This window comes from Microcoleus sp. PH2017_24_DOB_U_A (genome assembly GCF_020738205.1).
GTDB lineage: Bacteria > Cyanobacteriota > Cyanobacteriia > Cyanobacteriales > Microcoleaceae > Microcoleus.
In genome coordinates, this window is record NZ_JAEQCT010000057.1 from 1 (window position 1) to 56,222 (window position 56,222).

The window sequence follows — 56,222 nt, forward strand, 5'->3', positions numbered from 1 at the left end:
CTTTATTAAGCTTTGTTAAATACAGAAGGCGGTTGAAACCGCTACCGACTTATCCCCATGTCTAAAGCCAGGGGCTTGCGTCTCGCTCTTTGGTCAACAACTAATATTTTTCTAATACAAAATTTTGTTTTTAGCCAATAATAGCCAAAAACTGGTCATTTTTCCCTCAGCAAGGCTAAGATGTGGCTGCAAACTATTTTCCTGACACTCGCGTCTCTCGAAACAGCGATGCTATCGTGGTTGTTACCTGTAATTATTTTTGAAGGCATTTTTTTTTAACACGGGTGCTTCGCGCAAACAGGTAAAACTTAGTCTTGATAGATCCTGAGCAACCCAAAGCTCAGCTTGAGTTTGCTCGTACATCACAGCCACAATTTCACACTAAAAATTTATGGAATCTCTCGCCTACCTCGAACTTGCTCTTGTTTGCGAAGCACCCGCACAAGAGTTGAAAATTTTTGATCCTCCCAAGTGGCAAAACCTATCGACTCAGACTTATGTCCGTTTGCTGTCTCTGGCTTTGATGCTGTCGGTTTTGAGCGCAGCCGGTTCGGCTTTTGCTCAAATAGATCCAGGAAATCCCAATTTGCGCTCTGTTCAAGACAGATTGCGGGATCTTGGCTATTTTCCTAGATCTTCTACTGGTCAGCTCGGCCCGGTAACAAAACAAGCTCTGACTAACTTTCAACGAGACTATCAACTGTCGCTGACTGGTAAGCCCGATCGATCTACGGTGATAGCGCTCAACAGTTTAGACGAGGACGATCGATCTTTTAAAACTACTTATACAAACTATAGCTATAACGAGCTGCGTTATGGAGACTCGGGTGCAGATGTTACCACTCTCCAGCGCAGGTTGAAAGAGCTAGGCTACTTCAACACGCATCCCACAGGGAGTTTTCGCGAAATTACTCTCAATGCGGTGAGATACTTCCAGCGCATTAATCGACTGCGGGTGACTGGAGTTGCTGACAGGCAAACTTTAGCCTTGCTGTTTGCTTCCACCAGGCCAACTCCCCCCGTTACTCCTCCTGATATTTCGGAAAATGGCGGTTGCAAGGGGCTGCGGTTCGGCGACAGAGGGGCGACGGTAGACTTGATCCAGCGGCAGTTAAAAGCTTTAGGCTATTTTGAGGGCGGCATTGACGGCAAGTTTCGCGAACGCACTCTCTACGCTGTGACTCGTTTTCAGCAAGATTTCAATCTGGTTTCTGACGGCTGCGCTGACACTGCTACTTTGAAGGCGATAGATGCCCAGATGAGGGAAGCTGAAATTACTTTATATCCAGGAGAAAATGACGATCAGAGTAATAATGCTGGAGATTTTCTGGATTTGGGCGACACAGGTCGAGAAGTAGAATTGTTGCAGCGGCGGCTGCAACAATTGGGTTATTACAGGAGCCAGATTCACGGTTGGTTCGATCGACCAACTCAAGAAGCTTTGATCGGATTTCAGAGAGATAGCGGGCTGTCCGGGACTGGCACAGTAGATCGCAGCACTCGATCGGCTTTGAGACAAGCCAACAAGCAGGCTGCAAAGCCGCAGCAGCCCGTCGCAACGGGTCTGCGACGGGGGGATACTGGGCCTGGTGTCCGACAGCTTCAGTCTGCGCTCAGAAGTCTGGGGAAAAACCCTGGCCCGGTGAATGGAGTATTTGGAGCCGAGACTGAGTGGGCGGTGCTGTCCTTTCAACGCGAGCGCAATTTGTCCCCGGCTACGGGTATTGCCACTCCGGCAACTTTGGCCGCAATCCAAAAGGGGTTAGCTGGGCGAGTTACTGTTCCTGCTGTGCCGATTAGCAGCAGTGTCAATTCTCGATCGAGCATTCAGCAATTACAAACGCGGCTGCAAGGCCTCGGCTTTTACACGGGTTCCGTCACCGGAGTTTTGGATGCTCCGACGAAAGACGCGCTCGATCGAGCTCAGCGCAGTTACGGGGTGAGCAGCAAGGATTTGTTGAGCCAAACTTTTTAGCAGCGGACTTGCGGGTGTTACGTCAAAGCCATCGGGTTTCTGGTTTCCGACTCATTCTGGAAATGATATATTTTCCTTCAGAAACCCGGTTTCGGCGTAACTGCGAATCACACTTGCGCCGAGTTTCGTTAATAATTCTAACCAGCCGTACTTGAAATGCGAAAATAGTGTATTCTCACTCGATTGCATCAGGGGCACTGTTGCCATTCTGGGCGATCGACCTCGGACAAGACCAATTGCTGGAAACCAAAGACGGCCATCCCATCCGCAAAGCTTCATGGCACACCGTATGAATCGTTAACTGGCAGTCTAGCAGGTGCAACCCAGACTTTTCAGCTTGTTTCATCCCAATTTTCAAAATCGAATCGTTGTTAAATTCGATCGTTCTGTTGCACTGAACGCAGACTAGGTGGTGGTGGTGGTGCGGGTAAGGCTGGTTTATTTCATAGTGTTTGTGACCTTCAGCTAGTTCGAGTTCGCGGAGCAAGCTCATCCTTGCCATTAACTTTAAAGTTCGGTAAATGGTGGACAAGCTAATGTTTTCGCCACGATTTTTTAACAAAGTGTACAAATCCTCCGCACTCAGGTGGTTGCCTTTGGGGAGGTTCTGAAACACGTGCAAGATGGTTTCCCGTTGGGGAGTCATCCGCCAGCCTTTGTCATTGAGTTCGGATTTGAATGAGGACGCGGTGTAAAGTGCCATAGTGACCCTCTCAAGAAAGTCTGCCTATTGACAATCATACACAGCGATCGAGATATTTTGCAAATATGCGAGCTTATTGAAAAAAGCTTGGGGTAAAAATTTAGTTTTTGATAATTTTTGACGGCACACATACCATAAAGCCTTAGAGTAACCCATAATTGGAGTAAATTGGAATAAATCACAACATTCCACCTATAGTTCACTTTTTCAACTCCTCCGTAGTCGCTTCCTTCAGTTTGTGGGGCTAGCCCAACCAAATAGAGCGTAGTGGAAAGGAATTTTTAGGCAGTTTACCCAAGCCTCGTACAATTAAAGTGGTAGTCGCCAAACACCGTTCTAGTTTAATTGCACACCTCAAGCATTACTGCTGTAGGCTTTTTTGATGAAGCATCACCTCTGAAAGATGGCGCTTAATTGCTTTTAGAGCCACATTACGAGCGGCATTTAAACCACTATGAGCTTTGTACCCATCCACAGTTGCTACTAATGCAGCCCCCGGTCGATAGCTATCAAACTCAGTCGGGCTTGAAGGGAATTTGCATCCTCTCCAGACAGGCTCGCCCCAAGGGGTAAGACGGCTCGTATTCATCGGACTAACGCGAGTTGTGAGAATTGCATAATCTTGATAAGCAATTCGTTTGACTTGTTCATAGATTTTGCCTTTCAACCAGTAAGCACGTTTTTGATTTGAGCGTCTTGAATATTTCCCGCGTTTGGGTCGCAAATTTCCCAGATGCTCAAAGCTAATCACATTTGCCCGCCAATGATTGGCCAACTCAACAAGCTCGCGGGATACGGCTCTTGAATATTCAATTTCCACAGCAGATAAAGAGTCCCATGCTTTTTTAGCAAAGCCACGGGAAATGATTCCCGTTTTGCCCATTTTGATGGCGATATTTCCTAGATTCCGCTTCCTACGAGCTACATGACGCGACTGGTTAATGAAATGTCTAGCGACTTCAGTCGTTTCGCCTCTGTCGTTGGTTTCTAGGATGCTAGCAATGACGATGAACTTGTCGAGATCCATGTCAATTCCGCAGGTCCGAAACGTGCTTTTTGCCATGATTCCTTTGATGCCACCCGTAGCAGGAACGTATTTTTCAAGTGGAAAAACTATCCACAAAGAACCGTTTTGAACCTGCACTCTAGGGGAGCCTTTTACCCATTGGGTCGGAACGTCAGGGCATTGATACTGATGTTTTATCCACTTCCATGAATCGCCTACCAGCATCTTTAGAACAATAGAAAAACCATCATCCTCTTTCCACATCCCAGCATCGTACTGAGGGTTAAAGTTAAACGCTCCTTGATGGAGCGGTGGCTTGTGGTGCTTGAGCCTTTTTGGGCGATTCAACCATTTTTGATAGGTTGAATTCCAGCTTTTATAAGCACCAATTGCTTGCCTGATGGCTGCTCTCTTCATCCCAGAAGGAAAGCCTTTTACGAAAGGATGATTAGCCGTGAGTAGCTCGTAGTAACGCCAGCCTCCATTTTCTTTTGTCAGGATGCCTTGAGGAGCTTCGGCAATTAGTAGGAAATAGAAATGAACTATCTCGTTATAGGCTGCCTTAGTTGGCTGCATATCAAAACCAGAACGAAGCAATTTCGCCTTGACTGACTTAGTGGCAATGGAAAATCCTTTTTGAGGTTTTAGCATCTTTCGACCTGAGATGTTTGTTGAACTCTGATTTTCAAATCAAGTTGCAAAGCCGATCTATTGACTTACCCCAATATACTCCAATATTCGTGTTTCTAGTAATTAGACAGAGAAATCGTGTAGAAGTAATAATTTTTTCTTCTGCTTTATGCTTTCTGTCTTCTGCCTTCTACCTAGATCCAGAAACGGACATTACCAATACACTGACATACTCCCGAACCTTGAGGAATCGGGATTCTGGATTCAAACAGACAAAGCAAGCATCGCTTGTTTGATATTGCCTAGCCCTATAGGTTGATGCCTCAACCTATAGGATTGTTTTGGGATTCTAGAGTTGAGACCGGATTTTTAGATCTCGCGCATCCACAATACATACCCTATGATGAAAGCCGTCCTATAAGAAGGACGAGGCTTTAAACCCTATTTGTCAGTAAATGCACACCAGCTAATTTAAGTCAGAGACTCAAGATAGTCGCGCACGCGGTTGCGACGCTTGGGTTGGCGGAGTTTTTGCAAAGCTTTGGCTTCAATTTGGCGGACTCGCTCGCGGGACAAGTCCAGAGCTCGACCGATTTCTGCCAACGAGTAGGGGTGTCCGTCGCCCAAACCAAAGCGCATCAGAATAACATCTCGTTCGCGGCTAGTCAAATCTGCCAACAATTGTTGCAAGTCGCGGTGCAGAGCTTCTCGCATCAGCATTTCTTCTGGCGAGATGCTGTCGGTTTCGAGTAAGTCGCCCAACTCTGTATCTTTTTCGTTGCCCACTTTAGTTTCCAGAGAAACAGAGCGAGGAACTCGCAGCAATACTTCCCGAACTTGAGCGGCAGTCATGTCCAATTCGACGCCGATATCTTCGATCGTAGCTGTGCGACCTTTTTCTTGAGATATTTTGCGCTGGGCTTTCTTGATTTTGTTAAGTTTTTCGGTGATGTGGACGGGGAGGCGGATGGTGCGGCTTTGAGTCGCGATCGCCCGCGTGATTCCCTGGCGAATCCACCAGTAGGCGTATGTGCTAAACCGATAGCCCCGTGTCGGGTCGAACTTTTCGACAGCTCGTTCCAGTCCGAGAGTACCTTCTTGTATTAAATCGAGCAATTCTAAACCGCGATTTTGATATTTTTTTGCCACGGAAACCACCAGGCGCAAATTCGCCTTAATCATGTGGTCTTTAGCTTCGATGCCTTCAGCTTGAATTTTTTCGATCGCCTCTACCGTCATCTCGGCCAATTCTGCCCACTGGCGCTTGCCTTCGGCCATAATTCGCTTGAGTTCTGGCACGTCACTGATGCCTGCGGTTAATGCCCAGCGTTCCAGGGAAGGTTTGTGTCCCAATTGTGCAGACAGGCGATCGCGCACTTCTATTAAATGCACGAAGCTTTGAATCAGCCCTTCTTCCTGGGAAGCGACGGTGTTGCGCAATTCCAGCAATTTGATGTAGCGCTGAACTTTTTGAGCTTCGGAGACTTCTTCGTCTCTACCCAAGAGACGCACCCGACCGATTTCCTGTAAGTACAGGCGCACTAAATCTGTAGTGCGGCGGCTAGCGTTTTTTTGCAATTTGGATGCTGTGTCTGCATCTTCAGTCTCTGCTGAGTCTTGGTCGATGGGTTCGTCTCCAGCTTCTTCAGCATCTTCATCCAACACATCTACATCTTGCAAGGGATTGACTCGCAGTTGTTCGTCGAATTCAGCTTGAGCGTAAAAAGAGGTGGCTGGCATAGTGATTTTCTCAATGGCTCCGGGTGAAAAGATGCTACGCTTAGCGGTTATTTATAATTATGATGCCCACTTTGTTAAGACGAAGCATCACCGCTGTTTGTTTCTTTACTAACTTTTCTGACTTTTGTGCTGTTGGAGAGATCGAGCTTTGGCTGCCCCACTTGTTTTACCAAGATTCGGGAAAACGCTAAGAACTTTCTGATGTAACAGTTTGAAGCCCCGAAAAGTGCGTTGTACTTCTTTGTTTATATAGCTAGTATAGATAGAGACTGGCTATAAACAAGTGACCAAGGTCAGAAGTTAAGTTAATCTTCATCACCAATAACCTCGTTCCCGATCACTTCGCCAAAATAGGGATTTTTTTAATAAAACTTTATATAATTCGGGGTTCTTGATTAAATACCCCACAGCTCACAGGAAGCTTAATCCCTTGCACCATATGAGATTCATGGTTTTTTGAGTCTCCCTTATCGAGTTGGCAGTTAAGGGAAAAACCGGGTTTCCTGACAAAAATTCGGCATTTCAACCCAGGAATTCCAGGAAAAAACCCGGTTAATCGATGTATTTGGCGTAGGTTGGGAGTTGGATGTGGCGATCGATCTATAACTTTTTTGGTGTTGGCTGGGGCTTCCCATTTAACCTCACCCAATATGATCGGCATCAAAAACCGGGTCTTTTGAACTCCCGCTGGCACAGAAAGCGTAGGTTTTTCCTCGCCGTTACCTATTGGTGAAAAGTCAAGAATGGCATTGCATTTGTCAATCAGTAAGATTACCGAAAAAACTGTTTTTTTAGGAGTGTAAAATTCGCAATTTGGGGGCGAGGGGCGATCGATATGGCACTCCGGACGTTAGGGAAGCTTGCAGCTATATCGATCGCCTAAATCTCAGTTTTTCACCCAAAATTAGAGCAAGCTGTAAGTATAATTGCTGAGGAGCAAATGCTTCCCTAGGTTAAATTGTCACCGAATAGCATGGGTTTGAAGCCCTTACTCAGGTCGGCAGATTGTGATAAGAGCGGAGTTTAAATCTCCGTTCTTATCACTTCGCTGTCAACTGTCAACTGTCAACTGTCAACTGTTTAACAATGCTGTTACGCGATCGAGTTTGAGTGACAATCATTCTCTCTCGCGCCAGTTCAGTTAAACTTAAATTACTAGCGCGGGTAAAGTTTCATCAATTCTCTCACCTGTTCGGCGTGATAGGAACTGCGAGTTAAGGGAGAAGCGACAACTTGCAAGAATCCCAAAGATTCGCCAAACTCTCTCCAAGCATCAAACTGTTCCGGCGGCACAAAATTTTCAACGTTCAAGTGCTTTTGAGTCGGTTGCAGGTACTGTCCCACGGTCAAAATATCGCAGCCAACAGCCCGCAAGTCCTGCATCGCCTCGCGAATTTCGGCATCTGTTTCTCCCAGTCCCACCATAATCCCGGATTTGGTGTAAACCCCAGGTGCGAGTTCGCGGCTGCGTTGCAATAGTTCCAGGGTGCGATCGTACTTTCCTTGCGGCCGCACCTTGCGGTAAAGTCGCTTTACGGTTTCGGTATTGTGGTTGAGTACCTCGGGCCGGGCTGCGAGAATAATTTCTAAAGCTTGCCAGTTGCCGCACAAGTCGGGAATCAAAACTTCTATAGTTGTATCGGGCATTGTCGATCGTACAGCTTGAATGCACTCGACAAACTGAGACGCGCCCCCATCCGGCAAATCGTCGCGGTTAACAGAAGTAATCACAACGTGATTGAGTTTGAGTCGCTGCACCGCCTGCGCCAATCTTTGGGGTTCCGTCGGATCTAAAGCTTGGGGCTTTTTCTCAAAATCGATATCGCAGTAAGGACAGGCGCGGGTACAAGCCGGCCCCATAATCAAAAATGTAGCAGTACCTGCGTTGAAGCATTCGCCGATGTTCGGACACGAAGCCTCTTCGCAAACCGTATTCAGGGATAAATCCCGCAAAATTTCTTTGACGTTGCCGACGCGCTCCCATTGGGGGGCTTTAACTCGCAACCACTGGGGCTTAACTGTCACGCCTGCCTCCGTCTGAGTAGTGTTTTACAAAACATTATACTAGGAGGTGGCTAAGTTTTGACTTAAATGTGATATCTTAAAAATCTATTGACTAATTTCGGGATGTAGCGCAGCTTGGTAGCGCACCTCGTTCGGGACGAGGGGGTCGCAGGTTCAAATCCTGTCATCCCGATTGTTAAAGTAAATCGGATATTCCGCAGCAATTTCGAGGCAGAGCCTCTGGATATTCATTACCAGGCTCTGCCTGGTAACGAGAAATAAGCGCAACTGCGAACGAGTTTTTTAAACGCTCAAATTGCGCCGCAAAAAGCTTTCTAGGGATTCCATTCTCATGCCGTAAATAGATTCTAAGTGCTGGACTTCTTCGGGAGTGCAGAAAAACTCGTTAGCCAGCAATACCCGCAAAGTTCCCAAGCCTTTTTGAGCTTGAGGGTTCAATAAACCCACGGCATTTCGCAATCCGTCAAAGACAACCATTGGCGGGTTAATTACGATCGGTTCGCGCTTGAATAAGCGGCCAAAAATGCGGGCAATGTCGTCTCTGGTCAGCACATCGGGGCCGCCGACTGGTAAAATTTGGTTGCGCGCACCTTCTACTGTTGGCGAGTCTACGGAAATCTTTGCTAAGTCGTCGGTACTGACAACAGAGGTGCGGTTTTTGCCGTCGCCAATCAGCAGGTAAAGTCCGGTTTCTCGAAATCTTTCTGCTAGCGGTAACAAGCTGGAAGCAAAACCGGCTGGCCGCAAAATGGTATAATTTAATCCGCTGTTTTGCAGGTATTTTTCGACTTCTCGCTTGGCTTTGAATACTGCTGAATCTTCGTATCCGCGATCGACTCCCAGTACAGAAAGAAATACAAAGTGCTCAACTCCGGCTTCTTTGGCGCAGTCGATCAGTTCTATGTTGGCGCGGTAGTGTACTGCTTGAACGTCGCCGCCGGTGCCGTGGGTGCTGATGATGTACTGCACTCCTTGGCAAGCTTTTTTGATATCTTTGTCTTGTTTTAAGTCGCCGATAAAAATTTCGGCGCCTCGGTTTTCTAGTTCTGAATAGCGAGAAGCGAGGCGAACAAATGCGCGGACAGGCTTTTCTTGCTGTCTGATTTCTCGTACAATTCGGCGGCCTAGTGCGCCTGTTGCTCCGGTTACTAAGAACATGATTTTTGGGTGTTGGTTGTTATAGAAGAAGGAAGAAGAAAGAAGCTAGGGTTTTAGAAACCCGGTTTCTTAAATTTCTCGTTGCTTAACCTAAGATTTATGTTAGAAACCGGGTTTCTTTTGCCAAGCATCACCTAGGGTTTTAGAAACCCGGTTTCTTGAATTTCTCGTTGCTCAACCTAAGATTTATGGTAGAAACCGGGTTTCTTTTGCCTTAGTCCTATTTATAACTGATAAATCAAATTTCGACAATTACGGGGGCGTGGTCGCTGGGTTTAACTAATTTTCTGGGAGCCATGTCTATTGTACAGTTTTTTGCTTGTTCGTACAAGGGCAAACTGAGATAATGGTGGTCGATTCTCCAGCCGTTGTTGCGGGGAAATGCGGCGGCGCGGTAGTCCCACCAGCTATAATGTCCGCCTTCTGATGTGAATTTGCGAAAGGGGTCGTTTAATCCTAATTCGGTGATTTCTGTTAATGCTTGGCGTTCGGGTATTGATAGGCCAACGGAGTTTGCAGCAGCTTTGGGATTGTATATATCTCGATCGTCCGGTACGATGTTGAAGTCGCCACAAATGCACAGGTTGGGCGATTTGTCTAGTGCTATTTTCAGGTATTCTTGCAGCAGTTTGAGCCAATGCAGTTTGTATTGATACTTCTCGGAACCAACCTCGGAACCGTTGGGAACGTATACGGAAATGATGCAAATATCGTCTATAACCCCGGCTATGAGGCGCTTTTGTTCGTCGAAGCTGCCGACGGTTGCGTCGCCGAGAATGGGGGCAAATCCGGCGCTGACTTGTGACAGGGGCGATCGGCTAAAAATAGCGACGCCGTTGTAGGATTTTTGACCGGAGATGTAGCAGTTGTAGCCGATGTCGAGGAAGGGTTGCAGGGGAAAGTCTTTGTCTGTAACTTTGGTTTCTTGCAAGCAGAGAACGTCGATTTGGTTGGTTTGCAACCAGTTAGTAATGTGTTCTATGCGGATGCGAATTGAGTTGACGTTCCAGGTGGCAATTTTCATTATAGTAAGTAATAGATTAGTCGATTTTAGATTTTAGATTTACTCTGCATCGGAGTGCGATCGGGATGCTCGTGAGGGATGGTCGCAACCGCGACGCTCTATAGTATAGTACAGTTTGAGGCTGGTGAGTTCGGATGTGCGATCGGCGAAGCTATCCCGAGCGTGAATCGCACGTAAGCGCATTGAGGCAGATTTGGCTGATAGCATGGCGCAAGCTGAGGGATATGGGGTCTTCCTAGAAATTGAACTTCACACCCTGTGATACAATAAATTTAAGCAAGAAATTGTTTTCTTATTAAGTTTTTATTTTTTTAGTTATGACAACAATTACAATTCAAGTTGATGAAGATATTAAGAAGGCGTTTGAAGGGGCTACTCCTGAGACTCAGAAACAGTTAAGCTCGATCATTCAATTGTTTTTGAGAGAAAATTTACACAGCAAAACTTTAACAGAGGTAATGGCAGAAATTTCTGATAAAGCACAACAGCGCGGCTTGACACCAGAAATATTACAGGAGATTTTAGCCGATAATGACGAATAGATTTGCGATCGATACTAATGTTTTAATCAGTGCTTTGCTTTTTAAAACCTCAGTACCATTTCGGGCGATCGAATTGGCAGAAAAACAAGGAATAATTTTATATTCTGAAGCGACTTTAAAAGAATTAGAGCAAGTTCTGAATCGTCAAAAGTTTAACAAGTATCTTTCTTTAGAGGACAGAAAGGTATTTTTGCTGAAATTTATCAGTTCTTCTCAGTTAGTCTCTATTACCGAAAAAATCGCAGTGTGTCGAGATGAAAAAGATAATAAGTTTTTAGAGTTGGCTGTTAGTGGTAATGCCAATATAATTGTTACGGGGGATATGGATTTGTTGATATTAAATCCTTTTAGGACAGTAGAAATTATTACTCCCGATATGTTTATTGATAGATTTAGTTAATCGCCAACTCAGTCAGTTATTAATGCTGGTTTTTCAGATACTCAATCAATACAGGCTGGAGTGTGAAAAGTGTTTTCTGACCTTGTTTCACTTTTTCAATTAATAAACGCCGTCCCAAGGATTGCACAGCTTGTAATAATGCTGATGGGGATAATTCGAGATGGGCTGAAATTTTTGATATTTCAACTGGTGCAGCTTCACTAGCTAACGAGGATATCACTTGTTTTTCTGGTTCGGTTAGCCGATCGCACTGCTGCTCCAATAGTGATTCTAAGTCACCTAAGAATAGGGTATCATAGGATAAGAATTCGGAAACGCTGCCGCCGAATAAGTCTTGAATCAATGTGGCAATTATATTTAACCATAAGGGATTGCCTCGGTAAAGGTCGATTAGTTCTGACCATTTCTCCGGTTCTGCTAAACCTTTTTCTCTGAATATTTCTTGTGCTTCCGTGCCTAAACCGTTGAGTTGCAGCGATTTGCAGGGGCGGTTTTCGCCTTCTAAGGCGGCTATTTCTCTGGGTTTTTCCCAACTCAGTAGGATTAGGCAACTGTTGTGGGATGATTCTGCTATTTGTTTGAAGAATGTGCCGTAATTTTCATAGCCTGGTTGGTAGTGGCCTGCGAGTTGTTGGCTGCTGAAGATGGTTTGGATATCATCGAGTACGATCAGACAGCGGTGCGATCGCAGATATTCTAGTAGGGGCAATCCCCCCGTGGTTGCCCTTTCTTCGGGGGAGGGGGCGGGCACGGGGGCACCGCCCCTACAGAATTGAATTAAGTCGGTTTGGAGTGATGCCAGGGGTGGGGAGTTGCGGAAACTGCGGTAAATAATGCGATCGAATTCGTGTTGAATTTGTGGGATTAGTTGGAGTGTCAGCGCGGTTTTGCCAATACCTGATAAGCCGAGGATGGTGACGAGACGGGTGCGGCTTGAAATCCAGTTTTCGAGGGTGGAGAGTTCGGATGTGCGGTTATAGAATAGGTTGGGTTCTGGTGCGTCGGATAAGTCTAAATGTATTTTAGGTTCGGAATTGCTAGTTTTTTCATGAAATTTATCCTTGTCTTGCGGTGCAGGTTGTGAGACTTTGGGAGAGTAAAAAGTATCTGCGGAGATGTTACGAATATGAATACAGCCATTCCCGACGAGTGAGACATTGGAAACTTGTAAATTTTCCAGCTTTGCTCTAAAATTTGCTTTAGATACTTGTTCCTCGCCTAATGCAACTGATAGAAGTTTCCATAATTTGAAACCAACTTCTTTAACATATTTCTCTGAGCGGTGGTGTTCCTGTGCAATTTCTTTATATTTTTGATTGTCCCAAGCGCCGCGCAGTATAGCTTTTTGCAGACTATCTAAGTGTTTTCCCGTAGTAGTTAAAGCTAGATTGTCAGTAAACTTTAAGGCTTCTTCAATATCCATTAGTCACGCAGATGCAAGGGTTCGACTTGATTATAGCGTAACTAAATATGACTTTTTCAAACTTGACCAGCTAAATATGACTTTTTATGACTTAGTTGGGAGGGGAAAAAACTACTAAACATGGCTTTATATGGCTTGAAAAACTTTGGCATTTAGGAAATAATTTATAAATAGACACCATAAAGATAATAAAGCTGATGCACCGCTTAAAAATGGGTTTGTTGTTTGTTACTGTTGTATCGAGTTTTTCTTTCGGTTCAATCGCACGAGCGGGAGAGCGATGGCCTGTTCCAGAAAATCGTGGTAGCTGTCTGGTAAATCAAGTTTGCGATACATATAATAAGAATCAGGACTATCAAAAACCTTCTAATGCTTGGGGAATAGCTGGGTTTTATGTAAATCTAACAAGTCCAGACTCTTCTGCTATTATCAGATGGAGCGCGAGGCTATGCGATGGTAAGGAGATTACTGGGTCAAAAGATATTTCCACCAGTTCTACAGGTCAAAACTATATTGACTTTCCTAACAGGTCTTTCTTTGCACAAGGGGTTTGCTCTTTTAGGTTTAATGTACTGGACGCAAAGAGATATCGGGATGGGGGGAATCAAGTTGATTTCTTGATGAACTACGATGTAGATTACTAACTAAGAGAAGTGGGAAATAGAGTCTTAAAAACTCCTCTCCCTATTTTCTAAAAAAGGGCGATCGCCCTTACATCCCAATTTGTCAAAAAGTGCGATCGCCTTTACTCAAGCAAAGTTAAAATAGTTGTAGCCTCAGCCAATAGTTTACACTTGACTTTATTGTTTTCGCCCTCAATCAGACAATGAGCTGGATTATCCTCCAAGGGGTCATGCCGGATAATGAAGCCTAAAGAACGGGCAGATCCTGCTACCAAAACACCCACTTTAGTAGTGTCAGGATTTCTCGCACGAGCTAAAATTTCTTGGGGAGTTGTTAGCCTCGCTAACTCAACTGAGATACTGTTATCAGGTTTTCCTCTAACCTGGAAAGCAACTGATTTTACAGTACCATCCTCATAGAGATGTACATTAGGAATTCGACGATAAAGAATATCATTGTCTGCAATTTCTTCTAGCATTATCTCATCCTGACTTATGCAATCAATAGCTGAGACACCACATTCAGGACTTCAGATAATGACACCTCGTTTTTTTCCTCAAATTTTCTCTCGCTTCCCTCTCCCTTAATTAGTAGATAGCTGAAACTCATATCAGGTTTAATTTCCACTTCTAAATTGCCGTGTGGGCTTCGCCATTCCAGTTGTAGGCTACCATTAGCAATTGGTGCTGCATCATAGGGTAAAATTAGATCGCCAACTAAAGGCGAAAGAGAGTATTTGATATGAATAAGTAACTGACAGGCTTTTACAAATGCAACGGGCGAAATTGCTAATGCACCATAAGAATCCCAGTCAGGTTCTAGTTGGGCAAGTTGCGTCAAACGCTCTAATATTGGATCCAAGGAAACATCAGTTAATGTTGCTTGAGACATGGCTTTTACAAAGAGCGTAGTTTGTATTGTATCATATTTATGCGTGCGGTTTCCCTTGAGAAGGGACGATTTTAGACTGAGGTTTCTTCTTTGACACGGCCCGAATAATATTTTTTCATCGATTCTTGAGAAATAATCCCATGACAAGATGCGTCTCTGGGCAAATCCCCTCTCGCTTCTTGCCTTGGCATTTCACCGCAAATCATTCGTTCCAAAGTTTCATCATCATACTCCAAATAGGCATCTGCAACTTCTTCCAGAAATTCCCCGATTTCTTCAGAAAGTTTCGGGCGCTCGATTCTTTCTACAATTGGTTCCCAGCTAAATTGGCTTTGATACTTCTCTAGTAAATCAGGAATCACCGGGCCGTGAACCCACGCTTGAAAATCCGCATTAAAGAGTGGCGTGCCATAAATTGCTAAATGCCAAGCTTGAGCGTAATACACGAGTTTTTGTAGCTTGTAAGCATTTATTTCTACATCGAATTGCGAGGCTAACCAAATGAAATAATTGGCAATCTCGCGATCGCTCAGTGTTTCCGAATTAGTTGAAACAGCAACAACTTTCAGTTCACCTTTAGCTAGATGTTCCAATAGTTCAGAAACAGACAAGTTGAATTGTTCAGCAATTTGCTCAACTCTTTGCCAGACTGGATAATTTACAGTTACTTGATATTCAGTTTTGATTGAAGGAGCTTGGGTCATGGCTAGGATTTCTTAGCGTTGACTAAAATAATTATAGCAAACTGTTCTACAATACTCGTAATTAAAATTATAGTATGATTTATGCTGAAAAAATAGAAATAGAGTCAGGTCTGAGAGTCAAAGCCCGATCGCCCTTCGTCTCCCATTTTCTGAAAAAGCGCGTGTAGCCAGCCGACAGATTACTGATTGGGTACCAGTACGATGAGGTAAAGTGAGTCGTCGCGAAGTGGGGCTTCATTCAGTTGACAGTTGACAGTTGACAGTTGACAGCGACCTCTACCTGGAAGTCAGAGGATTGGAGTAATGAATCGTCTGATTTTAATTTCTCCCTAAAAAAGAGAGGCTTTAAACCAATTCTTTCTGGTAAGCCATCGCACCAATCGCTGGCTAGCAATACACACCCACAAACTATGAGGTTTTAATCGGAGAGAGGGACTTCTAGACGCAGAAAATCTTGACAGTGAGGGCAGTATACACCTACATGATTTTCTGCGTAAATCCTGATTTTATTTCAGTTCAACATTTACAGTAGCAGACATCCCCGGTGCAATCCGCGATTCATAGCCTTTAATGCTTTCGGCATCAAACACAACTTTCACCGGAATCCGCTGCACTACTTTGGTGAAGTTTCCCGTGGCATTGTCGGGAGGCAATAAGGAGAATTGAGCGCCAGAAGCGGGAGAAAAACTATCGAGACGACCTTCAAATTTGCGGCTACCAAAAGCATCTAATTTGATTTCTACTTTTTGGCCTGGTTTCATGTTTGCCAGTTGCGTTTCTTTGAAGTTAGCAATTACCCATAAATCGTTACTGACGATCGCCATTAACGGAGTTCCCGACTGCACCCGCTGCCCCACTTCAACGGATTTGCGCCCGATTTGTCCGGCGGCGGGTGCGGTGATATTCGTGTAGGAAAGTTGCAGTTGAGCGTCTTTAACCGCAGCTTCCGATTGGGCGATCGCAGCCTTAGCAGCATCATACTGCGATCGACTGACCTTAGTTTGCTCGCCCGTAGCTTGAGCTTGTTGCAATCCGCCCTTCGATGCAGCCAGTTTGGCTTCGGCGGTGCTGATTCCTTCTTGGGCTACAGCGACTTTAGCTTGGGCGCTGGCGATGCCGACTTTGGCTTGCGCGACTTGAGCTTCAGCTTGCTTTACTCCTTCTTGAGCTTGCGCTACTGCTGCGATCGCTGCGGTTACGCCTTCCTTGGCTTGGGCTAACCTGGCTCTAGCTTGGGCAATTCCTTGTTGGGCTGCGGTGGTTTGGCCTTGGGCGACTTCGTAGGCGGCTCTCGCTGCGTCTAATTGCTGGCCGGCGATCGCACCTTCTTGCTGCAAACTTTCGTACCGTTTATAATCTGCTTGCGTTTTCACAAGATTAGCTTGCGCTTGCACTAACTGAGCTTGCGCTGCGGCAATTCCGGCTTCGGCTTCCGTCACTTTAGCTTGAGCTTGGGGAATTCCGGCTTCTGCTTGGGCGACTTTCGCTTGCGCTGCGGGTACGCCGGCTTCAGCTTGAGCGACAGCAGCTTCGGCTGCGGGTACGCCTTGTTGGGCTTCTCTAATTGCTGCTTGGGCGGTGGAAATGCCAGCGTTGGCGGTGCCGATATCTCCTTGGGCTTGGGCTGTTTTACCTTGGCTGGTTTGAGAGGCTAGGGAAATATTCGCTTGGGCTGCTTCGGCTTGGCGGCGGGCGTTTTCTAAGGCTGCTTGGGATTGTTGCAGTTTAACTTGGTAGTCGCGGGGGTCGAGTTTGATCAGCAGTTGGCCCGGTTTTACTTGTTGGTTATCTTCTACTAAGACTTCGCCGACTGTACCGTTGATGCGGCTGCTGACTTGGTGGATGTGTCCGGCTACTGTGGCGTTTTCGGTTTCTTGGTGGATGGAGGCGTATTGCCAATAATTGTAGCCAAAGCTGCCTGCTGCGATCGCCCCGATGCCCAGCGCTGCTAAAATTATCGCTTTCGGGGCTTTTTTCTTCGGCGTTTCCGGCGCCGGCAGGGGTGCTTGGATTTCTGTTTCTGGGCTGGTTTTTAGCTCTGCGGGGGCGCTGATTTCTGTTTCTGGCGCGGGGATTACTGGTAGGCTTTTTGCTATGGTGTTGTCGATCGGCTTTTCTAAGAGGGCTACTGCTTTGCCTTTGCCGTTACCGTTGAATTCTTCTGGGTTGATTTCGTTTGTGCCTTTCATGGTATTTGACTCCTGATACTTTAGTAAGATGTCGTTTGTTTAGGGTACGTAGTTTTTATTTAGTAAGACTGCTTGTTTTAAGAGTGCGTAGTATTTTTGAGTTGTTTTTAATGTAGTTGAGGTAGATGCTGCTGCGCTTCAGTCGAAAGAGCTATTTGTTGGCGGTTTAGGAAAGATTGACGATCGCCCGATCGATCAATTGGGAGAAGAGTTCTCGATCGGCTTTGGAAATGCCAGTCATTGACTTCTCTCGGATCTCCGCCACCAGCGGTGGCAGCACGTCTTGCAGTTCCCTGCCTGCATCCGTTAGCCAAATTCGCCAAATCCGCCGATCGCGCGTGTCTCTCTCGCGGCGGACTAAGCCTCTTTCTTCCATGCGATCGAGTACGCCTGTGAGTGTACCGCCTACCTGTTGCAGTTTGTCGCCAATACTGGAAGTTGGCAACCCGTCTTCTTGCCACAAGCAGCACAGTACCAACCAGTGAAATGGTGTCAGCCCAAATGGTTCGAGTATCTCTTGCAACCTGCGAGTCCCTAGCTGCCCTAGCAGTTTGATGCGGTAGCCCAGGCTGTAGGGGGCGAGAACGTCGTGCCACCTAGCTAGATATTTGCGATCGACTGTGGATATAGTAACCATCGGTTTATTACTTAGCGTTCGTATTATTAGTGTAAGATGTTATTTGGGAGCTGTCAAGGGGCGATCGCGGATTTTCGGTCATCGGATTTGAGATTTGAGATGGAGTCGGCAGCAAGTAAGTCAGTATAATGAGGGCGATCGCCCACGCTCGATCGCAAAAAACAGCTAAATTTTCGTCAAACTTGTTTGGATTTCTTAATTATTCCTAAAATAGGAAGCTCAAAGTTGCGATCGCACTTTATTCTAGTCCCAGGAAATCAGTACACCAAGTTCAATAATACCGACGATAATAATTTGTTCTATTCCTATATAATTTAGTCTCTCAAGGAGTGATTAATGTGATGTGCGAAGAGCAAAGAAAAAAATTAGATCAAATCATTCAGCAATTAAAGAACGCCCAATCCGAGGTGCAAGAAGCCTACGAAACAACAATGATGAGTGATGCCAAATGGGCCGTGTCTAGCCTGTGTGATGATTTAAAAAAAAATGAGTCGATCGATCCGTCTATAAAGAGCCAGCTCATGCCTTATTTTGAAGCAGCTCATTCAGCTATTCTTAGTTCTGAATCAACGCATAAACGAGCCGGAATCTGTGGTGACAAGCTGAATGAAGCAGAGTCTTGCATAATAAAAATACTGAGTAAACTCTGAAGAGAATGATTTAAAATTGGATCAGGCGAGTCCCGGAAAGTCCATCCTGGGGAATCTGTTTACATTTCTTAATTATTAGTAAAATAAGAAGAGTAAAGTTACGATCGCACATCGCACGTTATGCCACTCCAAGGAAATCAGCGCACCAAGTTAGACGACACCGACGACAATCTGTTTTATTCCTATCCCCGGTTTGTGACGCACGTAGACGAGGGATTCATTCAGCAACTAACCGACTTGTATCGGGAACGCCTGAAACCGAATACTCGGATTTTTGATATGATGAGCAGTTGGGTGTCTCACTTGCCCGAGGAAATGGAATTTGCTCATGTCGAAGGACACGGCATGAATGAAGAGGAGTTGGCAAAAAATCCCCGACTGAATCATTATTTCGTGCAGAATTTGAACGCAAATCCTAAATTGCCACTGCCCGATTCAGAGTTTGACGCGGTTGTCAACTGCGTTTCGGTGCAGTATTTGCAAAACCCGGATGCGATTTTTGCCGAGATGCACCGGATTTTGAAGCCGGGGGGCGTCGCAATTATCAGTTTTTCCAACCGGATGTTTTATCAGAAAGCAATTGCGGCTTGGCGGGAAGGTTCGGAGGGCGATCGGGTAAAATTAGTCCAGGGTTACTTTGATTCCGTCAAAGGAGCGAACATACCCGGATTTAGCAAGCCGGAAGTAATTGCTAAACAGTCTAGCTTGCCGAGTTTTATGCAAATGCTGGGGATGGGAGGCGGCGATCCGTTTTATGCGGTAGTTGCTTACCGCCAAAGTTAGGATTTTTTTAAATGTTTGTAGTGAGGACTTTAGTCCGCTGATTTTTTTGAGGACTAAGGTCTTTACTACAAACCGAGCTAGAGTTACGATCTTTATCTTAGAATATATTTAACAGTGGCTCCTAAAACATGGACAACGAACTTTTGCAACGCATCACACTCGATCCAAATATCTGTCACGGAAAACCCTGTATTCGCGGTCTCAGATATCCAGTAGAGTTGATTCTTGAATTACTTAGTTCAGGTATGAATGCTAAAGAAATTATAGATGATTATGATGATTTAGAACATGAAGATATTCTAGCTGCTTTGCTATTTGCAGCACGGCTGACTCAAGTGAAAAGCATATATCGAGTATTAGTGTAATGAAGTTTTTGGTAGATGCACAATTACCAGTACGTCTGGCACGCGTTTTGCAATCTGCTGGTTGCGATACTATTCATACTAAGGATTTACCTCGACTCAACGCAACTCCCGATTCAGAAATTAACTTGCTTTCAATGCAAGAAAGCAGAATTGTTATCACCAAAGATCGAGATTTTCTCGATTCATTTCTGATTAGCCAGCAACCTTACAAGCTGTTAATATTGACGACTGGCAACATAAATAACAACCAACTTATAGACTTATTTGTGAATAATTTGCCGCATTTGGTTGAAATGTTTGAGGAACATTCATTGATAGAAATGAATCGCGATACAATTGTAGTTCACCAGTAATAATTAAGTAGGTAAAACCTTGATATGAAACCATATCAGCAAATAGAAATTGACGAATGCGGCGAGCCTTTAGTCCCAATTCCACCAGAAGATTTTGCCTTTGAAATTCCGCACCCTTATCAAAAGTTGGGTGCTCCCTATCACAACAGCAAAGCAGATTCACCTTACTATTTGCGGCAAGGAGTTGTAGATAGTTTAGTAGCAGCTCAAACTCAGCTACAGCAAAATCATCAAAATTGGAAAATTCTGATATTTGATGCTTATCGACCCGTGGAAGTCCAGCAATTTATGGTAGATTATACTTTCAATCAAATTGCCGTAGCTCAAGGCTGCGAATTTCCGGTTTCCGAAGACAAACGCCAAGTAATTATAGAACACGTGTATCAATTTTGGGCTGTGCCGAGCCTCGATCGCGCGACGCCTCCTCCTCACAGTACAGGTGCAGCTTTAGATGTAACTTTAGTCGATGAACATAATCGACCAATTGATATGGGTTCTCCGATTGATGAAATATCAGAACGTTCTTATCCCGATTATTTTGGTAATAGCAAGGACGCGCAACAACAGCAATACCACCTGCACCGGCAAATATTGAAAGATGCGATGATAGCTGCTGGTTTTGAGCAACATCCTAACGAGTGGTGGCATTTTTCTGTGGGCGATCAGATGTGGACGTGGTTGACAAATAACAAGAATAGTGGTAGTCAAGTTATCGCCCGATACGGCCGCTATTAAACCATTTTAGATTTTAAATGACTGAATGCTCGATCGCCATAAATCATTTGGATTGCAACCGCTAAGATATAGCAGTGGACAGTTGACAGTTGCAGAACGGGAATCAAATCATTGATGCAGAACGGGAATCGACTCTATTCATGAAGTTATTTATGTCTTCACCCATGTGGCGGTTGCTATACTGAAAACCTTCTTGATTCCTGAAACCCCTGCTTTGATTACTTCTTCCTTCTGTCAACTGTCAACTGTCAACTGTCAATTGTCAACTGTCAATTGTCAACCGTCAATTGTCAACTGTCAATTCTTCCTTCTTTTGGGTCAGCTATTGCCAGCGGGGTAGCCGTGCTTTAAAATTAACGAGAGCTAACAAGTGCAGGCAAATCAAGCCAGCACCGCAAACTCTAAAGGATAACTTAGATTTCACCAATGAAAGCACTCATCCTCTCTGGCGGCAAAGGAACACGCTTGCGTCCCCTCACCTATACGGGTGCTAAGCAGTTGGTTCCTGTGGCAAATAAGCCTATACTGTGGTACGGAATTGAAGGCATTGTGGCGGCTGGGATTACGGATATCGGGATTATTATTAGTCCTGAAACAGGTGAAGAGGTGAAGGCGAAAACAGGAGATGGCTCTCGCTTCGGTGCAAAAATTACTTATATCTTACAATCAGAGCCGGCGGGACTCGCTCATGCAGTAAAAATTGCGAGACCATTTTTGGGTGATTCTCCATTTATTATGTATTTAGGAGATAACTTAATTCAGAGTCAGCTAGATCCGTTTTTAGAGAATTTTAATAAGCAAAAACTAGACGCTCTAATTTTGCTGCGCCCAGTTCCCAATCCCAGTGCTTTCGGTGTAGCAAAGGTTGATGAGAATGGGCGAGTTTTACAGTTAGTAGAAAAACCCATAGTTCCGCCGTCTAATTTAGCACTGGTGGGGATTTACTTTTTTGCTCCTACTATTCACGAGGCGATCGATCAAATTCAACCCTCGCCCCGCGGGGAACTCGAAATTACTGATGCTATCCAACAGCTAATCAATCAAGAAAAACACGTAGAAGCCTGCAATTTAGATGGTTGGTGGTTGGATACCGGGAAAAAAGATGATTTGCTGAGTGCAAACCAAATCATTTTAGATAGCTGTATTGTAGCTTCAACTGAATTAAAAGTAGATGCCAAAAGTCAAATTATCGGGCGAGTGCAAGTAGGGGAAGGTAGTGAAATCATTAATTCTACAGTTCGCGGGCCTGTGGTAATTGGGGAAAATTGCCGCATTGAAAATTGCTTTATCGGGCCTTACAGCAGTATTGCCGATCGCGTGACGATGGTTGATGCTGATATCGAACACAGTGTAATATTGCAAGGGGCGAAAATTGTTGGCATTCACCAGCGAATTGTTGACAGCGTGATCGGACAGCGAGCTCAACTCACAAATGCGCCGCCGCGTCCTAAAGCGTTGCGGTTTATGATTGGTGATGACAGTCAAATCGAGTTAGTATAACTTAGGATTTGCACTATTCTCGTAGCGGCAATTTACCCGATGGTGCGCGTTGCTACGTCTACGAGATGGTGCCCCTCGGCGCACCATAAATTTAAAGGAGGCGGAAGATTGCAGTACGAAGAAATACCGACTCAACAAATTATAGATAAACTGCGGCAAACTTTGGAGCCGCGAATTGGTATTGCTGAGTTGTCGCTGTCGGAAAGACCAAATAGTGCGATCGCCCAAAATGAAGATGACGAAGACATTGCGCTTCTCAAAGCGGGCTTTGACATTTATAACATTCCAATTACATCTTACCAAAGGCGGCTCGGTTCCGCAGTCATCGCCGTCAGAAAAATTGTCCGAAAATTGCTCAAGCCCGTACTAGACAGACAAGTAATTTACAATTTCGCCAATACCCGCGTCGTGCAAACCTTGAGCACACAGTTGCAAAAATTGCAAGAAAATCAACAAACTCTAGAGAAAAAACTTACATCGGAATTCAGCAGCGGGTTTCCCGAAGTGACAGCGCAGCTTGAGAGTCAACAACAGGCGATCGCAAATTTTCAGTCTGAAGTAGAGCAAATCAAAGCGGTACAGCAGCAACATACTGCTATTTTACAGGAGATTACTGCTCAATTGGGCGATCGACAACCATAAAGCATCAAAGATGACTACACTTCCTATATGTTCGTTTATTATAGTTAACTATAATGGTCTGCGCCACACCAAAGACTGCTTAAAATCTCTACAAAAACTTGCGTATCCAGAATCACAACTCGATTTAATTGTAATTGATAATTGCTCTCAAGACGATTCGGTTAATGCTTTGCGCCAACTGTTTCCAAAAGTTCGCATTTTTGTGAATACCGCCAACAACTTTGCCAAAGCCCTCAACCTCGGCATCAGCGAAGCAAAAGGGCAATACATCGGCTTTCTCAATAATGATGCAACCCTTGACAGTCACTGGCTGGAAATATTAGTTAAACGCCTAGAAACTGACAATAAAGTTGGTGCAGCTAGTGGCAAATTGCTGTTTAAAGACGGGCGAATCAACAGCGCGGGCATTCAGCAATTACCTAATTTTTATTGGCAAGATGTCGGTTTTGGCGAGAAAGATGCGGGACAGTATAATACAGAAAGGGAAGTAGAAGGGCTTTGTTGGGCGGCGGTGCTTTTCCGCAGGGAATGTCTGGAAGATGTCGGGCCGATCGATGAAGATTTTGTGATGTATTTTGAAGATGTAGAGTTTTCCAAACGCTGCCAAAAACGCGGTTGGAAAATGCTTTATACTCCCGCAGCTATCGCCCATCACGAGTATCGAGGATCGAGTAAAGGTAGCAAACTCACCGAGTATTTCTGCAACCGCAATCGATTTTTGTATTTGGCGAAACACGAACCTCTGCAATTAGTGAAATCGATTCATACTTCGGATTTTTTTAGTAACAAGCAGTACGATTTGCTGTTCGAGAGTTTGTTTTTCGCGATTAAAAAACTGCTAGATTATCAGAAGCCGGAAATCGTCGCAGCGGTATTGCCGCAGTTGACGGAAAAGTTGGCGGTGATTTACAGTAGAATGAAGGTCGATCGCATTTTACCTCGATTGGAGGTGGTGCGGGGCGATCGCAAAATGTCGATCGCAATTTACGATCACGGACTGCATTTTATCGGCGGCGGGCAAAAATACGTCGCTACCATCGCCTCGCTGCTGCAAAATGAATTTGACATTACTTTTATCGCCAACAAACCCGTGGCTGTTTCCGACTTAGAGTCGTGGTACGGACTCAACCTTTCAGAATGCAAAATCAAGATTATTCCGTTGCAGTTTTACGAGAAACGTGGAATGCAGTGCATCGATTCCAGTATCATCGCTGAGGATATGGAAAATCCCTTTGATGAAATTGCCAGAGAAAGCAAAAATTACGATATTTTTGTCAACGCCAACCAACTCGAAAAAGTCAAACCGCTGTCGCCGATATCAGTATTTTTCTGCCACTTCCCGAATACTTTTCGCAACCGTCATTTTGCTGTGGATGATTACACTTTTATTATTGCCAACAGTCAATTTACTGTCAAGTGGTTGGAGAAACGTTGGAATTTGCAACCCACTTTTATGCTGTATCCGCCCGTGGAAATGGCTACAGCTAAAGTGTCGAAGGAAAAGATAATTTTAGCTGTGGGACAGTTTGAAGCTGGGGGAACAAAAAAGCAAATTGAACTCATCCAAGCTTTCCGCAGTTTGCTAGCAGATTATCCAGATGAACTTCAAGGATGGCGGCTGATTTTAGCTGGTAGCAGTGTTCCGAAAAATCCTTATTTAAAGACGGTTCAGAATTTGTTGAAGCAGGATTCAAGGGCGATCGAACTTAAAGTCAATGGTTCCTTAGATGAGGTAAAATCGCTTTATGCTAAATCGAGTATATTTTGGCATGGCTGCGGTTTGGGCGAAGTCAATCCCCAAAGGTTTGAGCATTTTGGGATGGCGACTGTTGAAGCAATGCAAAACTGTTGTGCTCCGATCGCGTTTTGTGGCGGTGGACAACCGGAAATTGTCGAACACGGGCGATCGGGCTTTTTGTTCAATACGGTTGAGGAACTTTGCCGCTATTCACATCAACTAATTGTCAATCCCGATTTGTTAACAGAACTTCAAGCTGGCGCACAGCAACGCAGTCAGAACTTTAGACTCGCACCTTTTGAACACAAAGTCAAGAGTTTTTTTGAGATTATTCACCAGGAATATGCTACAATTCGGCTGCCAAATCCAGGCGAGATTGCTCAAATGCTCGATCGACCTTAAGCATACAGATATAGCTGTGGGTAAGGACGTGGCAGTGTCTGTTAGTGTTAAGTTAAGCCTCGATCCCCCCTAGCCCCCCTTAAAAAGGGGGGGACAAGAGTATTCTCAAAGTCCTGCTTCTTAAAAAGGGACAAAAGTATTCTCAAAGTCCCCCTTCTTAAGGGGGATTTAGGGGGATCTGGACTCAGATGCGAACGATAAATACAAAAGTTTTTGATCGTAAGTTGACACCAATGGGCGAAGCGTAGCGGAGGGAGTGCCATTTCCCCACAGATATCGCCGAAAATCGACTTGATTTGATATCAAATATCGACTAATCACAAGTTTATTTTTACTCAAAACGTGTCCAATAAACTGTTAATAAATTTATCCTTTCTAACTCCCGAACCCACGGGAATCGGAACTTATGCAGCTAATCTTTTCCCGCAACTGCAACACCTAGAACCAACATTACTCACTTCCCAGCAAATTGAGAATTATAGTTGCTATCAAATCCCCGATAATATCACACCGGATCGAGGCCCGAAAGGACAAATTAATAGACTACTGTGGACTCAATTTAAATTGCCTAAAATTTACGATAAATTGGATTCAAACCTAATATTTTCGCCAATTCCTGAAGCACCTTTATATTCCAAATGCCGCTACATAGTTACGGTTCACGATTTAATTCCTTTGCGATTCCCCCAAAAGTTATCTCGGCTGACAGCTTATTTCCGCTACTACATACCCCAGGTTTTGCGACAAGCCGAACATATTATTTGCGATTCTCAAGCAACGGCGACAGATGTTGCTAACTTTTACCAGATTTCGCGTCAGAAAATGACCGCAATTCCCCTAGCTTGTGATAATATTAATTTTCGCTGTCTCGACTTGCCAGCAAAAAATTATTTTCTTTATACCGGCAGACACGATAGTTACAAAAACTTAGAAAGATTAATTGCTGCATTTGCAAGTTTAGCCGATCGCACAAACTACGAACTTTGGCTAGCCGGGCCTCCCAACGCCTACACGCCGCAGTCGATCGCACAAGTAGAACAATTGGGTTTACAATCTTTGGTAAAGTTTCTCGGTTACGTTCCCTACTCGCAATTGCCCGTACTGATGAATCAGGCGATCGCCCTGGTGTTTCCCACACTCTGGGAAGGATTCGGCTTGCCGATTTTAGAAGCAATGGCCTGCGGTACACCAGTCATCACTTCCAACCTGTCATCGATGCCAGAAGTAGCCGGAGATGCGGCATTATTAGTCAATCCCTACAGCGTCGGAGAAATAGCCGCAGCCATGCAAACAGTAGCCACAGATTCAAAAGTGCGATCGCACTTAAAAAAATCTAGCTTAGCGCGATCGGCCCAATTTAGCTGGCACAAAACCGGAACAGCAACCGCCAAAATTTTACAACAATATCTTTAAATCCTGCTTCTCTTCCTCTCTGCGCCCTCTGCGCCCTCTGCGGTTAATCAAAAAAAATCCCAACCAAAAACCGCAATCCTCATAAATCTTACAACAATATCTCTCAATCCTGCCTCTCTCTCTATTTCCTCTCTCCGCGCCCTCTGCGCCCTCTGCGGTTAATCAAAAAAAATCCCAACCAAAAACCGCAATCCTCATAAATCTTACAACAATATCTCTCAATCCTGCGTCTCTCTCTTTCCTCTCTCCGCGCCCTCTGCGCCCTCTGCGGTTAATCAAAAAAAATTCCAATCAAAAAACCGCAATCCTCATATTATTCTATGCCAAATCCCCAATCCAACCTACTAATTAATCTCTCCTTCCTAATTTCCGAACCAACCGGATTAGCCATCTACGCCAAAAACCTATTTCCCCACCTAAAAACCCTCAACCCAACCTTACTCACCGCCCAAAAATTTCCCGATAACAACTGCTACGAAATCCCAGCCAACCTCACACCAGAACAAGGAAGCAGAGGACACATCAACCGATTGCTGTGGACACAAACCCAAATCCCCAAAATTTACAAACAGCTAAAATCTAACCTGTTATTTTCCCCAATTCCAGAAGCTCCTCTATTTGCAGGTTGTCGGTATATAATTACAGTACATGACCTAATAGCCCTACGATTTCCCCGCCGCTTCGATCCTTTGGCGGTTTATCACCGTTACTACATTCCCCAAGTATTGCGGCAGGCTGAACATATCATCTGCGATTCCGAGTCAACCGCCAATGATATTACTAATTTTTGTAAGATTCCAAGTTCTTTAATTACACGAATTTTTCCCGGCTACGATACCAGTTTTTTTAAGTTTCTAGACTTACCAACTAGCAATTATTTCCTGTATATGGGCCGCCACAATCCCCATAAAAACGTCCAGCGAGTTGTAGCAGCGTTTGCGGCTTTACCTAATAATTCCGAGTACGAATTGTGGATAACGGGATCGGAAGATAAACGCTATACGCCGCTGCTGAAGGCCCAGGTTCAAGAATTGGGATTGTCCGATCGCGTAAAATTCCTAAATTACCTCCCCGCGGCTGATTTGCCGAAAGTCATCAACCGGGCGATCGCCCTTGTATTCCCCAGTCTTTGGGAAGGATTCGGTCTGCCGGTGCTCGAAGCAATGGCCTGTGGCACTCCTGTCATCACTTCTAACCTATCTTCGATGCCCGAAGTCGGGGGGGACGCAGCATCGTTAGTCAATCCGTACAGCGTCGCAGAAATAGCCTCTGCTATGCACGAGCTGGCAATAGATACCAAAGCTCGATCGCACTTGCGGGAACTCGGTTTGGCCCGATCAAAACAGTTTAGCTGGGAAAAGACAGGCGTGGAAACTGCTGCTATTCTCGATCGATACAGTTGACAGTTGACAGTTGACAGTTGACAGTTGACAGTTGGAAGAGGAAAGAGGGAAGAGTTGGGGAGCATCTCAGTTTTGTAAAAAGCATTTTTTTTCTTGTAGTGCGAGCGTCCCGCTCGCGTATTGTAAAATACGCCAGCGGGGATGCTCGCACTGTAAATGCAAAACTGAGATGCTCCCAAGAGTTGACAGTTGACAGAAGCAAGACTGAAGAAGAAAGAAGAAAGATTTTTCCAATCTCCCCCTCTCCCCCTCTCCCCCTCTCCTCCATCTCCTCCCTCCGCTTCACCGAGGGACTTAGGCCCTTTTACTTGTTGATACCCAACTGATCGCCCCGCTTGTATTGCTGGTAAGCAGCAAAAAACAGCCCAGCCAGAGTAACAAAGATTAAACCCAGAACAATACCTGAAAGCAGCGGTTCTACCATGAGAGCTCCTTAACGTTAAGATTTAACAATCTATTTTTAATATTACCAGCACTGAGACAGATGAATTTTCCCATTCTTGGGAGTTCTGGGGGTCTGTGATCTTGATATCCCCGCTGGAAACGATTAAGCTATGTGATGAGAAATAAATTTTCTTGTAGATACTATTTTAAAATTGCACTCCTTTGAATCACCAAATTGCCACGAATGAAATTAAAAACCCGATCGAGCGACTGCTCATATTTGCGATCGCGCTGTTGCTTGCGATCATGTTGGCGACGATGACAATTCGTCAGTTTCAAGTTGCCGATCCCTACGTCAAAAGCGTGCTGTCCCTTGCTGGCGACCAGTTTCAGGGTTCCGCCATCTTTCAAATGAACTGTGCGGGGTGTCACATATCCGTCGGAGAGACTCAAGTTGGGCCCAACTTGCACCGAGTTTCAGAGCGCAAATCCGAATTCGAGCTGATCCGCCAAGTCACCAGCGGGCGAACCCCACCAATGCCACAGTTTCAGCCGAGCCCGCAAGAAATGGCCGACTTGCTGAAATATCTCCAACAAATTTAAGCAAAAAAGGGGAACGGAATTTCGTTCCCCTCATCCTGATTGTCCGGGTAATAGTAGGGTGCGCGAAGTACGCATCCTACATAGCATTAGTGTCAACTTAACCCCGAAAACCTTTGTATCTCTCGTTTACCCTGAGCGTCGATCCCCCTAAATCCCCCTTAAGAAGGGGGACTTTGAGAAAAATCCTGTCCCCCCCTTAAGAAGGGGGGCTAGGGGGGATCTGGCCCCGATCGCCAGACAGGCACTACGTTTGACGTTAAGTTGAAACCAATGCCTACTAAGGACTACAGATTAAACCACCAGCACGTTAAAACTGCTTGCCGCTAACCGGTTGGGGACAACGCCCGCCAATATAGCCAAAGTCTGGTTGGTGCTGGCGATCGCGATCGCAGTTGAGCCGTTAGTTTCGGTTAACAACAGTTGATTGAAGTCCAAGCCTCCCACCAACTGGATCGAATCAGATTCTGGTCTAAAGTTGATAATCGTGTCAATTCCCTGAATCGCTGCCAATACAAAGTCTTGTCGGTTGCCGTTAGCGATCAGAGTATCATTGCCAATGCCGCCAAACAGCAAGTCATCGCCGGTGCCACCAAAGAGTATATCATCGCCGCTGCCGCCCAGTAAGGTATTGTTACCGTCGCCACCGCAGAGAGTGTCATTACCTTGATCGCCCAATAGCACGTCGTCGCCGGCTTCTCCCAATAGCACGTCGTCGCCTTTGCCGCCGTACAATACGTCATCGCCGTCGTCGCCGCTTACTGAGTCGTTGCCCCGATTGCCGTAAAGAGTATCGTTAGCTCGATCGCCAAAAATCAGGTCAAAGCCTTTACCACCAAAGATAGTATTGCTATCTTTACCACCGTAGATAGTATCGTTGCCGGTATTGCCATTGATGTAATCGCCGCCCTCTTGGCCGAAGATCAAATCGCCGCCGCCTAACCCGAAGATAGAGTCAACATTGGCACTGCCCACGAGGGTATCGTCGCCGTTAGTACCGTTGATGACACCGTTGCGCGAAGGACTGGGGGGCAGATTCGGAGGGGTAACCCTGGGGAAGGGATCGGGACAAACCAAATCTGTCCCTACAGGTGTCGGCGTCGGTGTCGGCGTCGGTTCTGGTGTCGGAGTCGGTTCAGGTGTTGGCGTCGGAGTCGGTGCAGGTGTTGGTGCAGGTGTCGGCAGCGGCGTCGGTGCAGGCGTCGGTGCAGGTGTCGGCAGCGGCGTCGGTGCAGGTGAAGGTGTCGGTTCTATCCTTGCCGGCGGTGTCGGTGTCGGCTGCGTCGATGTCGGCGTCGGCGTCGGTGGCGTCGGTGTTGTAATGGAATTCCCGAAGTTGATGCCGCTGACAATAGCGCCCGAAGCCAGCACGATGTCGGCGGGGTTGGGGCTGGTTTGAGTGAAACCTATTGGCGGGGTTTCCCGGACGCGGTAGGTTGCCGGCGCTAGGTTCGCGAACACGTAGTTGCCGCTGTTGTCTGTGGTAGTAGTAACAGGAACAGCAGCAGGAGCTCCTGGGGTGGGAGCTACGACTTTGGTTAACAGAATTTGGACATTGGGTAAACCCGGTTCTCCGGCATCCTGAACGCCATTCTTGTTGTTGTCTTGGAACTTCAGACCGCGGATCGTGCCCGGTTGGGGCAGGAAGTTGCCGAAGTCAATGCCCGTGGGTTTTTCTCCGGCTTGAGCTATAATAACGTCGGCAGGGAGCGCGGTTGTCAGCGTCCAGCCGGTTTGCTGGACTTCCCTTACCTGGAAAGTACCTGCGGGTACGTCGGTGATAGTGTAGTTGCCATCCTTATCCGTGATGGTAGTCAATTCGCCCTGTTGGAACACTCCATCTTTGTTCGTGTCTACGAAGATTTGCCAGTTTTGTAGGCCCGGTTCCCCAGCATCCTTAGCACCGTTGTTGTTGAGGTCATTGAATTTTTGACCGCTGATCGTGCTCGCCTCGAAGAAGTTGCCGAAGTTGTTGTTTTGGGAGTCTTGACCGCTGGTGAGAGGGATAGTATACGCACCTGGAAGGGTAGGCGCGGTGGCGCTGGCTGCGGGGGCGATTTGCGTCCAGCCTGGTTCTACTAATTCCCGGACGTTGTAGGTGGCGAATGGCAAGTCGTTGAACTGGTACTTACCGGTGATATCGGTAACAGTAGCGGTTTCGGTTGGCTCTAGCGTGCCGTTGTTGTTGGCATCTAGGTAGATTCTCCAGCCTGCTAGCGCTGGTTCGCCAGCATCTTGGACACCATTTTTGTTGCGATCGTTAAATTTGATCCCGCTGATCTTGCCAACCTGGAAGTTCCCGAAGTTGGTAGGAAGGGTGGTGGTGTTGGCAATGTTAACGCCACTTGCGGTAGTAAGCCTCGTGGCCGCTGGGGGAACAGGGAAAGTTTGCTGCCAACCAGTCTTTTGCTCTTCCCGCAGGAGGAATGTACCAGCGCCAACGTCAGTAAAGGTGTAATTCCCAGAGGCATCAGTGGTAGTCGATCGCGGTACTGCTGTGCCGATAAAGGTCTGTGGTTCTAGTAAGATTTTCCAGCCTTCTAATCCTGGTTCGGTCCCCTCTTTGACCCCATTCCCGTTGAGGTCGTTGAACTTCTGACCTGTGATAGTGATGTTTTTGAAGATGCCAAAGTTCTGCCCGGTGACGGCAAGACCGCTTTGGGTAGTAACCGGAATAGCCGGAATTGCGCCAGCGGGGAAAGAGATGCTGGAGTTGGCTGGGGGAGTGGCTTGTATCAGGTACTTGCCCGGGCCGATGTCCGCGAAGCTGTAATCTCCTGTTGCCGTAGTCGTTTGCGGAGTGCCGACAACTGTATCTGTGGCGGCTTGGAATATGCCGTCGCCGTTGGTGTCTTTGTAGAGATTGACTACGACGCCAGCTAATACGGTGTCGTCGGGAGTGAAACCGTTGCCTGCGAGGTCGCTGAAGGTTTTGCCCGCGATCGTAGTTTTTTGGAAATTACCGAAGTTGGCGCCGGTGACATTCACAATACCTGTAGAGGGCGGAGTCGGGCCGACAGTCTGCACCCAAGCAGTGGGAGGCGTTCCAGCGGGCGGGGCTTCTGTAATCGCAGTATTTGTTTTTACGTCGCGGAGGGTGTAAGAGCCGTCGGCTGCGGTGGTAGCGCTCTTCGTGCCTACAGAAATTACCCAACCTGGGAGACCGGGTTCAGCCGCCTGCCGAACGCCGTCACCGTTAAGGTCGTTGTATTTGACGCCTGTGACGATCGGGCCGTACTCGTAGGCACCGATATCAACAGCAGCGCCGATCGTCCGAGGAAAGCCAGTACCCCGCTCGTCAGTCGCGCCAGCAGCCGCCCCAGCCGCCACATCTCCGCCATCGATCGCCGGATTAATCACTGTCGCAGTGCTATCAGCCAAAGCATAAGTCAGGGGAACGCCTGTAGCCTGGTTCAGTGCTGCGGTAGGTGCGATCACATTGGCTAGAGGAACAGTCGCCGCCAGTTGCTGGGTAGCAGGTAAATTGCTACCGACAACACTTCCGATCAAATTGTTGCTACTGGCGGCGGCGAAAGATGTTCCGAACACATCAGGACTCGCGCCGCCCGTATTGCCAGCAACAATAGTATTTCTGACATTCACAGCACCGCCGTTAGTAGCAATACCCCCGCCGACAGCAATAGCAGGAGCAGTCGCAGTAGCACTGTTAGCAGTAATCGTGTTGTTAGTCAGAGTTGCAGTAGCGCCGCTGTTAACAAAAATCGCGGCCCCTGCGCCCTGGCCGGGTGTAGCGAGAGCACCGCCAGCAGCGCCGCCCGTGGCTGTGTTGCTGAAGAAAGTGCTGTTGTTCAGGGTCAAACTGCCAGCATTCACAAAAATTGCGCCGCCCAAACCAGCACCGCCACCGCCGCCGGCTGCGCTGCCGACACCGCCGGGAGCGAAAGCTCCGACAACAGCGCTGGCTCCACCTACTGTACCGCGACCGCCACCGCCACCGAAGCCGCCAGCGCCGCCGTTGCCGCCAACACCGCCGCCACCGCCGCCACCACCGAAGCCGCCAGCACCACCAACACCGCCAGCACCTGGTAAACCTGCCGCGCCAGTGCCGGCGACGCCACCAGCGCCACCAGCACCACCGCCACCGCCACCGCCACCCAGGCCGCCAATGCCACCTGGGCCACCGATACCACCAACTCCGCCGTTAGTACCGCCGGTACCAGCACCACCGGGGCCGCCAGCACCACCGGGGCCGCCGTTAAGACCAGTACCTTGTAATCCGCCACTACCAGGGCCACCATTGCCACCCGTACCGCCGGGGCCGCCAGCAGCGCCGATGCTTGCCAAGCCAGGAAGACCAGTTAGACCCGGCCCACCTGCGGTGACAAAGGGAAACAGAGCTGCAAAATCGGTGTTACCGCCCGCGCCTGCTACTGCTGGAGCAACGGGAGCCGCGCTGCCCGCGCCGCCCACAGCGCTGTTGCCACTAAAGGTGACATTGTTAATTGTGACAGCCCCGCTGTTAATAAATAGTGCACCGCCCATGCCGGCTGCACCGCCGCCACCGCCTGTACCGGCAGCGCCTACAGAGCGACCGCCCGCAATTGTCAGGTTAAAAAATGTGACTGGTGTAGCGCCACTGTCGATCAAAAAGCCCCGGTTATTACCGAAATTTAAACCAAAACCCCCACCCGTAAAAGTGATGGGGTTGGAAATCCTGGGCAGAACCTGTCCGGCTGCTAGGGTGATGTTGCCGGTGAGGGTAATCGTATCTGGATCGTTGACAGCATTAGCTGTCAAGATGGCATCGCGCAGTTCGTTAAAGTTGGTGACGCTAAAAGTTCCTAACACGCCGCTATAAGCTTCCCTCGCCTCTTGGGAAAATGCTAAAGGTGTTTCTATTTTCCCCGTAGTTACTTCCAGTTCCCAGTCTCCGCCCAAGGCTGCACTGCCGGTCAAGTTATCGGATGCGGCAATATTTGCCCCCGTGAGCTGGCTCAGCCTTTCGACGAAGGCGACACCGGCTTCTGTGGCGGCGACGTTGCAACCGTAAAGCAGAATTTCGGGTTTAGCAAAAGTAGTTGAAGACTTCGAGTTTGCTTCGGCTGCTGGCAAAGCAAACCATTTTTCTAAATAATTGCGGTAGGTTTCAATGTTGCTGAGATTGAGTTCTGTGGTTCCCAGTTGCAGGCTGGCTGCTGCGCCGTGAGACAAAATGTGGACGGCTGCAATGTTTTTTCGCTCTTTAAGTGTTTCGGCGATTTGCTTGATGCCGTCGCGATCGGCCTTGAGAATAATAACTTCTGTATCGGAATTCGCGGTTTTTGTTAAACTTTCGCAATCTTTAACTTGTGAATCCGCAAAAACTATCTGGTGTTTCCGTTCTTTATAGAGTTCCATGATTAAATTCCTCTGGTACACACACACATTAAATTCATAGCACAAACCAAACGCAGCAGCGAGATATCTTAATTTTAGGGTAGATTTTGTCGTTGGCGAAGCTCTCGAAGACGATCGCCCCTAACTTTCACCTACCTGGAAGATTGACAAAACGTTTTTTTTGTGCTCCCTATAGGATATACTGAAGTTAGTTTGATTGTGTAGAAGTTTTCAAGGGGGCTGTTGTTCCGGCTTTTACAAAAATATTTGAGTCAAGCTTGTACTCAGTTTTTAATGTCATTAGACTCGAACGAGTACAACGTATTGTCATAAATGTCAAGCAAAAAATAACTAATGGCGATCGCTCGCCATTAGTTACAATCTGATGTTATTTTTTAGGGTATTGATGCCAAAGTTATTCGTTTTTAGCTTTTGACTAATAACCAACACGGCTGCGCGAGCCTGTACAGCCTGGATCGATCGCCAATTACCAAGTTTCTTCATCGGGATGATTGGAATTGCTCCAGATTTCCACATCTAAATCATTCAGATAAATCAGAGCACTTTCAATTTGTTGACTTGTACCGTTAAGTTCCAAATCAAACCAACCGTCAATCGATTTTAGATTTTAGATTTTAGATTTTAGATTAACCCCACGGATAAATTCGGGGGAAGAGAGGATTTTAGATTTTCGATTTGGGATTGATTCAGCTGCATTAAAATTCACCTTTAAACCGTGTTCCGAAATCAGGTTAGAGATAACAGGTTCCTGATGGTATTGTTTGGGAATGCGAATGCGAATGCGGGTTTGAGTTAATCTGCTGTCTCCTGACTCAGTGTGCGGTATGTCTGATTGTTGAGTTTGGTGGAAATTGTCGATCGACTCAAATTCAGGTTCGCTATTGTTCTGGTTTAACATTGTGGCCTCCTAATGTCTGTTTTTTTTCAGGGATAACGTACTACTGCTTGACGATTAGCCCTTCGATCCACCCTAACCCTCCTTAACAAGAGGGGGGCAGGAGTATTCTCAAAGTCTCCCTTAAGAAGCGGGATTTAGGGCGATCGAAACTGCGGTATCAACTGTCAACTGTCAACTGTCAACTGTCAACTGTCAACTGTCAACTGTCAACTGTCAACTGTCAACTGTCAACTGTCAACTTCCTTAATGCTAGTTTTCCGTTCCAAAATCTCCTTAACCACGAGAGTAACAACAGCTAAAAAACCGAGAACTACCGCAGCGGAAAATGCTGCTTGCGTCGCGTACTGCTTGTAAGCATCCTCGACAAATAAAGGCAAAGTTTGGGTTTTTTTAGCAATATTTCCCGATACCACAGAAACAGCTCCAAATTCTCCCATTGCTCTAGCATTTGTCAAAATCACACCGTAAAGTAAGCCCCAGCGAATATTCGGCAGCGTCACATTCCAGAAGATTTGCCAATCATTTGCTCCCAAAGTTTTCGCCGCTTCTTCTTGATCGGTTCCCACTTCTTCTAAAACAGGAATCACTTCGCGGGCAACAAAAGGTAGAGTGACAAAAGCAGTAGCTAGCACCATTCCTGGGAAAGCAAATATAATCTTAATTCCAGCAGTTTCCAGCCACGGGCCGAACCATCCCAGCCGACCGTAAAGCAGTACAATCATTAAACCTGCGACTACGGGAGAGATGGCAAACGGCACGTCTAAAATGGTGATTAATAGGGTGCGTCCGGGAAATTTATTGCGGCCGATTACCCAAGCTGCACACAAACCAAATACTGTGTTTATAGGTACAACTATCAGAGCTATCAGCAGGGTAAGTTGTGCTGCTGATAGAAAATCTGGTGAGGTTAAGTTGGCGAAAAATGGCTCGACTCCCTTTTTGAATGCTTGGTAAAAAACGTTGAGGGTTGGGATAAATAAGACGAGGCCGAGATAGCCGATCGCAATTCCGATCAAAGTTGGCTTTACCCAGGCTTTTTCTTTGCCCCGCGACGAACCCGCTGGCGGAACTGTGTAATTTTTAGATAAATTGATCTCAGCCGTCATAGCGTCTCCTCCAGGCTTGTAAAATATTAATTGTGAACAGCATTGCTAGGGAAATACCTAACATGACAGTGCCGATTACTGTGGCTCCTGCATAGTCGTACTGTTCCAATCTTTGGAAAATCAAAACAGGTGCAATTAAATCTTTAAACGGTACGTTGGCTGCTACAATTACCGTCGAACCGTACTCGCCAACGGCTCGGGAAAATCCGAGGGCAACTCCGGTTAAAATTGACGGAAAGAGCGGCGGTAAAACTACTCGCCAAAAGGTTTGAAATTGAGAAGCACCCAAGCACCAAGCTGCTTCTTCGATGTCTTTTTCCATTTCGTGTAAAACTGGCTGTACAGTTCGCACGATGAAGGGTAAGGATATAAAGATCATGGCTACGCCTACGCCCAAGCGAGTGAATGATATCTTGATTCCTAATGGTGCAAATAGCGAACCGATCCAGCCGTTATCGCTGTAAACTGTGGCGAGGGTTAAACCTGCAACGGATGTTGGTAGCGCAAAGGGTAAATCGACTGCTGCATCGACAATGCGTTTTAAGGGAAAGTCGTAGCGGACTAATACCCAGGCTATTAATGTGCCGAAGACTCCGTTGATTAGGGCTGCGATTAATGATGTGACGAAGGTGACATCGTAGGCGGAAAGGGCGATCGGGCTTGTGGCAATTTTCCAAAATTCGCCGGGGTTTGCTGTGCTGGCTTTTAGCAGCATGGCTGTGACTGGCAGAAATAGCATTAGGCTGAGGTAGCCGATGGTGATTCCCCAAGGTAGTGTGATTTTGCCGATCGCTCTTTTGATATTGGCGATCGCAGATTGAGGGTTGGTTGCTGGAGATGATACTGCCATTTAGGTTTGAGTATTTCTTCGTTTGTAGTAAGGAATGCAAGTCCTTGAAAAGCTAATATTTTGGGGAGGACTGAAGTCCGAACGATCGAACCGTTTGGAGAGGACTGAAGTCCTCACTACGAGCGGGTAATTCGGGAATTAGCGTTTAATCGATCCTTGGATTTTGTCAAACGCGGCTCCGTCATCAAAGAATTTCTTCTGAATTTCTCCCCAACCTCCCAAATCTTTAGCTGTAAATAGGGTTTTGACGGCGGGATATTTTTGGGCAAATTCTGCTTCTTTGGCGACTGTCTCATCTACTGGGCGAAATCCTGCTTTGGCAAATTCTCGCTGGGCTTCTGGAGTGTACAGATACTTGACAAAGGCTTCGGCGACTTCGCGAGTGCCGTGTTTGTCCACGTTTTTATCGACGATCGCAACGGGATTGTCGATCGACACATTCACATCGGGAATAATATAACTCGGTTTTTCGCCTTTCTCAGCTACTAAAATAACTTCGTTTTCGTAATTTATTAAGGCGTCGCCTTGGCCTTGTTTAAAAAAAGCATCCATAGCTTCGCGGGCATCTTTAGTCAGAATCGGAACATTTTTGTAGACTTTGGTGGTAAACTCTAATGCTTTGGTGTCGTCTCCTCCGGTTTTAATTACCGAACCCCAAAGTGCTAGGAAATTCCAGCGAGCAACGCCTGAGGTTTTGGGATCGGCGGTGATCAATTTAACTCCGTCTTTGCTTAAATCTTCCCAGGTTTTAATGCCTTTGGGATTGCCTTCGCGGGTGACTATTGCTGCTACGGATTTGCTGACGATACCTTCGCTGGGAACTTCTTTTTCCCAGCCTGGTTGGATGAGTCCGGCTTTCTCGATTTTGGCGGTGTCGAGGGCGAGGGCTAGGTGTACGATGTCTGCTTCTAATCCGTCAATTACTGCTCTGGTTTGGGAACCGGAACCGCCGTAACTTTGGCTGAAGGTGACGGTTTGTCCTTTTTCTTTTTGCCACTTTTCTACAAATTTGGGAATTATCGCTTCGTGGGCTGCTTTGGTGACGGCGAAGGAAACGAGGGTTAATTCTACTTTGCCTTTGTTGGCTGCTGGGTTTGTTGGGGTTCCCTGCTGGCAGGATACAATTGCCAAACTTAAAGTTATTCCTACTACAAATAGCGACACAAATCTTTTAAGTGCAGTCAGCGATCGATTTTGGCTAATTGGTAGCTGTTGTGGTCGGTGAAATTGTTGAGTTAGGTGTTGCCACGGGCTCATTATATTTGTTCCTTTACTAAAGTACGGTTATTAGGTCGGGATACCGTAATTATGGTGGTGAAGTACGATTATAGACAAGGGCGAGCGAAATGGCAATAAGCAAAAAAAATTGGTAAAAAAAAAGGTCGATCGGGCGTCTCTTAGCCTAGTTGCCCGGTGCTGTACGCCTGGATTCGCAGTAAAATGTAAAGAATATAAACATTGTTAAGTTAAGCTGCTGAGGCTGTAAACCTGGGCGAGACCTCAAAGGTCAAAGGCTGGAGTTGCGAGTTTCGGAGAAAGGGCGATCGACTCTAGATAGTGTTTTTTAGGGGCTTTCGCGTCGTGGGGGGAATCCGATCGCAGCCTGCCAAGTAAATCTCGTTAGGAAATTGATTCGATTGTCAGACATCTCCAATACATCGAATAACTCCTCTACAATTGACAATCTAAAATCTCATAAGTTATTTAAGAAAGACAATCTAAAATTTAATAGATTATCTAAAATCGGAAATCTCAGACAATCTAAAATCTAAAATCTAAAATCTAAAATGGTATTACCTCGCCCCGTCTCAGATACCCTAATTGAACTGTTGAAACCTGTAGCCTGCGAATTGGGAGAAAGATTGGGAGCAAGCGCTGTCAACGAACGCTATGCAGAAATTGAGCCGTCTGGTTCTTCTGCTTTGAACCAGCAAATCAAAAAAGACCCCCGCTGGACTAAAGCACAAGTGAAGTATTTGCAGCGGCAGCAGGCCCGAGAACAAGAGTTAATTGCGATCGCCAGCATAGAAGAAGAAAAGGTAAAGGAAGAACGCGCCAATCGAATTAGGGCGGAAGAATTGAGAGATCAGCGGACTATTAGTCGGCTTGGCCGCGAGTTAATGCGGGAGATTCAATCAGAAGCAATTCGAGTTAAGCTGAACGAAATTCAAATTATTTGGGACAGGGACAACTGGTTTTCCAATTTGAGCAGGCAGGAAACTGAACAGATTTTGCAGCAGCAGCAGCACCGATTGCTGTTGTTAGTTGCTCCGGCCAAAATTAGCCAAGATTGCCCGGATTCGTTTCGCCACAATCTGAATATCGAGCTGCCGGCTAAGTTGAGAACTTTTTTGAACCAGCACTACCCCCAGCACGGAGAATCCTCTCCAGTTCAGTTTTACGGAGATTATTTCAAAAACCCTATTTCTGATATTGATGTGGAGCGGTTGCAGACTGTTTTGTCTCCCGTGCCAACCGCTATATTGTACAGCGACATCAGCGATTATGAAGTTAATTTTCATGTCGGTTTTTGGGGAATCATCAATCAGAATGTTTCCCTAGTGGCGATGCAGCCTTGGAATTGGGAAGAAGTTTATCACCAGTTGGAAGCCGAGGGGAAAGATGAAAAGGTGAGACTGCGGATTATTCGGCAAATAATTGTGACAATTCATAAGTTGCTGGCGGCTTTTTTAGCGGATTTGTATTATTTAAAAATAGATTTTACTCACGAACCTCAGCTATTTAATTTAGAGGCGGAATTTGCTCAGGAATGGTTTTCTCAAGATTGGGCCCTACCGTATATGGAAACTCTTAAAGAAATTCAGGAGCAGCAGCGAATAACCTATAAGGGAGAGATGCGGCGGTTAGCACTGCGAGAGGCGAAAGCTAGGGCGGAACGCAAGCGTTTGGAGGAGGAGGCACTAAAAAGCAGACAGGAAGCTGAGGCGAAATCAAAGCGGGCGAAGGAGTTCGCTCACAAATTAAAAAATCTGAAATGGCGGTGCGCTTACACGCTGCCGGGACATTCATCGTTTGTGAATTCTCTGGCGATTAGTCCTGATGGCGAAATTCTGGCTAGTGGCAGTTGGGATAAAACTATTAAGATTTGGAATTTAGAAACAAGGGAATTAGTTGGCACTTTGACGGGACATTCCGATCGCGTAAATTCGGTTGCTATTAGCTATGACGGAAAAATGTTGGTCAGCGGCAGTTCGGACGAAACAATTAAGTTTTGGAATTTGTACAATGGCGATCTATTGTGTACTTTTCCAGGACATTCTATGGAGGTGAATTCGGTGGCGATCAATCCGAAGGGGCAGATAATTGCTAGCTGCGGCGGGGCTGATAATACGATTAAGCTGTGGAATTTGCGAACTGGTGAGTTGCTGCGGACTTTGAGGGGTCATTCAGACAATGTGAATGCGGTGGTTTTTAGCCCGGATGGTAAGATATTGGCGAGCGGGAGTTCGGATGCGACGAGCAAGGTTTGGGATGTGGAAAGCGGTAAGTTGCTGCGGACTCTTTCGGGTTTGAATGTTGGGGTGAATTCTGTGGCGATCGCGCCGGACGGTCAAATTCTGGCTAGCGTCAGCAATGATTATACGATTAAGCTGCGGAATTTGCACACGGGCAGTTTGTTGCGGATCTTAAATTCTAATTCTGCGAAGCGAAAGGGTGTAGCGAATTTAGGGATGAATGAGGCTGTGCATATTTTGCGGAATTATGTAAGTCGGGGCGATTCGGTTGCTATCAGTAGGGACGGTTTGACTTTGGCTAGCGGCTGCGATGATAATAAGATTAATATTTGGAGTTTGCAGACGGGGGAGCTGTTGAGCACTCTTGAGGGACATTCGGGTACGGTATACTCGGTGGCGATCGCACCTTCGGGCAATTTGCTAGCCAGCGGCAGCGCGGATGAGACAATTAAGATTTGGTGTTGCGATTAGGCAGTTGGCAGTTGGCAGTTGGCTGTTGGCTGTTGGCTGTTTTCAGATCCTATCCGCTAATTAACCACAATACTTGTACGGGCGGGTTCACCAACAATCTATAATTCCCATTAACAATCTAGATAAACCCGCCCCCACCACGCGACTTACCCACAGGGGCTAGAAACCGGGTTTCTACGAAAAATTTGGGTTGAGTGACGAGAAATATCGGAAGAAACCCGGTTTCTGATCTCGGGGTGCGCCCAGGAGACGATAATTCCGGTTCTGCCCTTACCGGAAGAGGTTTTGGGCGAATTTGCAAAAAAGTTTGCTGAGGGGGTTGCGCTAATGGCGATAAGTTTGCTATATTAATTTTCACTGCTGGTGTAACTCAGTTGGTAGAGTAGCTGATTTGTAATCAGCCTGTCGCAAGTTCGAGTCTTGTCACCAGCTTATTTCATGAAATTAAGGCTAGATGTAACTTCTAGCCTTAATTTTTTTTGCCCCGCAAGCGTCTCAAAGTCCTTGTCACCCGCCTCAGCAATTTTGATTGTTAACGTAATCTTTTTTCCAAAAATAGAAATATCTATGGTTATATTGAAGGTTATATTGAATCGGGCGATCGCAAACTTGAGCGTCTGATTATCAAGTTTGATTAAATGTTGGCCACTCAACTTAGCAAGTTATTCTACACTAACTTTGTCAGCACTGTACCGGAGCAGCGAAATGTCCCCTTGGGTAAAAGATCCACATTCAGGAGGAGTTAAAATCCCACCGGCAGTTCAAGAACGGGTGAAACAGCGTATTCTTAATTATGCTGCTGCTAACTACGCTGGTAAATACACTCGCCTAGGCATCCGTTTTCGCAGTCAATTTTGTTACGTTGATGCCTACACAGAACCTGATGTCCCCTTAGATTTTCCGTTCAAAGAGCTTCGCGTATCTCGTGAAGAATATTTAGAACAAAGACGAAATAACCCCCTTCACCTGTGTCGGCTGCGTTACTTTAGTGATGAAGAAGCTTGGACTCTGGGATTTTACGCCTATAGCAGTGAAAAATACGAGCCTTGTATGTTCCCAAATGGCAGTTTCTACGGTACGCCGGAAGAAGCCTTTGCCATCTCTTCGATGTACTTGGAATAACCCAAAATGAGCGAATATCAATATTACGAGTTTCAAAGCGTCGATCGACGTTTGACTCAATCCGAACAAGAAGCAATCAGCAAACTGTCTAGTCGCGCGCAAATCAGCTCTAGCAGAGCTATCTTTGTCTATAGCTATGGAGACTTACCGGGCAACGAAAAACAATTATTAATCAAATATTTCGATGCTATGTTTTACATAGCTAATTGGGGATCGCTACAACTAATGTTTCGTTTCCCTAAAGGTTTGATTGATATCGAACTGATGCGGAAATATTGCATTGAAGACATAGTTGAGGTTTCGGAAATTAATGATTTTGTCATTTTAGAAATTTCTATTAATGAGGAAGAAGGTTTTGATGGGTGGATAGAGGGAGAAGGAAATTTATCCTCTTTGATAGGTTTGCGTCAGGAAATTTTGCAGGGAGATTATCGTTTACTTTATTTAGCTTGGCTGAAAGGGATTACCTATCTTGATGAATTAGACGACGAAGATGAAGATGATGATGAAGAAAATGAAGATGATGAAAATGATGAAGAAGGGCTAGAACCACCTGTTCCTCCTAATTTCGGTAAGTTATCTTCATCGTTACAGGCTTTTATCGATATTTTTGAAGTGGATGAGCATCTACTCAAAGCTGCAATCAGTGCGAGTGTTGCTAAACCTTCAATTCCTGAAAGTAGCATCAAAGAAGCTATCAAAAAACTTGAACGTTCTGAAGTCGATACTTTTTTAATGCGGTTACTCAAAGGAGAATCTAATCTCTCTATTGAATTGAGTAAGAAATTATCAGGAATGATAGAAGTTAGACAAGAGAAAAATCCCGGTAAACGAACAATTCGTCAGCTTTTAGCAAGCGCAGAAAAGGAAGAAAAGAAGGAAGAAGAAAGAAGAGGACAGGAAGCTAAAGCTGCACGAATCAGAGATTTAGAAGCTTTGGCTAAGCGAGAAACGGCTGCTTGGGAAGATATAGACGCTCTTATTCAAAAAGGAACTTCTAGCTCTTACGATGAAGTAGTGCTGTTACTTTTAAAACTCCAAGATTTAGCGGATTATCAAAAACAAACAGTTAAATTTTTCACACGGGTTCAACAACTGCATAATAAATATAGCAGTCGCTCTGGATTGAAAAGACGTTTGCTTAAGGCGAATTTATTATAATCCAAATCAAGGTACGTTGTTGGGCTTTAGCCCTCTTTATTTATATCTTGAAAGAGGGCTAAAGCCCAACAACGTACCTATTTTTTCAATACGCAGTACAGGCTTTTTTCAACCAGGTGATTGTAGCAGTATCGAGTACGGGTGAGAGTTTCTCAACTACTGAAGCGTGATAGTTGTTCAACCATTGTAGTTGAGTTGTTGATAGCCGATCGACATTTATCAATTTTTGCTCAAACGGAATATACGTCAGCGGTTCAAATCCGTACCAAGCCGTACCGTTTTTAGACGGCATTTCCCTGACAACATAGAGATTTTCGAGACGAATTCCGCCCCAGCCTGGTTCGTAATATCCCGGTTCGATACTTGTTACCATTCCCGGTTCGAGGGGATATTGGACAAATTTGCTGATACCGTTGGGGCCTTCGTGACCGGCTAAAAATGCGCCGACTCCGTGGCCCGTGCCGTGTCCGTAATCTAGCTGTTGTTGCCATAATACCGCACGGGCGATCGCATCTAACTGCGATCCGGTTGTACCTTTGGGGAATTGCTGCATGGCACAGTTGATGTGTGCTATCAAAACTGTGGTGTAGTGTTCGATTTGCTGCGTTGTCGGTTCCCCGACTATCATGGTTCTGGTGTCGTCGGTTGTCCCGGCTAGATACTGTGCGCCTGAGTCTAGCAGCAGCAATTCTCCGGGTTTTAGCGTGATTTCGGGGCTGGGAGTGCCGTAATGTACGATCGAGCTATTTGCTCCCGCACCTGCGATCGTTCTAAATGTTAAAATATGAAAGTCAGCTTCTTGCTGATAAAAACTTTCGATACTTTCTTTAACATCAAACTCCGTCAATACATTACCATTTTCTAGCTGTTCTGTCAACCACTTTAAAGTTAGAGTTTTAGCTCGACTTGCCTTAAAATTAGCAGATTGCATCTGCTCGATTTCCACAGGATTTTTCCGAGCTTTCATCCCTTCTACGGGATTTGGCTCGAAAACTATTTCTATCTTATTTTCACTAGCTTTTTGCTGGTTTAACAATAACTGGTAAGTGCCTGCTGTACTGTGTTTCGCATCTAACAGCACCCGAACTTGTTTCGGCAAATTCAAACAAAGTTCTAAGGTTGACGGATAGTCGGAGTAGGGAAGCAAAGTTACAGCCGCCGCCAATTCTTGCTCGATTTCCGGTGAAACTCGTTCGAGATTTGTCAACAAAAATGCTGCACCTGCGGTGACAATCGCGTAGGATATGAAAATGGGAATGTGGGGAATATCCGAGCCTCGCAGATTGAACAGCCACGCTATTTGATTGAGGTTGGTAATTGGGAGCAAGTCGATGTTGGCTTTCTGCATCGCTTCCCTGACTCGGACTAATTTTTCGTCGCAGGTTTCTCCGGTCAGGGATGCTGGTAAGCTAAATATAGGAGATTCGTCAATCGCGGGTAAAGTCTCTGCTGTTTGTCGAACCTTGTCTGCTAAATTCTCCGGTATCGGTACGAGTTCAATTCCCACTGTTGCAAATTTTTTCACCCAATTTTGATATTGCTCTGTGGCTACGGTAAACGGATCAAAACCGAATCTAATTTTAGTTAATTTTTGGGCAGATTCAGTCGCCAGTTTTTCTAAAGTTTCAATTAAGCTTAAATTTCCTTCTAAGCCGAGTTTCGATATTTGAATCAATCCGGCATCGACTTGCAACTCTGCTTGTTCGTAATAACGGGAATCCACAAACAACCAAGCCGAATTTTTGCCAACTAACAAATCGCCAGCCGAACCCGTAAAACCGGAAATCCAAGCTCGTCGCTGCTTTGCGGCTGGGACTGATAAATTTAAGTGTTCGTCAACTGCTGGGATGAAATAGCAATCTAAGTCATAGTTTGCCATCAAAGCACGCAAAGTAGCAATTTTTTCAACGGAGGCATTCTCAAGAATGCGTTCAGATTTAAAGTTAGTTGCAACCATTTTTTAATATCCTATGTTACTGGTTTAAAATTGTCTTCAAACCTTTGACAAGCCTGCTAATTCCTGCGGCTGCTGTTGCAATTTCTAGGGCACCGTAAGCAACGCGCAAATAGCAGCCGCTATCCATACCGAAGGTTGTGCCGGGAAGCACTGCTACTTGATGTTCGCGAATTAATCGCTCTACTAATTCCATTGTATCGAGTTCGGTGTCAACTTTCAAGAAAAAGTAGAAAGCCCCGGCGGCTGGGGAAATTGTACACAGATTTTGGATGGTATTGAGTTCGTCTAATACGAGTTGGCGCACAAATGCGATCGCCCTTACATAATTATCGCAGTAACCTCTACCAACTTGCAAGGCTCCCAGGGCTGCATACTGGGAAATTACCGGCGGACAAATTAAGATGGTATCTTGAATTTTCCTCACCGAAACCAGCAAATGCTGTGGAATTACCATATACCCGATGCGCCAACTCGCAAAACCGTAGGCTTTGGAAAGGCTAAACAGGGAAATTGTATGTTCGCTGCTGTTGGAAAAACTTGCGGGCGAACAGTGTTTCACGCCGTCATAGGTAAAATATTCGTAGGCTTCATCACTGATGTGATAAATATTGTGTTGGCGGCAAATCTCGTTCACTTCCCGGAGAGATTCGGCAGAATAAACCACGCCTGTTGGGTTGTTGGGTGAAATGGTGACAATTGCTCGCGTTTTGTCGGTGATTGCTTTTTTAATCGCAGCAATATTGAGTTGATAATTGGCGTCAGTTTCTACTATCACGGGACGGCAATTTGCCATGACAGCAGCCATTTCGTGGTTGAAATAATAAGGTGATTGAATGATAACTTCGTCTCCCGCCGAGGTGATGGCGAGAATGGCGTTCGTAAATCCCATATTGCTACCGGCGGTAACAATAATACAGTTTTTGTTGTTGATTTCTATGCCGTTATCTGTTTTGAGTTTGGCCGCGATGGCATCTTGTAATTGTGGGATTCCTTCGACGGCTTTGTATTTGTGATTGTCGGGATTTGCGAAGAATTCTGGGATTTTTTCAAATGATTCTTGGGGCGGATTGTAGTAAACTATGCCTTGTCCCAATGATATCGTTCCCGGATTTTGTCGGATAAGTTCGCCTACTACTGGGATGATTGGCGATTGTACTGATTGCATTCGAGTTGGGTAATTTTTCATTTAATTTAAGTCTGTTTTTAGGATTAATTTTGTTTGTATACGGCGGTTGAAACCGCGTCTACACAAGGGAAGTCCGCCTCCGCGGACTGAAGAAAACAACTGAAGAAAAAAAACATAATTTTAACGGGCAAATCTTCAACCCGCGGAGGCGGGTTTTGCTTGTGTAGACGCGGTTTCCAACCGCCCGGTCTTTTAAACTCTTTCTATTTCTATTCTAGAACCTTGGGGCGACTTAAATACTTTAACTTGTGCGGGCAATCTTTCGCCCAATCCTCTAACATGGGTAATCACTCCAATTAGCCTTTCTCGCTGCCGCAATGATTCTAGAATTTGAGTGACGCTTTCGAGGGTTTCTGCATCTAAAGTGCCGAATCCTTCATCCAGAAACAAGCTACCCAGTTGAGTTCCTTGAGATAGTTTTTCAGACAAAGCTAAAGCCATTGATAGCGAAGTGGCGAAGGTTTCGCCACCGGAAAGGGTTCGCACTCGTCTAGCTTCGCCGCCATTCCAATTATCTGCTACCCAGTATTCGCCGTCTTGGTTTTTTAACTTGTAGCGATTTTCGGTTAATTCTTGCAAAATCAAGGTGGCGCTGCCGACTAATTCTGCTTCTAAATGTTCTAAGATGTAGGATTGAAATTCGTTGGATTTCAGATTCTGCGCTAAGGTGTGATAGGTTTGCTCTTGTTCTGTGAAATTTGTAATTTGCTGGGACAGTCTTTCGGCTTGTTCGAGGGTTTGGGCTGCTACTTGAATCCACGCTAAAAGTTCGGCGCGGTTGTTGTTGGCTTGTTTGAATTTTTCTTGGGCGGCGTGTTTTGCCGATCGCACTTGTGCTAATATATCTTCATCGGTAGTCCTGCCTGCGATCGCCTCGCTTAAATCCTTCGCCCGCGTCTCCAACTGAATTTTTGACTCGCGTACACACCGAATCGCATTTTCCCACTGCGATTGTTCGCTAACGGGCGCCACCGCTGCTAGAAACGTCTCTTCTGTGAAATCAGCCGCTGTTAATTTTGCTAACCAATCCTGGTTTAACTGCTGTTTGCTAGCTTGGGCTTGTGCGAAAACCTCCCCCGCTTGTTGCTCTCTCTCGGCTGCTTGAATAGCAGTATTTTGAGCGGTTTGATACGATTTTTCGGCAGTTGTCAGCAGATTTGCCAACTCTTGCTTGTCTTCTGCTAAAGCTTTTGCTAAATTAGCATAGGGTTGATATTCCGTAATTTGATAAAGCGCATTCACACAACTTTGCAACTGCTGCTTCCGACGGTCTGATTCGGCGATCGCATCTTGATATTCTTGCTGTTTAGCTGCTTGAGTCGTCGCTGCAAAATTGAATCTTTGTTCGTAATTATTATATTCAAAGGATGCGAGTTGGAATTGCTGCTCGGTTTCGCGGTATTGGCGATCGCTATCTGCAAGTATAACCAACTCCTGCTGCAACTGCAAGACTTCCCACTGCGGATTTTCCAGAACTTGAGTGATTTGCTGCTGCAACTGAGCAACTCTCTTCTCTGTCAATTCCAATGCTAGAGCAATTTCTGACTGTTTTTGCTCGCAGGCAAAAACTGCGCTTTTCCCCTCAGCCACCGCCATTTGAGCAGTTTGCAAAACCTGATTTGCAGCCGCCACTTTCCGGCGCAAACCAGCAACATCGACAATCTTAGAAATCGGCAAAGCAGGGAGCAAATCGCTCTCAGGATGCACCCCCCCGCACACCGGGCAAGTATCGCCAGCATTCAGCGACATCCTGACAGCAGCAACACTCTCTAAACGCGCCGCTTCCGCATTAGCAGTTTCCACCGCTTCTAACTCGGCACTGCACTCTTTTAGCCTGATTTCTGCTGCTGCTAAATTAGTCGCAACCTGCACGTAATTCTGTTCGGCGCTGGCTTTTTCGGCGACAGATTTATTCAACTGTTCGCGCTGAGTTTTTACCTGTTTGGCAATTAGTTGAAGTTCCATCAATAAAGGTGCAACTTCCTGCAATTTTTCAAAACGCTTTCCTCCGGGCGAATACTTTTCGAGCATTGCCGCTACTTGAGTAACCCGAAAACCAGCCGCCTGAATTTTAGTATTAGCAGCTTGCAGTTCTTTATCTGCTACTTGAAGAAACCGCAGTTTTTCCTGTTGATTTTTCTGGGCGAGGGCAACTTCTTTGTCTAATTGAGTGCGCTGTTCTTCATATACTTTTGCAGCAGCCAGAGCATCTTCGCGAGCCTTAATTTGTGGTGCTAATACCTCAGATTTGGCTTTGGCTGCTTCAAATTGCTGCTGCTCTGTTGCTAGCTCCGAGCGAGCTTTAGTTAACCGCTCCCGCGCTGATAAAGCAGCACTTTCGGCAGTTTCATACTGACTGCGAGCCGATCGCAATAAAGCCCAATCTCCCTGTAAATGGTTCGCAGCTTGCGCTCTTTCTAAACGCTGTGCTAAAATTGTAATCTCGGCAGAACTAGCATTTAATTGCGCTAATTCTTGTTGCAACTCTTGCCAGCGAGTGATTTGCGAAAATAGCTGTTCTTCTTCATCCACAGCCTTCTGAGCTTCCATAACAGCGCGCTCGAACTGAGGTAATTGCTGCTCTAAAATCCAAAGTTGCGATCGTTTTAGCTCCACCTCATTCGCCGCCGGAGCGCTCAACTCAGCCAACTGTCTTTCCACCATTTCCCGTTCTTGTTTCAGCAACTTTGCGAGGTCGTTTGCTTCCTTCCGCATCTGCTCAAAAATCTCAAATCCCGCTAGCTGCCGCAAAATTTCCCGGCGTTTAGAAGTATCTCCTTTAATAAACTCATCAAACTTGCCTTGAGGCAGAATAATGGCTCTTGTAAAAGTATCAAAATCCATCCCCAAAATCTGTTCAATCGTATTTTGAACAGCAACAATACTCGTCCCCAAAGTTTCCCAATTGCCATCTTGCCAACATTCCAAAATCACCTTATTCTCGGGAGATTTCGGACGAAAACGCCACCTACGCGTCACCCTATACTGTGCCGAACCCACAGAAAAACGCAACTGCACCTTTAAATTTTCGCTTCCTTGACTTACCAAATCAGCTACTTGTTTGCCACTGCGATTTGTCGTACCAAAAAGCGCGTAAGTCATGGCATCTAGCAGTGAAGATTTACCCGCACCAGTAGCACCAGTAATTGCAAACAAATCGAGTTGAGAAAAATCTAAACGCTGTTCCCGGCGGAAGCTGGTAAATCCTTCGAGCAAAAGTTCTAGTGGACGCATACTGATTTTAGATTTGAGATTTTGGATTTTAGATTTCGGGATTTTTACAATTACGTTGTTCGGAGTTTTAGGGTACTTATCAAGGAGAGCATCTCACTTTTGCAAAAAAACAATTTCTTTACAGTGCTGTCCCCGCTCGAGAGTGTTGGATAGATTGCGAGCGGGGACAGCACTATAAAATTAAAACTGAGATGCTCCCCTTATCAAGTTTGTTCGCGAGCTCGCGAGCAATGGCAAAGAATTACCAATTACCCATCACCAATTACCAATTACCTATTTAATTATTAACTGGTTCTTTAAACTTCTTGTACAAATTCTGAAATTCCTCCAATACAGCGGGTTGTGGTGTCGTTCCCAAGCGGTTTTGATAATAGTTGCAGAACTCTGCTGCTGGATCGAAATTGTTGGGATCGATATTAGTGCTCTCTGTTGGTTCTACGGGTGCATCCCGATAGCGCGGTTCAATTAACAGCGCTTGAGAACAAATTTGCCGCACGCGATCGGCTAATCCGATTTGCGGGCTATCCAATTCGACAATTACCTTCAAAAAACCAGGATGATATTGATGAGCTTCTAAAATTTGATCGAGATTGTCATTATCACATTGAAGCACTTTTAACGGTTTGTGGCAAGCCACCGGTCTAAATTCTACCTTTGCCTGACTTCCCGGCTCAACTTCGATCAAGCAAAATCCTTTTTCCTGTTCGGCTTCTCCAAAATCTAACTGAATCAAAGAACCGGAATAATAAGCAGGAGAACTCTTAGCAATCCGCTGGTGAATGTGGATGTGTCCGAGGGCGACATATTGAGCTTCTGGCGGCAGAGTTTGCGATGATAGCAGGTATTGTTCTCGCGTGTAATAAGCGACTTCGGATTTAGCCAAGCGAGCACCGTCAATGCTCATGTGTCCCATCAGCATATTCACAGTATTGTCTCGAAAATCTGTGGTTAAATTTTGCAGTAAATCTGCTACAATCTCGCGGTAATCTTGACGGCGGTTGGCGTCGCCAGAGTGCCACAGAGAATTGGCATCTAAGAGTCTTTGTTCGGAAGCAAAAGGCATCGCTCCTACGCATAGTTTACCATTTTTGGTATTCAGAGTAATGCTGCCACCGTCTGCCGATCGCCTGGGTTTACCTAAAGCGCGAACGCCGGCAAGGGATAGCAGTTGCGCGATGCTGTCGATGCGGGATGCTGAATCGTGATTGCCGGCGATCGCAATTGCGGGAATTTCGGCAGCTTGGAGTTCGCAGAAAAATTGATAGGCAATGCGCTCAGCATAGGCTGGAGGGTTGGGAACGTCAAAAATGTCACCGGCGACCAACACGGCATCAACATCGAGCTCCTTGGCTTGTTTCAAAATCTGTTCCAGGGCGATCGCAATTTCAGAAGTGCGATCGATCCCTCGAAAACGTCGTCCCAAATGCCAGTCAGCAGTATGAATTATTCGCATATTACAAGGAGTCTTTTATTTATTTTAATACTTATGGGTTTCTAACAATCGTTTAGGTGTCGCTTTCTTTTTCTTGTTCTAGAATACCTCGATCGATCTCTTCAATGTGTGCCTCAGCATAAGCAAAAGCATTTACCAAATCGGCAGCACTCAGATCCGGATGACCTTCTAAAATATGAGCATCGCTAGCACCTTGACGGCGATAACTTATTAACAGCCAAACAGGAATCCGCGTTTGTCTGATACAAGCTTCGCCGCCCATTACGCCGGGAGTCTTTTGAATTTCCGACCAAAAGTTACTTAAACTTTGGGCTAAAAATTGTATAGCTTGAGTTTTTTCCTCTGGACTTAGCGCCAGGAGTTGCGGTTGTAATTCTTTTAGTGTCATGTTCGTTATTCGTACTAAGTGGTAAAAAATATATGTTTGGTGATCGTCAAACTATTCTAGCACTTGCCACCCAGATTTATTGAGCCTATTTAAGTGCCAATTGTATAGTACGCATTGCCAGCCAAGAATAGATAATAATGTAACTCATAACTTCATTCAACAAATATAAAAACGTGCCACTTTTCAATCATCCTCATTTTCTTGAATTGCTGTTTCAATCTCGTCAGGATATGCCTCAGCATATGCCCAAGCATTTGCCAAGTCAGTGGCACGCAGAGTCGGATAATCTTCTAACAGTTCAGATTCCGAAATACCTAAACGGCGAGCATTCACCAACACCCAAACAGGAATGCGCGTTTGTCTGATGCAAGCATCGCCACCGCACACGCCGGGAGTCTTTTGAATTCCAGACCAAAAGTTGGTTAAACTTTGGGCTAAAAATAGTATAGCTTGAGTCTTTTCTTCAGGAGTTAACGCCAAAAGTTGCGGTTGCAATTCTTTCAGTGTCATGTTCGCAGTTATTGAGTTCATAAATATTAACTTGTTTTGCCCTACAGGTCTTCTAGGACTGGCTAAATCTAACAGAGGTAGGGACACGGCAGTGCCGTGTCCCTACGGCTTGTGTTGCAATACACCTAATTCTAGCGCTAAATCAAAACTTCTATTCCACAGGCTTCACATCGTGAAACCGAGTATAATCAACCACCCGCCCGCCATCCGGAGTTCTCGAAATAATATCTACAAACCGCATATTCCACACAATTTCTGACGCTACAAAAGAATGTCGCGCGTGTATAGTTTGCGAAACTGTCTCGTCAATTCCCGTTAGCGTAATTACAATTTCGGCGTGCTGCTCGATCAAATCTTTGGCGGTAAGTTGGTACAAAGGACTGTTCTCATCAATTGTGTGCATTACCGTCCAAGTTAAGGCAAAAATAGGAGATTGACTCCGCATTAATTGCAAATCGTAAAAACGCCGCATATATTCTCCTTCCGATGTTACTTCGTCGCGGATTAAAGTAGCTCGCTGCTGTGCTTCTAAAATTTGGTTGAAGCGCTGATTTCCTGCGCGGTACATCAGAGTCGGAACGCCGTTGAAAGGAGCGATTATAGCTACGCGGCTGAAGATAACTCTAGCGGTTGCTCGAGAAAATCTTGAAAAAGCCAGTCCCGTCACCATTGCGACTCCCCACAAACCAAAAAACGCTTCGATCGCAACTATAGTATTAGCGTACTCGGTGCGCGGATACATGGCACCGTAGCCGATTGTCGCCATTGTTTGCACGCTGAAATAAAAAGCATCTTTGAATGAACCAGGCCGTGCATTAGCAATGCAATCTCCTCCCGCTAAGTAAGCTAAGGCAAATAAAGAATTTGTGAGTACATACGACAGACAAATCAGCATGAAAAATTGTGGCCAAGAAAGAGTTAGCAGCCTGTGATATAGATCGGCAAAATGCAGGCGAGGTACTCCCAATTTGACAACACCCAAGGTGAATTGTCCTTTGCGATTGACTAAACGAGCCTGTGGCGGGCGGTTGCGGTGAATTTTCATTGCGATTTGTAACTGTGGCTGTGTCAAATTGTAACTATTGCTTGGAACGGGAAAACTTATCCTTTAGACTGATGTCTAATTCCAAAAATTACGATAAAAGCGGAGTTTTAGAAATGCTTGAGCTTAACTGGCATGACAATCTGGTGATCGTTTCTTTTGTCGCTGCTATTGCGGGTCTAGTCGTGCTGAGCGATAATGCCTCCTCTGACGGGGCTGACGATTCCCTAGGGGATAGCTTCGCCGCGCGTACTTTGAGCGAAGAAATCCTGATCAAGATGAGCTTTACTTACTGGATAGTTTACTGCATATCTGTTTTCGGGCTGAAACTTCACTTGCCAGAGGATAGCTGGTTGTTGCTGAGTTTGAAGCTGACTACTGTTCTTTCTTATTTGTTGACTGCTTCTAGCATCCTCAGCCTGCCGCTGCAACGCATGGCTGTCAGACAAGTTGAAGAGTGAAAAGAACAGGTTTGTAGTCAGGACTTCAGTCCTTCCGGTTGGAGTGAAGAAGGACTAAAGTCCTCACTACAAACTTAATTAATAGTTTTGAATTTTCTATTGTGAGACTGCTTGGTGAGTCGGCGCAGCCCGATTAGGAATAAAAGCTCGATCGAGCTTTTGACTGGTGCCGGAGTCCGGCAGGGGTTTAAACCCCTGCCTCAAAGCTAAAGTCGGTTAAAACCGACTCTCATATCAAATGCGGTGAGTTCGTCCCCATCGCGATCGCACAATCACGATTTAAAGCCTTTAGAGCTTTTCTTTTTGTCCTGCGGCTTGGACTTTGACTTGTGAACTTCGCCTAAAGCTTCCTGAAACAAGTTGTGCAGGTGCAGGGGAACGCTAGCGATTTCCGGGAGTTCGGGTTCTAAGGGTTTTTTATACTCTTGCAGTAGGGAATCTAAATCGGTCTCGATCTGAAAGTCTGTGCGCTGCAATACTGTTTGCAAGATTTGTGATAATTTCGCTGGGTTAACTTTAGCTAACCGCCGCCAAATCCAGGCATTAATTGCCGGATCTTCTAGATAGCTGCGAACCATTTTCTCGTAACCGGGAATGGTGGAAAAGTCCTCGGCTGCGAGCATTTCGGTAAACTGGCTGTAGTTAGACAAAAAGGTTTGTCCCCAGCGGGAATGAGAAAGCGCTGTCACCTTTTCGGCTTTTTTGAAGCGATCGGGCAATTCGACTTTCGGCGTTACCATTTTTGAACTCGCATTGCTGTCGATCGCCACCTCAACTGCTTTAGTATCGGCGCCTGCTGCTGCGATCGCGACTGCTTTGATTTCTTCGGGATCGATTCCGGCATCTTCAACGATATCCGCGAGAGATTTACTTCCATCGATGCCGATATCAGCTAAGCGTTTTTTAGTCATTACCTCCTGAAATTGGGCCAACTGTTTGTTGAGGTGATATCCCGATAGCGTCACTTCGTCGCCGCCAAAAAATTCGGTAAAATCGTCGTGATACTGTTCTACCGACTTCCAAGCTTGCTCTAACAGTTCTGGGGCGTCGCTGTACAGGTTATTTTTGTAATTTTGCTTGAAACTGCCGATCGCCACCGCCAACTTCGGCTTGCCCAATTTCCCCATGGGAATCGGAGGCCCTGAGAGTATCCACGCCTCATCGGTGAGAGGCGCAATCCGAGCCCGCAAGATTTCTCCTAACTTAAAGCGAGACATTTCTGGGAGGAAATTAGCGCTGTTGGGCTTGACATTGTAGTGCTTCGCCGTCAGCCAGTTTGTCACCTCGAAGCTGTCAGGGGAAATTTGAGTAATTTCAAACAAGCCGGTGAAGCTTTTTTGACCCCAACTTTTTAGCAAACTGATCTCGCCCTCGGTTAAATCGGGCTGACTTTCGACAAAAAGGTCGATCGGCGTTTTGTTTCCGACTTTACCTTCGACTGTAAAACTGTCAATTACCTGATTTTGTTGAGCAATATCGTAGCGCTCGCCCGTCGAGCGAATTGCGGCAAAAGCTTCTAAAGCTACCGCCAACTCTCCCTCAGCATCCAGCACAAAGTCAATTAAATTTTGCTTGAGTGTCCAAGCTCTTTCCAACATTGCATCCACAAGTTATACCGATTTTGAATGAAAGGATTTAGATTCTTAACAATTATCGGACTTGAAGCAACCGACGCTTTACGCTCCGGCTGGGATAGAATGGCGCAGATTGCGAAGAATGACCGAAATATGCGATCGATGCCTGAGTCCTGAATTAGTTTAATTTTAAGCCTAATATTCAAAAAATAATGTCCATCTCAAACTCCGTTGTTAATAAGTTTTTTTGCACCCCCAGCCGGAGGGTGCATCTCACTTTTGTTTGAAGAGGGCGAAGCATGACCGCATATAAGTTATTAGTTATATCTCATATTCACTGCGGTCATGCTTCGCCCCTACAGATATATTTTCTTGCACAAGCCGCTGCACCCCCAGCCGGACAACCAACCGCGCACAAATCTTGCTTTCTGAAAAAAGCGATTTCAACGCAGCCGAAAAATACCCCTCCCGATGTAGAGAGGGTCTAAAAATCCCCAATAACTTTGCTAAACTCGCCTTGAAAATAGTGTCATATCATCTCCGCTCGATTACTATAAAAAAACAGTTCGTAGTGCGGACTTCAGTCCGCAATCCGGCTGCGGACTTAAGTCCGCACGTGCGTTCCTTACCCAAACACTTCGCTGCATTCAGCAGCGCTGGTACAAAACTCCCGCACGATCGAGTTTATGTGCATCCTAGACTGAAAAATACCAGCAAAATGCTTTGACCAAGAATTTCTTGATAGTACCCGCCACGTGATTTATCCGTGGAATCAATCCCAAATCGAAAATCGAAAATCCTCTCTTCCCCCGAATTTATCCGTGGGGTCGCCTCTAAAATCTAATGTTTGTCCAAGAGCTTTTAAAACCCGCTTCATATCAACGTCTCCTCGTATTTTGTCGCAAAAATTGTCGTGTTTGTTTTCCCGATCGGGCGATCGCGCGTCAAGAACCTTGGTTGAAGCGCCATCTTTGTCGCAGCTACCAAAGAGCGATCGAGCGAACAGGGATATTTATCGTGATGTGCAACATACTAAGCTCCTGCTTGTTACCATTACTTCTACCAAAAGATAGATTAGTTAAACAAGCGGAACTCATCTTTTATGAGGTTTTCTGAGGGGCGATCCCCATTCCTACAAAAAACCCATCTAGCGGTTTTCCTATCAATTTCAAACCCTTACTCTTCTCTTCTGGGTCTTTCTATAGCAATCCTAATTGATTTGCTAGTCCTAGAAATCCGGCTCTCCAGAACTTATGGTGATAATTTTATCTAATGCAAGAAACAAGCTAATACGCGATTTCTAAAATTATCAAAATTAGAAAAGCCATACCCTTGT

At 45.8% G+C, this 56,222-nt stretch carries 46 protein-coding genes, 2 tRNA genes and 1 pseudogene; 22 read left to right on the plus strand and 27 right to left on the minus strand.

Going from position 1 to position 56,222, the window contains the following annotated elements; genetic code table 11:
- Nucleotides 1-391 precede the first annotated feature (391 nt).
- The gene (locus tag JGK07_RS17015) at nt 392-1,975 is read left to right on the plus strand and encodes a peptidoglycan-binding protein (protein WP_293193526.1); all 1,584 of its coding nucleotides are present in this window, start codon (nt 392-394) and stop codon (nt 1,973-1,975) included.
- Nucleotides 1,976-2,150: 175 nt separating this feature from the next.
- Here the strand turns inward: JGK07_RS17015 and JGK07_RS17020 are convergent, their stop codons facing one another.
- The 4 genes from JGK07_RS17020 to lipA form a co-directional block, all read right to left on the minus strand.
- The gene (locus JGK07_RS17020; RefSeq protein WP_293147815.1) at nt 2,151-2,678 is read right to left on the minus strand and encodes a transcriptional repressor; all 528 of its coding nucleotides are present in this window, start codon (nt 2,676-2,678) and stop codon (nt 2,151-2,153) included.
- A 361-nt stretch (nt 2,679-3,039) separates the two neighbouring features.
- Nucleotides 3,040-4,335: a hypothetical protein gene (locus JGK07_RS17025; protein WP_293182933.1), complete on the minus strand. Its 1,296-nt coding sequence runs from the start codon at nt 4,333-4,335 to the stop codon at nt 3,040-3,042.
- Nucleotides 4,336-4,785: 450 nt separating this feature from the next.
- Nucleotides 4,786-6,054, minus strand: coding sequence for an RNA polymerase sigma factor SigC (gene sigC, locus JGK07_RS17030; RefSeq protein WP_293182930.1), 1,269 nt, complete (start codon nt 6,052-6,054; stop codon nt 4,786-4,788).
- A 1,155-nt stretch (nt 6,055-7,209) separates the two neighbouring features.
- The gene (gene lipA / locus JGK07_RS17035; protein WP_293193525.1) at nt 7,210-8,079 is read right to left on the minus strand and encodes a lipoyl synthase; all 870 of its coding nucleotides are present in this window, start codon (nt 8,077-8,079) and stop codon (nt 7,210-7,212) included.
- 98 nt (nt 8,080-8,177) lie between these two features.
- On the opposite strand from lipA, the gene JGK07_RS17040 reads away from it, so the two are divergent.
- Nucleotides 8,178-8,251, plus strand: a tRNA-Pro gene (locus JGK07_RS17040).
- Between the two features lie 110 nt (nt 8,252-8,361).
- Here JGK07_RS17040 and JGK07_RS17045 read toward each other — a convergent pair.
- The 3 genes from JGK07_RS17045 to JGK07_RS17055 form a co-directional block, all read right to left on the minus strand.
- Nucleotides 8,362-9,237, minus strand: a complete 876-nt coding sequence (locus JGK07_RS17045) for an SDR family oxidoreductase (protein WP_293225068.1) — start codon at nt 9,235-9,237, stop codon at nt 8,362-8,364.
- 238 nt (nt 9,238-9,475) lie between these two features.
- Nucleotides 9,476-10,261 carry an exodeoxyribonuclease III gene (xth, locus tag JGK07_RS17050; protein ID WP_293182924.1) on the minus strand — a complete coding sequence of 262 codons (786 nt, stop codon included), beginning with the start codon at nt 10,259-10,261 and terminating at the stop codon, nt 9,476-9,478.
- A 39-nt stretch (nt 10,262-10,300) separates the two neighbouring features.
- Nucleotides 10,301-10,468: a hypothetical protein gene (locus JGK07_RS17055; protein ID WP_293242529.1), complete on the minus strand. Its 168-nt coding sequence runs from the start codon at nt 10,466-10,468 to the stop codon at nt 10,301-10,303.
- 110 nt (nt 10,469-10,578) lie between these two features.
- On the opposite strand from JGK07_RS17055, the gene JGK07_RS17060 reads away from it, so the two are divergent.
- Both JGK07_RS17060 and JGK07_RS17065 read left to right on the plus strand, forming a co-directional pair.
- The gene (locus tag JGK07_RS17060; protein WP_293197389.1) at nt 10,579-10,803 is read left to right on the plus strand and encodes a hypothetical protein; all 225 of its coding nucleotides are present in this window, start codon (nt 10,579-10,581) and stop codon (nt 10,801-10,803) included.
- Nucleotides 10,793-11,203, plus strand: coding sequence for a putative toxin-antitoxin system toxin component, PIN family (locus tag JGK07_RS17065; RefSeq protein ID WP_293197387.1), 411 nt, complete (start codon nt 10,793-10,795; stop codon nt 11,201-11,203). Before JGK07_RS17060 ends, JGK07_RS17065 begins: the two co-directional genes overlap by 11 nt.
- 19 nt (nt 11,204-11,222) lie before the next feature.
- On the opposite strand, the gene JGK07_RS17070 is transcribed toward JGK07_RS17065, so the two are convergent.
- Nucleotides 11,223-12,626 (minus strand): NB-ARC domain-containing protein, encoded by a 1,404-nt coding sequence (locus JGK07_RS17070; RefSeq protein WP_293197385.1) that lies wholly within the window; start codon nt 12,624-12,626, stop codon nt 11,223-11,225.
- 197 nt (nt 12,627-12,823) lie between these two features.
- Here JGK07_RS17070 and JGK07_RS17075 point away from each other — a divergent pair, with 197 nt between their 5' ends.
- Nucleotides 12,824-13,270 (plus strand): hypothetical protein, encoded by a 447-nt coding sequence (locus JGK07_RS17075; RefSeq protein ID WP_293197383.1) that lies wholly within the window; start codon nt 12,824-12,826, stop codon nt 13,268-13,270.
- A gap of 101 nt (nt 13,271-13,371) precedes the next feature.
- On the opposite strand, the gene JGK07_RS17080 is transcribed toward JGK07_RS17075, so the two are convergent.
- The 5 genes from JGK07_RS17080 to JGK07_RS17100 form a co-directional block, all read right to left on the minus strand.
- Nucleotides 13,372-13,728: a hypothetical protein gene (locus JGK07_RS17080; RefSeq protein ID WP_293197381.1), complete on the minus strand. Its 357-nt coding sequence runs from the start codon at nt 13,726-13,728 to the stop codon at nt 13,372-13,374.
- A gap of 14 nt (nt 13,729-13,742) precedes the next feature.
- Nucleotides 13,743-14,141 (minus strand): hypothetical protein, encoded by a 399-nt coding sequence (locus tag JGK07_RS17085; RefSeq protein WP_293197379.1) that lies wholly within the window; start codon nt 14,139-14,141, stop codon nt 13,743-13,745.
- 71 nt (nt 14,142-14,212) lie between these two features.
- Nucleotides 14,213-14,845 (minus strand): type II toxin-antitoxin system antitoxin SocA domain-containing protein, encoded by a 633-nt coding sequence (locus JGK07_RS17090; RefSeq protein ID WP_293197377.1) that lies wholly within the window; start codon nt 14,843-14,845, stop codon nt 14,213-14,215.
- 506 nt (nt 14,846-15,351) lie between these two features.
- The gene (locus tag JGK07_RS17095) at nt 15,352-17,034 is read right to left on the minus strand and encodes an HlyD family secretion protein (RefSeq protein ID WP_293182906.1); all 1,683 of its coding nucleotides are present in this window, start codon (nt 17,032-17,034) and stop codon (nt 15,352-15,354) included.
- 166 nt (nt 17,035-17,200) lie between these two features.
- On the minus strand, nt 17,201-17,671 hold the full coding sequence (locus JGK07_RS17100) for a MarR family transcriptional regulator (RefSeq protein WP_293197375.1): 471 nt from the start codon (nt 17,669-17,671) through the stop codon (nt 17,201-17,203).
- 341 nt (nt 17,672-18,012) lie between these two features.
- Between JGK07_RS17100 and JGK07_RS17105 the strand changes: the two genes are divergently transcribed.
- From JGK07_RS17105 to JGK07_RS17150, 10 genes are all read left to right on the plus strand, one after another.
- On the plus strand, nt 18,013-18,321 hold the full coding sequence (locus JGK07_RS17105; protein ID WP_293182902.1) for a hypothetical protein: 309 nt from the start codon (nt 18,013-18,015) through the stop codon (nt 18,319-18,321).
- A gap of 120 nt (nt 18,322-18,441) precedes the next feature.
- A complete protein-coding gene (locus JGK07_RS17110) occupies nt 18,442-19,104 on the plus strand; it encodes a class I SAM-dependent methyltransferase (protein ID WP_293197373.1) in 663 nt (220 codons plus the stop codon).
- 128 nt (nt 19,105-19,232) lie between these two features.
- The gene (locus JGK07_RS17115) at nt 19,233-19,469 is read left to right on the plus strand and encodes a DUF433 domain-containing protein (protein WP_293218571.1); all 237 of its coding nucleotides are present in this window, start codon (nt 19,233-19,235) and stop codon (nt 19,467-19,469) included.
- The gene (locus JGK07_RS17120) at nt 19,469-19,822 is read left to right on the plus strand and encodes a DUF5615 family PIN-like protein (protein ID WP_293182896.1); all 354 of its coding nucleotides are present in this window, start codon (nt 19,469-19,471) and stop codon (nt 19,820-19,822) included. The genes JGK07_RS17115 and JGK07_RS17120 overlap by 1 nt, the downstream gene beginning before the upstream one ends.
- Before the next feature lie 24 nt (nt 19,823-19,846).
- Complete coding sequence (locus tag JGK07_RS17125; RefSeq protein WP_293218573.1) at nt 19,847-20,557, plus strand: M15 family metallopeptidase; 711 nt, start codon at nt 19,847-19,849, stop codon at nt 20,555-20,557.
- Nucleotides 20,558-20,983: 426 nt separating this feature from the next.
- On the plus strand, nt 20,984-22,057 hold the full coding sequence (locus JGK07_RS17130; protein ID WP_293182892.1) for a glucose-1-phosphate thymidylyltransferase: 1,074 nt from the start codon (nt 20,984-20,986) through the stop codon (nt 22,055-22,057).
- A 108-nt stretch (nt 22,058-22,165) separates the two neighbouring features.
- Complete coding sequence (locus JGK07_RS17135) at nt 22,166-22,699, plus strand: hypothetical protein (RefSeq protein ID WP_293203531.1); 534 nt, start codon at nt 22,166-22,168, stop codon at nt 22,697-22,699.
- 10 nt (nt 22,700-22,709) lie between these two features.
- On the plus strand, nt 22,710-24,839 hold the full coding sequence (locus tag JGK07_RS17140) for a glycosyltransferase (RefSeq protein ID WP_293242532.1): 2,130 nt from the start codon (nt 22,710-22,712) through the stop codon (nt 24,837-24,839).
- A 342-nt stretch (nt 24,840-25,181) separates the two neighbouring features.
- Entirely contained in the window at nt 25,182-26,252 is a 1,071-nt protein-coding gene (locus tag JGK07_RS17145) for a glycosyltransferase family 1 protein (protein WP_293182886.1), read from the plus strand.
- A gap of 320 nt (nt 26,253-26,572) precedes the next feature.
- Nucleotides 26,573-27,655, plus strand: coding sequence for a glycosyltransferase family 1 protein (locus JGK07_RS17150; protein WP_293182884.1), 1,083 nt, complete (start codon nt 26,573-26,575; stop codon nt 27,653-27,655).
- Between the two features lie 304 nt (nt 27,656-27,959).
- On the opposite strand, the gene petG is transcribed toward JGK07_RS17150, so the two are convergent.
- The gene (petG, locus tag JGK07_RS17155; protein WP_006632329.1) at nt 27,960-28,079 is read right to left on the minus strand and encodes a cytochrome b6-f complex subunit V; all 120 of its coding nucleotides are present in this window, start codon (nt 28,077-28,079) and stop codon (nt 27,960-27,962) included.
- A 182-nt stretch (nt 28,080-28,261) separates the two neighbouring features.
- Here petG and JGK07_RS17160 point away from each other — a divergent pair, with 182 nt between their 5' ends.
- Entirely contained in the window at nt 28,262-28,642 is a 381-nt protein-coding gene (locus JGK07_RS17160; RefSeq protein WP_293182882.1) for a cytochrome c, read from the plus strand.
- A 291-nt stretch (nt 28,643-28,933) separates the two neighbouring features.
- Here JGK07_RS17160 and JGK07_RS17165 read toward each other — a convergent pair whose 3' ends face one another.
- The 5 genes and pseudogenes from JGK07_RS17165 to JGK07_RS17185 all read right to left on the minus strand — a co-directional run bounded on the left by JGK07_RS17165 (nt 28,934) and on the right by JGK07_RS17185 (nt 38,108).
- Nucleotides 28,934-33,997: an SdrD B-like domain-containing protein gene (locus JGK07_RS17165; RefSeq protein WP_293225056.1), complete on the minus strand. Its 5,064-nt coding sequence runs from the start codon at nt 33,995-33,997 to the stop codon at nt 28,934-28,936.
- Nucleotides 33,998-34,463: 466 nt separating this feature from the next.
- Nucleotides 34,464-34,895 (minus strand): annotated as a pseudogene (locus JGK07_RS17170) (NIL domain-containing protein).
- Between the two features lie 227 nt (nt 34,896-35,122).
- Nucleotides 35,123-36,001 (minus strand): sulfate ABC transporter permease subunit CysW, encoded by an 879-nt coding sequence (gene cysW / locus JGK07_RS17175; protein ID WP_293203530.1) that lies wholly within the window; start codon nt 35,999-36,001, stop codon nt 35,123-35,125.
- Complete coding sequence (cysT, locus tag JGK07_RS17180; RefSeq protein ID WP_293186033.1) at nt 35,991-36,851, minus strand: sulfate ABC transporter permease subunit CysT; 861 nt, start codon at nt 36,849-36,851, stop codon at nt 35,991-35,993. Before cysT ends, cysW begins: the two co-directional genes overlap by 11 nt.
- 138 nt (nt 36,852-36,989) lie before the next feature.
- A complete protein-coding gene (locus JGK07_RS17185) occupies nt 36,990-38,108 on the minus strand; it encodes a sulfate ABC transporter substrate-binding protein (RefSeq protein WP_293193277.1) in 1,119 nt (372 codons plus the stop codon).
- A gap of 530 nt (nt 38,109-38,638) precedes the next feature.
- Between JGK07_RS17185 and JGK07_RS17190 the strand changes: the two genes are divergently transcribed.
- From JGK07_RS17190 to JGK07_RS17205, 4 genes are all read left to right on the plus strand, one after another.
- Nucleotides 38,639-40,798, plus strand: coding sequence for a serine/threonine protein kinase (locus JGK07_RS17190; RefSeq protein ID WP_293186029.1), 2,160 nt, complete (start codon nt 38,639-38,641; stop codon nt 40,796-40,798).
- Nucleotides 40,799-41,157: 359 nt separating this feature from the next.
- Nucleotides 41,158-41,230: transfer RNA gene (locus JGK07_RS17195), tRNA-Thr, on the plus strand.
- Nucleotides 41,231-41,503: 273 nt separating this feature from the next.
- The gene (locus tag JGK07_RS17200) at nt 41,504-41,920 is read left to right on the plus strand and encodes a hypothetical protein (RefSeq protein WP_293193278.1); all 417 of its coding nucleotides are present in this window, start codon (nt 41,504-41,506) and stop codon (nt 41,918-41,920) included.
- Between the two features lie 6 nt (nt 41,921-41,926).
- Nucleotides 41,927-43,081, plus strand: a complete 1,155-nt coding sequence (locus tag JGK07_RS17205; RefSeq protein WP_293225052.1) for a hypothetical protein — start codon at nt 41,927-41,929, stop codon at nt 43,079-43,081.
- Nucleotides 43,082-43,166: 85 nt separating this feature from the next.
- Here JGK07_RS17205 and JGK07_RS17210 read toward each other — a convergent pair whose 3' ends face one another.
- The 7 genes from JGK07_RS17210 to JGK07_RS17240 form a co-directional block, all read right to left on the minus strand.
- Nucleotides 43,167-45,038, minus strand: a complete 1,872-nt coding sequence (locus JGK07_RS17210; RefSeq protein ID WP_293225050.1) for an aminopeptidase P family protein — start codon at nt 45,036-45,038, stop codon at nt 43,167-43,169.
- Between the two features lie 16 nt (nt 45,039-45,054).
- On the minus strand, nt 45,055-46,224 hold the full coding sequence (locus JGK07_RS17215) for a pyridoxal phosphate-dependent aminotransferase (RefSeq protein WP_293225048.1): 1,170 nt from the start codon (nt 46,222-46,224) through the stop codon (nt 45,055-45,057).
- Nucleotides 46,225-46,416: 192 nt separating this feature from the next.
- Entirely contained in the window at nt 46,417-49,458 is a 3,042-nt protein-coding gene (locus JGK07_RS17220; RefSeq protein ID WP_293225046.1) for an SMC family ATPase, read from the minus strand.
- 277 nt (nt 49,459-49,735) lie between these two features.
- Nucleotides 49,736-50,911, minus strand: coding sequence for an exonuclease SbcCD subunit D (locus tag JGK07_RS17225; RefSeq protein ID WP_293193284.1), 1,176 nt, complete (start codon nt 50,909-50,911; stop codon nt 49,736-49,738).
- A 52-nt stretch (nt 50,912-50,963) separates the two neighbouring features.
- Nucleotides 50,964-51,299 carry a DUF433 domain-containing protein gene (locus JGK07_RS17230; RefSeq protein ID WP_293186015.1) on the minus strand — a complete coding sequence of 112 codons (336 nt, stop codon included), beginning with the start codon at nt 51,297-51,299 and terminating at the stop codon, nt 50,964-50,966.
- A gap of 183 nt (nt 51,300-51,482) precedes the next feature.
- Nucleotides 51,483-51,809 (minus strand): DUF433 domain-containing protein, encoded by a 327-nt coding sequence (locus JGK07_RS17235; protein WP_293186036.1) that lies wholly within the window; start codon nt 51,807-51,809, stop codon nt 51,483-51,485.
- Between the two features lie 151 nt (nt 51,810-51,960).
- The gene (locus JGK07_RS17240; protein ID WP_293186013.1) at nt 51,961-52,854 is read right to left on the minus strand and encodes an ion channel; all 894 of its coding nucleotides are present in this window, start codon (nt 52,852-52,854) and stop codon (nt 51,961-51,963) included.
- Nucleotides 52,855-52,925: 71 nt separating this feature from the next.
- Here JGK07_RS17240 and JGK07_RS17245 point away from each other — a divergent pair, with 71 nt between their 5' ends.
- Nucleotides 52,926-53,312, plus strand: a complete 387-nt coding sequence (locus tag JGK07_RS17245) for a hypothetical protein (protein WP_293186011.1) — start codon at nt 52,926-52,928, stop codon at nt 53,310-53,312.
- Between the two features lie 272 nt (nt 53,313-53,584).
- Here the strand turns inward: JGK07_RS17245 and JGK07_RS17250 are convergent, their stop codons facing one another.
- Nucleotides 53,585-54,910, minus strand: coding sequence for a hypothetical protein (locus tag JGK07_RS17250; RefSeq protein ID WP_366516873.1), 1,326 nt, complete (start codon nt 54,908-54,910; stop codon nt 53,585-53,587).
- An 819-nt stretch (nt 54,911-55,729) separates the two neighbouring features.
- On the opposite strand from JGK07_RS17250, the gene JGK07_RS17255 reads away from it, so the two are divergent.
- The gene (locus JGK07_RS17255) at nt 55,730-56,002 is read left to right on the plus strand and encodes a hypothetical protein (RefSeq protein ID WP_293225044.1); all 273 of its coding nucleotides are present in this window, start codon (nt 55,730-55,732) and stop codon (nt 56,000-56,002) included.
- The last annotated feature ends 220 nt before the right edge of the window (nt 56,003-56,222 follow it).

Coding starts and splice junctions, on each gene's coding strand:
- JGK07_RS17080 (WP_293197381.1), bottom strand. CDS start 13,728: ATGCTAGAAGAAATTGCAGACAATGATATTCTTTATCGTCGAATTCCT.
- JGK07_RS17125 (WP_293218573.1), top strand. CDS start 19,847: ATGAAACCATATCAGCAAATAGAAATTGACGAATGCGGCGAGCCTTTA.
- JGK07_RS17110 (WP_293197373.1), top strand. CDS start 18,442: ATGCCACTCCAAGGAAATCAGCGCACCAAGTTAGACGACACCGACGAC.
- xth (WP_293182924.1), bottom strand. CDS start 10,261: ATGAAAATTGCCACCTGGAACGTCAACTCAATTCGCATCCGCATAGAA.
- JGK07_RS17240 (WP_293186013.1), bottom strand. CDS start 52,854: ATGAAAATTCACCGCAACCGCCCGCCACAGGCTCGTTTAGTCAATCGC.
- JGK07_RS17150 (WP_293182884.1), top strand. CDS start 26,573: ATGCCAAATCCCCAATCCAACCTACTAATTAATCTCTCCTTCCTAATT.
- JGK07_RS17220 (WP_293225046.1), bottom strand. CDS start 49,458: ATGCGTCCACTAGAACTTTTGCTCGAAGGATTTACCAGCTTCCGCCGG.
- JGK07_RS17065 (WP_293197387.1), top strand. CDS start 10,793: ATGACGAATAGATTTGCGATCGATACTAATGTTTTAATCAGTGCTTTG.
- JGK07_RS17245 (WP_293186011.1), top strand. CDS start 52,926: ATGTCTAATTCCAAAAATTACGATAAAAGCGGAGTTTTAGAAATGCTT.
- JGK07_RS17070 (WP_293197385.1), bottom strand. CDS start 12,626: ATGGATATTGAAGAAGCCTTAAAGTTTACTGACAATCTAGCTTTAACT.
- JGK07_RS17210 (WP_293225050.1), bottom strand. CDS start 45,038: ATGGTTGCAACTAACTTTAAATCTGAACGCATTCTTGAGAATGCCTCC.
- cysW (WP_293203530.1), bottom strand. CDS start 36,001: ATGACGGCTGAGATCAATTTATCTAAAAATTACACAGTTCCGCCAGCG.
- JGK07_RS17235 (WP_293186036.1), bottom strand. CDS start 51,809: ATGACACTGAAAGAATTGCAACCGCAACTTTTGGCGTTAACTCCTGAA.
- JGK07_RS17085 (WP_293197379.1), bottom strand. CDS start 14,141: ATGTCTCAAGCAACATTAACTGATGTTTCCTTGGATCCAATATTAGAG.
- JGK07_RS17020 (WP_293147815.1), bottom strand. CDS start 2,678: ATGGCACTTTACACCGCGTCCTCATTCAAATCCGAACTCAATGACAAA.
- sigC (WP_293182930.1), bottom strand. CDS start 6,054: ATGCCAGCCACCTCTTTTTACGCTCAAGCTGAATTCGACGAACAACTG.
- cysT (WP_293186033.1), bottom strand. CDS start 36,851: ATGGCAGTATCATCTCCAGCAACCAACCCTCAATCTGCGATCGCCAAT.
- JGK07_RS17215 (WP_293225048.1), bottom strand. CDS start 46,224: ATGAAAAATTACCCAACTCGAATGCAATCAGTACAATCGCCAATCATC.
- JGK07_RS17255 (WP_293225044.1), top strand. CDS start 55,730: ATGTTTGTCCAAGAGCTTTTAAAACCCGCTTCATATCAACGTCTCCTC.
- JGK07_RS17025 (WP_293182933.1), bottom strand. CDS start 4,335: ATGCTAAAACCTCAAAAAGGATTTTCCATTGCCACTAAGTCAGTCAAG.
- JGK07_RS17105 (WP_293182902.1), top strand. CDS start 18,013: ATGTGCGAAGAGCAAAGAAAAAAATTAGATCAAATCATTCAGCAATTA.
- JGK07_RS17115 (WP_293218571.1), top strand. CDS start 19,233: ATGGACAACGAACTTTTGCAACGCATCACACTCGATCCAAATATCTGT.
- JGK07_RS17130 (WP_293182892.1), top strand. CDS start 20,984: ATGAAAGCACTCATCCTCTCTGGCGGCAAAGGAACACGCTTGCGTCCC.
- JGK07_RS17060 (WP_293197389.1), top strand. CDS start 10,579: ATGACAACAATTACAATTCAAGTTGATGAAGATATTAAGAAGGCGTTT.
- JGK07_RS17185 (WP_293193277.1), bottom strand. CDS start 38,108: ATGAGCCCGTGGCAACACCTAACTCAACAATTTCACCGACCACAACAG.
- JGK07_RS17230 (WP_293186015.1), bottom strand. CDS start 51,299: ATGACACTAAAAGAATTACAACCGCAACTCCTGGCGCTAAGTCCAGAG.
- JGK07_RS17200 (WP_293193278.1), top strand. CDS start 41,504: ATGTCCCCTTGGGTAAAAGATCCACATTCAGGAGGAGTTAAAATCCCA.
- JGK07_RS17250 (WP_366516873.1), bottom strand. CDS start 54,910: ATGTTGGAAAGAGCTTGGACACTCAAGCAAAATTTAATTGACTTTGTG.
- JGK07_RS17190 (WP_293186029.1), top strand. CDS start 38,639: ATGGTATTACCTCGCCCCGTCTCAGATACCCTAATTGAACTGTTGAAA.
- JGK07_RS17095 (WP_293182906.1), bottom strand. CDS start 17,034: ATGAAAGGCACAAACGAAATCAACCCAGAAGAATTCAACGGTAACGGC.
- JGK07_RS17165 (WP_293225056.1), bottom strand. CDS start 33,997: ATGGAACTCTATAAAGAACGGAAACACCAGATAGTTTTTGCGGATTCA.
- JGK07_RS17015 (WP_293193526.1), top strand. CDS start 392: ATGGAATCTCTCGCCTACCTCGAACTTGCTCTTGTTTGCGAAGCACCC.
- JGK07_RS17090 (WP_293197377.1), bottom strand. CDS start 14,845: ATGACCCAAGCTCCTTCAATCAAAACTGAATATCAAGTAACTGTAAAT.
- JGK07_RS17055 (WP_293242529.1), bottom strand. CDS start 10,468: ATGCTATCAGCCAAATCTGCCTCAATGCGCTTACGTGCGATTCACGCT.
- JGK07_RS17045 (WP_293225068.1), bottom strand. CDS start 9,237: ATGTTCTTAGTAACCGGAGCAACAGGCGCACTAGGCCGCCGAATTGTA.
- JGK07_RS17100 (WP_293197375.1), bottom strand. CDS start 17,671: ATGGTTACTATATCCACAGTCGATCGCAAATATCTAGCTAGGTGGCAC.
- JGK07_RS17225 (WP_293193284.1), bottom strand. CDS start 50,911: ATGCGAATAATTCATACTGCTGACTGGCATTTGGGACGACGTTTTCGA.
- JGK07_RS17205 (WP_293225052.1), top strand. CDS start 41,927: ATGAGCGAATATCAATATTACGAGTTTCAAAGCGTCGATCGACGTTTG.
- JGK07_RS17075 (WP_293197383.1), top strand. CDS start 12,824: ATGCACCGCTTAAAAATGGGTTTGTTGTTTGTTACTGTTGTATCGAGT.
- petG (WP_006632329.1), bottom strand. CDS start 28,079: ATGGTAGAACCGCTGCTTTCAGGTATTGTTCTGGGTTTAATCTTTGTT.
- JGK07_RS17140 (WP_293242532.1), top strand. CDS start 22,710: ATGACTACACTTCCTATATGTTCGTTTATTATAGTTAACTATAATGGT.
- JGK07_RS17120 (WP_293182896.1), top strand. CDS start 19,469: ATGAAGTTTTTGGTAGATGCACAATTACCAGTACGTCTGGCACGCGTT.